This window comes from Lentimicrobiaceae bacterium (genome assembly GCA_023227965.1).
Taxonomy (GTDB): domain Bacteria; phylum Bacteroidota; class Bacteroidia; order Bacteroidales; family JALOCA01; genus JALOCA01.
The window spans coordinates 1-57,671 of sequence record JALOCA010000009.1 but is presented as its reverse complement, the minus strand read 5'-3'; the positions used below and the strand labels follow the sequence as shown (position 1 = coordinate 57,671).

Below are 57,671 nucleotides of genomic sequence, written 5' to 3'. Positions count from 1 at the left end.
TATTGCTAAAAATTTCCCTATGGAAAAGAAAAAAGTTATTAAAAGCATAGACAATTTACCACCCGAAGTGCTTAATGCCATAAACATCAAGTACCCTGATGGTTACATAAATCATGTGTTTAAAGTTTCCATGCCCAATAACTCCTTCTTTCATGCTATAACTATTGACTGGGGAGAAATAAGCTACCTTGTGAAGGTGCCCGTAAAAATTGATAAACCTCCTGCAAACGATTTTGAAATCCTTCCCTCAGAAAATGATGAACGCATGGTAAAAGAAGATGATGAAATTAAAGAAACAGAAGAAGAAATCGAATAAGCCTTAATGTTTTTTTTATTTTTGTTTCTGATTTTATTTTTATGGAAAAACATATATTAAACTATTGTTAATCAACAATATTGTATATTGTAGGAAGAAATCAGACTCCAGAAAGTAGTTATCAACCCCTCTAAGGTTTCCAATCAAGCCAGATCATGACCATAACCTAAATAAAGGAGTATTGAAGGCAAAAAAGTAATTTTACAGGATTCGTTGCGTTATTCTTGATGAGTTTATTAATTTTGACCGAAAATTTTTTCATGTACAACTTCCGGCTTCTACGGCTGTATTCAGCTACTTCATTATTTTTTTTACTATCGGTTTTCCTGTTTTCGTGTAATAAGAACGATATAATTGATGATAATCCCACGCACCAACCAGCTTTTTCTACCGATACCGTTATTTTCGATACTGTTTTTACCACACTTGGGTCTTCAACCCGCACCCTAATGGTGTATAATAATTATAAAAACTCGCTGAATATTAAATCTATCCATTTAATGCGGGGCGAAAGCTCCCCCTTCAGAATCAATATTGACGGTAACCCTGCCCTTAATGTAAGCGATATTGAAATAGCTGGAAAAGACAGTTTATATATTTTTGTAAAAGTTACCATCAATCCGAATAACACCGACAGCCCTCTTATACAGTCCGACTCCCTGCTTTTTGAGACCAATGGAAAAACACAGTACGTTAAACTTGTAGCATGGGGACAGGATGCTCACTTTTATAATAATGCTATTTTAGGGAGCGACTATACTTTCACTGCCGCCAAACCCCACGTCATTTATGGTTCTTTTACAGTTGACTCGTTATACACTTTGACTATTGAAGCCGGGGCAAAAGTTTACTTCCATAACGGAGCCTTTCTTTTAGTACGCCGAGATGGAACGCTGAAAGTGGACGGAACGAAGGAACAACCCATAATTTTCCGGGGAGACAGACTCGAAGATGAATATGCCAATATTCCCGCACAATGGGACAGAATCTGGCTGTCGCCAGGCAGTAAAAACAACAGGATTAACTATGCCGTCATTATAAATGGAACAACAGGCATACAAGCCGATACTACCGGAACTTCTACCGAACCTACACTGGTACTTGACAATACACTTATCTATAATATGGGGGAAGTAGCACTGCTTGCACAGGGAAGTTACGTAAGAGCCAGCAATAGCATTTTTGGTAATTGCGGAAAAGGTTCTGTTTTTTTGCGTTTTGGTGGAAATTACGATTTCAGGCACTGCACCATAGGAAATTACTGGAATTACACCGTAAGGCAAAATGAAGCTCTGGTTCTCAATAATTACTACTATGATACTCTGGGTAATGAACAACCACGCGACCTTGCAAACGCATATTTTGGCAATTGTATCATTTTCGGGAATCAGTACAATGAGGTTTTATTGGATAATGGCAAAAAAGCTGCTTTTATTTATCAGTTTGAAAATTGCCTCATGAAAACCAATATAAACATCAGCAATTCCTTATATTTCAATAATTGTATCAAAAATGAAGAACCCTGGTTTACCGATGTTGAAATAAATGATTTTGCTTTAGATACTATTGTTTCGGCTGCCGTAAATAAAGGTAACATTGCGGTAATCAATTCTGCATTCAGTGATATAAGACGGGATATCAATGGAGTATATCGCATAGCCGATGGTGCTCCCGATTTAGGGGCATATGAATTTGTCCCCGAAATAAAAAGCAAGGTAATAAAGCGAAAATCTATTTCTTTTTCAAAACATTGAGCATAGTAGCCCCGATTTCTGCGGGAGAATAAGCAACATGAATTCCGCATTCGATCATGATTTGCTGTTTTGCTTGCGCCGTTTCCCATTTTCCGGCAATGATAGCCCCTGCATGTCCCATCGTTCTGCCTTTGGGTGCCGTAGCTCCTGCAATGAAACCTACAACGGGTTTGGTTCCGTTTTCTTTCACCCAGAGCGCAACATCTGCCTCCATGTTCCCGCCAATTTCACCGATAATTACTATTCCTTCCGTTGCAGGGTCAGTCATAAACAGTTTTACGGCATCTTTCATAGTCGTTCCGATGATTGGGTCTCCCCCTATTCCTATTCCGGTTGACTGTCCGAGACCAGCTTTGGTAATCTGATCAACGGCTTCGTATGCAAGGGTTCCCGAGCGCGAAATGAGTCCGATGGTTCCCGGTTTATGAATAAAACCAGGCATAATGCCTACTTTGGCTTCGCCGGGAGTAATGACACCCGGACAGTTGGGTCCTATCAAACGGTTTTTTTTATTGCAAAGAAATTCTTTTACACTCTGCATGTCCTTCACCGGAATGCCCTCGGTAATACATACAATAACTTCTATTCCCGCGTCGGCAGCTTCCATAATGGCATCAGCACCGAAAGGTGGAGGAACAAAAATAATGGAAACATTGGCTCCTGTGGTTTTTACAGCATCTAACATCGTATTGAAAACGGGTAACCCTAAATGCTGGGTTCCTCCTTTTCCGGGAGTAACCCCCCCTACTATTTTTGTTCCATATTCAAGCATCTGGGTGGCATGAAAAGTGGCTTCATTGCCGGTAAAGCCCTGAACGATAACCCGCGAATTGTTATTTACTAAAATACTCATATCGGAAAAATTAAATAAAAGTGATTAAGTATAGTCAAATACTAACAAATTATTTCTATGAATGCTTTTTATTATAACTTTGTATTTGAATTAACAAAATTAACAAAAATATGTTTTCTCCGATGTATTCGTCCGGATTGCGCGATACAATCTGCGCTCTTTCCACAGCCCCCGGAATGGCTGCCATAGCTGTAATAAGAATTTCCGGTGAAAAGACTTTTGAGACGCTTACCCGTTGCTTCTCTCCCGGGAAAAAGGAGCTCGACCTAATCAATGCTCCCTCACATACCCTTCATTTAGGCTGGATTACCGGGGGAACTGAGGTGGTAGATGAAGTATTGCTGGGTATTTTCAGAGCTCCCCATTCTTACACTGGCGAAGATGTGGCAGAAATATCATGCCATGGCTCATTATACATTCAAAGGCGAATCATTGAAATTCTTATCGAACAGGGAATCCGTTTAGCCCAACCCGGCGAATTTACCCTCAGGGCTTTTTTAAACCACAAATACGACCTTTCACAAGCCGAAGCCATAGCCGACCTTATAGCTTCCCATTCGAAATCATCGCACGATCTGGCAATAAAACAAATGCGAGGCGGATTTTCACAAACTCTCAAATATATACGCGAGCAATTGGTCGGATTGGCATCATTGCTCGAACTGGAGCTAGATTTCAGCGAAGAAGACGTAGAATTTGCCAACCGAAATCAACTTATAGCGCTGGTTACAACCCTGCAAGAGCAAATTGAAACATTAATTTCGTCATTTACACTAGGAAATGTAATGAAAAATGGCATCCCCGTTGCCATTATCGGAGCTCCCAACGTGGGAAAATCCACACTACTGAATGCCCTGCTGAACGAAGAACGTGCCATTGTTTCAGAAATTCCGGGAACCACGCGCGACAGCATTGAAGATGTAATTACCCACAATGGTATTTCGTTCCGTTTTATTGATACAGCCGGGTTGCGTGAAGCTCAGGATACTATTGAAAGCATCGGCATAGAACGCACCTATGAAAAAATCAACTCTGCGGCAATCATACTGTACGTGTTCGATATTAATACTGCCACACTAATTGAAATACGGGAAGTAATCAACGACCTTTTAGAACACATAGAAGATAAAAACAAACGCATCATCCTCATAGGGAATAAAACCGACCTACTGGTGGAATCACCCCATAACTTCAGCGATCTGGTGGAAATGGAGACGATTTTTATCTCGGCAAAACGCAAGGAAAACATCAACCTTATCATCGAATCGCTGCTTAAACCTTTACAGGATGGGACTAATATATATGATGCCACTATAGTATCCAACCTGCGCCATTATGAAGCACTTAAACTGGCAAATTCCGCATTGGCGGAAGCCCGGGAAGCCTTGCAAATACCACTTTCTACAGATCTTATCGCCGAACACATCCGGATGGTACTCCATCACTTGGGTGAAATCACAGGTGAAATTACTACCGATGAGATATTGGGGAATATTTTTTCTAATTTTTGCATCGGAAAATAGGGATTAGGAATTAAGGAACTGCGCCTGATTAACTCTATTTCGCACTGTTAGTAAAGTTATGTTTAGTCTTTAGTTCCCATAAGCAAATTCTCAAAAAAAATAGCATTTGTTTTATTCCCACCGAATCGCTTTAACAGGCTGAATGCGTGAAACGATATGCGATGGAATGAGCATTATTAACATGCATATCAGCAAGGTAGCCACATTGATTCCCACTATGGGCAGCACTTCTAATTGTATGGGCACTACCGACATATAATACGACTCCTGGGGAAGCTTAATAAATCCAAAATGTAGCTGCAGCCAGCAGATACCGATGGCGGCAATATTTCCCCAAAACATTCCTTTCCCGATGATATAAAGTGCTTTGTATAAAAAAATTCTGTGGATAAGCCTGTTTTGGGCACCAAGTGCTTTAAGGATGCCTATCATATTGGTTTTCTCAAGAATAAGGATAAGCAAGGTGGAGACCATAGTTATCGCCGACACCAGTGCCATCAGTGTAAGGATAATTATTACATTGGTATCCTGTAAATCAAGCCAGTCGAAAATCTGGGGATAAAGGTTGCGCAACGTTACTGCCTCGGTCTGCACAGGAATGTTTTGGTTAGTTTGTTTGCCCAGTTTTGTAATGTCGGAGAAATTTTTTACATAAATTTCAAAACCACCTACCGAATCGGCACCCCAGTTGTTTAATTTCTGAATATGATAAATATCGCCGATAACATAAGTATTGTCAAATTCTTCGAGTCCGGTTTCGTAGATACCAGCTATGGTAAATTTCCTTCCGCGTGGCTGGTTGTTGATAACGAAAAACATACGTACATTATCACCGGCTTTTAGCCTAAGTTTCTGGGAAATAAGGTTTGAAATCAATACCTGGTCGCATCTTCCGCTGTCTGAAATCTGTAAAATTTTACCTGACTTGAGGTGGCTGTCGAAAAAACTCCAGTCGTAATCGCGTCCTATGCCTTTGAAAACCACGCCCTGAATATCTTTATCAGTTTTGATGATGCCAGCCTTGGTAGCAAAAACCTGAATATGGCTGATGCCCTTCTGTTTGCCAAGGGACGGATAAAAAGGTTGGTATTTAAACAATGGCGGAGATTCCAAGGATTTGTTGGTAGAATAAGGAATAATCTGGATATGCCCGCTGAACCCGCTTACTTTATCACGAATTTGCTGCCTGAAACCCGTGAGTATGGCTACCGATACTACCATTACCGACATACCCAGCGCAATAGCAGCTACAGCGAGGTTGACGATGGGTCGTGAAAAATTTTCCTTATTTTTGGAAAGAATTTTACGTGCAATAAACAGTCCCGGACGCACAGAGAATTATTTTTTAGCAAAAGTAAAAAAGAAAGCCATATGAAGATACTGATTCAGAAACCCGCGACAGGGAACCCATATATGCATTTGTTTATACAGTGTTTATATAAACATTTTTTGTTAATTTTCTTTTTATTACCCGTTGCCTGTGCCCATCCACAAAACCAATTACCTGCCAACGGCATTCATACAGGTGCAGAGTGCACAAGTCAATATTTTGAATTACTGAAGGGAAAAAATATCGCAGTGGTTGCCAATCAAACTTCACTCATAGGGAAAACACACTTGGTGGACAGTTTATTGCATGCAGGTTTTGCCGTTACAAAAGTCTTTGCCCCCGAACATGGCTTTCGCGGTAACGCACAGGCAGGCGAAAAGGTGAATAATTCCTTAGACGGGAAAACTGGCTTGCCTATTGTTTCCCTGTATGGCAAACACTTGAAACCCACGGCTGAAGACCTTAAAGATATCGATCTGGTTATATTTGATATTCAGGATGTGGGCGCACGTTTTTACACTTTTTCCTCAACACTCACTTACGTAATGGAAGCCTGTGCCGAAAATGATGTGGAACTTCTTGTCCTCGATCGACCTAATCCCAACGGTTTTTATGTAGATGGTCCTGTGCTGGATACAGCTTACCGCTCTTTTGTGGGACTGCATCCGGTTCCCATTGTGCACGGGCTTACGATAGCCGAATATGCTTTAATGATAAATGGAGAAGGATGGTTGCACGGTGGCAAAAAATGTCGGCTGAGGTATGTTGCCATTGAAAATTACACACATAGTATGCAATACGTGCTTCCTATTAACCCTTCCCCTAATTTATCTTGCCCGGAAGCGGTTCTGCTATATCCTTCTCTCTGCCTTTTCGAAGGAACGAATGTAAGTGTAGGCAGGGGCACTTCTGCTTCATTTACCATGATCGGTCATCCGGATTACCCCAAAAAAGATTTTTGCTTTACACCCAAAGGAGACCCCAAAACGACTTATGCCCCCCTGTACGATGGCGTTTCCTGTTTCGGACTTAACCTGAGAGATTCCGCAGAAAAGTTCAGGACGAGAACTGCCTGCTTGTACCTTGGCTGGCTGATAAATATGTATAAAATTTTACCCGACAACAAATTATTTTTTAACACCTTTTTCGATAAACTGGCGGGCTCGCCACGCTTGCGTGAACAGATAATTAAAGGATTAAGCGAAGAAGAGATTCGTAAAAGCTGGCAATCGGACTTGGAAAAATACAAAGCCAAGCGTAAAAAATATCTACTTTATAGCGAATAGAAACCCGCATTTTGCAGAAGGCACCTCCCCTTCCCTTCCCGCTGTTATTTTTTCATTTCAAGTATCTCAAGACTGTGAATGCGATTTCCGTCAATTGCAAAACGTACGGCTGTGCTTACGGTATGGAAACCGAATTTGCCAGCAGCACCAGGATTAATATGCAACAAATAATTTTGTGAATCATTAATTACTTTCAATATATGGGAATGTCCGCAGATAAAAAGCTGAGGTTGGTTACGTTCAATCAGACTTTGCGTTTCATAAGAATATTTCCCGGGGTAGCCTCCGGCATGTATCAATAATATTTTCACTTCTTCACAAAAAAACACATTGTGCCTTGGGAAAACTTTCCGGATATCGTACCCGTCAATATTGCCATACACTGCATTAACCGGTTTTTCCGCTTGCAGGGCATTCACCACTTCCATGCTGCCCCAGTCGCCGGCATGCCAAATCTGATCGCATTTTTCGAAAAAAGGAATCAGTTGGGGGTTCAGGTAAGCATGTGTATCAGAAAGCAATCCGATTAAGGGCATAACAAATTATAAATTACAAATTACGAATTACAAATTACGAATTACGAATTAGTGAATTGGTTTGGGCATATTTAAATGGTTTTCAGAAGCTCTTTTTGTATCCAACCCACATTTCCGTTGGCAATTTTTATTTCTACCCAACTGTCGAGCCGGTCGGTTATGACTACCTTAGTGCCTTCATGAATTACAAATACGTCGGTGCTGTTTGCATCGGGCGAACTTTTTACCGTAATCGTCGGCGAAAACACTATTCCTTCCTGCTGGTTACGAATGGAATTGTATCGTTGAAACGCAAGCGTAAACGATAATAATGTTACAAAAAGCAGCAGGATTGCGCTCCAAAATGCTGTTTTACGAAAAATAAGCTTTGCAGAAACCAGATAAATGCCTGCAAACAGGCAAAATAAAACGCTCGTAATAATGATACAAACCGCCCAACCGTTGAGCGTAAAGCGGTTTTGTGCCGATAACCACCATCGTTTGTAAAACAAGTGGGGAATCGGTTCAATTTTATCAATTATTTTACTGTTGGCAATTTTTAGGTTTGTTTCTATGTAATCATCGTTAGGTTTAAGCTTACAGGCTTTTTCATAAAAAAGTATGGCAGAAGGATAATCGTTTATTTTAAAATACGCATTCCCCAAATTGTAATACAGTTCAGCAGCGGTGTAGCCCTGGCTTATCACTTTCTCGTAACCTGAAATTGCTTTGTTATATTCACCGGCAGAATAATCTTTATTTGCCTGCTTTATGAGTTGCTGATAATCCCCTGAAAAACCATGTACTGCAAAAAGCATTAACACAGTTATAAATACATATTTTATTCTGATACAATTTATCATAACCAATTATGTTTTAAGTTCTTTTTCAATATTGATTATCACATTTTTTGCCTTTTGGTATACTGATTCCATATTTTCAAAAGGCTCTCCTGGTGCAAAACGGACAAATTCACAGTCATCCAGTGTATTCATAAACCCAGAAATAATCGGCTCGCTAATATTATGTTGCAAAAGCTTTATTTTTACATTATCAAGCGACAACTCTGCAAGGGAAATATTGAATTTATTTCCCAGGTAACCCCAGAGAGCCTTGGATATTTCTTCGTAAAAATCATCCGATTTGCGGGCTTCCAGAAATTGTTGCGCTGTTTTCAGACGTTGTACAGCAATTTTATTCGCAAGGTGGTGTTTCATTTTTACCAGGTCGCTGCGTTTTTTAATGCTGTTTCTTCTTACAAAAATAAATATTCCCAGCAATACAAAAGGAAGCAGCCAAAGTAGATAAAACAAACCCGAGCCAAAAAAGAAACTGTTGATGGGTTGCAATACAAAGTGCTGGCTTTTAATAAAACGGATGTCATTTGTCAAAACTTTTACCTCTTCCTGCGAGGAATATGTTACCGAAGCCTGCTTTCCATCGCCCTTAGCCACATCAATTACAAATTCCGGAGAAGTCAGTGTGATGTATTTCTGCTTATTAAGATCGAAATAGCTAAAAAACACAGGCTTAATAGTATATTTTCCGGCATTGCGCGGAACCATAAGGTACTCAAAAGTTCGTGTGCCTGAAATTCCAGATTCACTTGTGTTGATACGGTCAGTAATTTTCGGGTCGTAGGTTTCAAAATCAGGAGGAAGCTGTACATCAACTTTATCAATCAGTTTAAGATTGCCACTCCCCGAAATGCTTATTTTAAGAGTTACCGATTCGTTAGCCTTGAGCGAAGTACGGTCAATTTCCGATTTCATTACAAAATTGCCCACTGCTCCGGAAAACCCTGAAAGTTTGCCTTCGGAAGGCAAAGGTTTCACATCAATTGAAAGGCTATTTGACTTAAGCGTTTTCTTAACATTCTGCACTGTAGGACCAAAAAAGTCGCTGAAAAAATCATCAAAGAAAGGGTCATTGGAACGCCTGCGGTTTTTTGAAAGCATTTGGCATAATGTTTCCACTTCAAGTGGAGCAATGGTTAACTTGCCTGTTTTTTGAGGATATAATGCCACTTTTCGTATCTCGGCTACATTATATCTTTCGCCATCAACAATTTCAGTATAAAGCTTTGGTTTTGTGTTTTCTTTTGTGAGTTCCTGTGCCCAGAAACCTGAATATGTAGCTAATTTGTTTATTGCAAATTGAGATATCTGAACTCCTTTAAAATATATTTTGTAGGTTACCAAAACTTGTTCACCCTGCATAGGGTTAAATTTATTTACATTGGCTTTCAAAAAAACCGACTGTCCCTTAACTTCATCACTGAAATCATTCTGCTGTTGCCGATAATTCTGACGGTTTGGGGTACGGCTGTTAGCATTTGAACTTTCCTTACTTACCCGAATTGTAACTGTATTTGAAGAATATTTTTTCCCGTTTACAAACACACTTGCCGGGGGGATGGTAAAAGTTCCTTCGCTGTTAGCCATCAAATAGTAAGTGTAACGTAAACTAACCGTTTGTGTTACACTTCCATTGATAATCTGTATACTCGAACTTGATGACTGGTTTGGTCCCGCAAGAACGTCGAAGTTTTTGATAGAAGGACCCGTAAACCGATTGGCTTCGGCATTCACCGAATACACAAGCACAAATTGCTCGCCAACAGCCACATTACCGTTTGTTGTAGCTGTGAATTTTACATCCTCGGAAAAAACATTTCCGGCAAAAAAACAAAGTAAAAAAAACAAAAAAGCTACTTGCTTCATTTTGTGTATTTTTTAAATTACCAATCTTTTTCAACAGCCACCTTTACTTTTTTGGCATTTTGTTTTTTAAGTTTTTCCAGAGTATTCTTTTCATCATTTTTTAATGCTTGAAGCATACGTTCGGCATCTTCCTTCGAAATTTGTTTTTGTTGCTGTTGTTTTTGCTGTTGCGGCTGCGGCTGCTGTTTATCCTGCTTGGGATCGTTCTGTTTTTTATCTTGTTTATTATTATTTTTTTGCTTTTGTTGCTGTTGTTTTTGCAGCAGTTTTCGTTTGGCAAATTCGAGATTATATTTGGTATCGTTGTCTTTAGGATTAATTCTGAGTGCATTCTTATAGGATTTGATACTCTCTTCGTATTTTTTATCCTGCAGCAATGAATTCCCAAGATTGTGGTAGGCTTTTGCCAGATTTTTTTTATCGCTTTTACGGGTTAGTAATTCACGATATACTGAGGCGGCCTCGTTGTAATTATTTTGTTTGTACATGCTGTTTCCCAGGTTATAATTTGCCCGAAAAGGATTTTTACTTTTGCTGCCGGCTTTGCGGTAGTTTATTTCCGCATCTTTATATTTTTTTTGTTCATACAACTTATTGCCCTGCCGAAGCAAATGGGTTTCACTTTGTGCAGAAAGCAATAACGGAATGAAGAGTAATGGCAGGACTAAAAACCGGTATTTATTTTGCCTTTTCATCTTAATACCTGTAAATGATATATATAATTTTTCAAACATAAACTACACAAAGTTATTCTTTTTTGCCAAACAGATTTATTTTACCAGCCCATTTAGGTTTACGTTCGGCAAGGATAATTTCTATACAAATTAAAACAACAGCAATCAGCAGAAAATACTGAAAACGGTCTTCATAATCGGAAAACAAACGGCTTTGATATTCTTTTTTCTCAAGTCGTGTGAAACTTTCAAATATTTTATCCAAACCGGCTTCCATATTATTTGCCCTTACATATGCTCCTTTAGCCGTGTGGGCAACTTCGCGTAGCAAATCTTCATTCAGCCTGCTAATCACGGTACTGCCATCCATGTCTTTTTTATAATCCACCTGGAATCCGTTATCATCAAAAACGGGTATGGGTGCACCTTCGGGGAGCCCCATCCCGATGGTATAAACAAATATGCCTTGTTTCTCAGCTTCTTTGGCAGCAGCAATCGCATCATCTTCGTGATTTTCACCATCAGAAATTACAATGACTACGCGAGTAGCCTTAGAGTTATTAAAAGACTGCGATGCCATATTGATGGCTTCGCCTATAGCCGTTCCCTGCGTAGGAACCATTTCGGTACTGATATTCGACAGAAAAAGTTTTGCGGCTCCATAATCGTTTGTAATAGGTAACTGCACATAGGCTTTTCCGGCAAAAACAATAATCCCGATGCGGTCGCTTTCGAGGTTATCAATAAGTTTTGAAATGGATTGTTTTGCCTTGGCAAGACGATTAGGTTTGATATCTTCTGCTAACATGCTGTTCGACACATCAAGTGCAATGACAATGTCAATACCTTTGCGTTTTATCTTTTCAATTTTGGACCCGATTTGTGGATCGGCAAGCCCAATAATAATAAAAATGCAGGCAGAAATGAGAAGAATAAATTTGATAATGCTTCGCTGTCGCGAAACATAGGGCATAAGCTGATGAATTACAGTTGCATCTCCATATTTTGCAAGAGCATCTTTTTTTTGTTTCTGCATCCACACAAACGCCAGCACAAGTAATGGAACAAGTAAAAAACCGTAAAAAAATAATGGATGAGCAAATCGAAACATAATAAGGCTGGTATTTAATTAGGGTAAAACTCTGAAAACTGTATAACGCAATCCCATTTCAATGACAAGCAAAATCAATGCGATGAGGGCAAAAGGTAAAAATTCCTCCTTTTTTTTCCTGAATTCGGTAACATCAATTTTTGATTTTTCTAATTTATCAATTTTTTGATAAATTTTCACGAGTTTATGTTCATTTATCGCCCTGAAATAACCTCCGTTAGTCATTTGGGCTACCTGTTTCAGCAAGGGTTCATCAATCTGAACTTCCATTTCCTGATATTGAATTCCGAAAGGAGTTTGCACGGGATAAGGAGCTGTTCCATAGGTTCCCACGCCTATTGTATAAATACGGATTCCATACAATTTGGCAATCTCGGCAGCCGAAATAGGGTCGAGAGAACCCATATTGTTTACACCGTCGGTGAGCAAAATGATGACTTTGCTGATGGCTTTGCTGTTTCTGAGCCTGTCCACCGCCGTTGCCAACCCATCGCCAAGGGCAGTTCCATCGTCTATCATACCACTTTTGATATCCTTAAAAAGATTAATAAGTATAGAATGGTCAGTGGTTAGGGGGCATTGAGTAAAACTTTCGCCACTGAAAACAACCAAACCGATACGGTCGTTAGGTCGTCCCTTAATAAAATCAATTGCAACTTTCTGAGCTGCTTCCAACCGGTTAGGTTTGAAATCTTCGGCAAGCATGCTGCCCGAAATGTCGGTAGCCAGCATAATATCAATTCCTTCAACAGAAATATCCTGCCGCGAAAGACTTGACTGAGGCCGGGCTAAGGCTATCACAAGTAATACAAAAGCCAGCATCCGCAATATCCAAAAATATGAAAAAAAACGCTGCCGGTATCCCGATGTAATATTTGCAAACGGCTGTAACGTGGAAACCTGAATATGGGCATGTAAATTTGGTTTTTTTAGTTTATGCCATACTATCCATACGGGAACAGCCAGCAACAACAGCAAAAAATAAGGTTGTACAAAATACAAATGGCTGAACATAACTAAACAAGCTTAGGTGGTTGAGAAATAATTTCTAAAGATTTTTCTTTCGTTGTTTCCTGTGTTTCAGTTGCAGGGAGGGTGGCTCTCACAAAATCAAAAGCATAAGCCATACTTTGCTCATTATGTAGTGAAAGAGGCATTTCTTTGGCAAATTTTACGAGATCAGCTATCACAAGTATTTCTCTCAACTTATCTGCTATTTCCATCGGGAAGTTATTTCCTTTAACCGCCCACAATATTTCATCCGATGTCATTTCCACTGCATTAATAAAAAATCTTTCTTCAATGTATTGTCTGATAATATCTGTAACGGCAGTATGATAGTCTTTTACAAAACCAGTTTGCCAGAGTTTTTTGTTTTTTAACTCTTCCAGGGCAATAAGTGCTTTTTCGTGTGGAGGCAAAGGCGGTTTTACAGGAAAATTAAACAATGGCAATGCTTTTCTTCTCCTTTTAAAATAATAAACAATAAATGCGATGATGCCTGCCAGCGCCAATGCCCCACCCAGCCAGGGAAGTATTTCTCCAAAAGTAATGGGAACACCCATTAATGGTTTTATGTCCTTGATGGCTTTTGTAGTATCAACAGCTACAGTGGTAACATTTAGCAAAAGAGCTTCTGTTTCAGCAAACAACGTGGTGGTGTCCCCTGGTTTATGATAAGCGAAGCTAAAGGGAGGTATAGCATAATATCCCGAATCAAAAGCAGTTATTGTAAGGTGTTGGTTAAGTGTAATATTTTTACTATCAGCCGATACGATTGTGTCAATGGCTGATTTGCTCACTATTTCAATTTTGCCGGCAAGTGTATCAGGTAATGCAGTCCAACGAAACGGGTATGATTTGGGTAAACGCAAGGATAAATTAATTGTAACCTGATCGCCTATCACAATCTGGTTGGTATCGAGCTTTACTTCCGCTTTGATTTCCTGAGCAGAAAGTGAAAATGAAAATAATAAACAAGAAAATAAAAATATGTATTTAATATTTTTACTGAATTGTTTTACAGTATACATCTATTTGTTTCTTTTAATAGTTAAATGTAAAAAAACTAAATTCTTGCTTCTCTCTTCTTAAAAAGGTTGAGTAAGGGCTGGATAAAATCCTTTCCTGTTTCCAGTTTAACAGAGTCAACACCATTTTTTAAAAATATATTAGCTAAAAAACGTTCATTTTCATACCACCAGTTTACATATTTCATTAAAGTTGGCTTATAGGAAGTATCAACCCAAAGAGTTTTGCCGGTTTCTTTATCATACATTTGAACCAAGCCCATGTCGGGCAAAACGGTTTCGCGTTTATCGGTTATCCGCAGTGCTACCACATCGTGCTTACCGGAAGCTATTTTTAACCCCTCTTCAAAATTTTTGTCAATAAAATCGGAAATTATGAAAGCTGTACACCTTTTTTTAATGGCATTACTCAAAAAACGAAGCGCCTCGGAGATTTTTGTCTGCTGACTTTCGGGTTTAAAATCAACAAGTTCTCTGATAATTCGTAAAATATGACTTGAGCCTTTCTTAGGAGAGATAAACTTTTCAATATGATCGCTAAAAAAAATTACGCCTACTTTATCGTTGTTTTGAATTGCAGAGAAAGCCAAAACGGCAGCTACTTCTGTCATCAGTTCTTCTTTTAACTGTTTTTGCGTACCAAATTCGTTCGAGCCACTTACATCTATCAGCAACATTACGGTAAGCTCCCTTTCTTCTTCAAAAACTTTCACATAGGGATGGTTGAAACGTGCGGTAACGTTCCAGTCAATATTTCTGATGTCATCGCCATACTGATATTCGCGCACTTCGCTGAAAGCCATTCCTCTTCCCTTGAAAACACTATGGTATTGTCCCGAAAAAACCTGGTTCGACAAGCCTTTCGATTTAATTTCGATTTTCCGGACTTTTTTCAGTATTTCCGAAGTTTCCATACCTTATTTATTAACGAACAGAAAAAGAAAATTTAGTTTGCTTAGGGTACCTCTACCGAATTAAGGATTTCATTAATTATTTCTTCGGTAGTAACATTTTCAGCTTCTGCTTCATACGACAGCCCAATTCGATGACGCAACACGTCGTGGGCTATTGCACGGATGTCTTCAGGAATAACATACCCTCTTCTTTTAATAAATGCATAGGCTTTGGCGGCTAATGCCAGATTAATGCTGGCGCGTGGCGAAGCACCATAATTTATCATATTTTCAAATTTCTGCAACCGGTATTTTGTAGGGTAACGAGTAGCAAAGACAATGTCTGTGATATAGTTTTCAATTTTTTCGTCAAGATACACTTCTCTTACAATATTTCTTGCCCGTAAAATATCTTCCGGTTTTACTATTGTCCGGGTAACAGGTTGCTCGCTTGTGATATTTTGACGAAGAATCTGTTTTTCTTCTTCCTGTGAAGGATAACCTATCACCACTTTCAGCATGAAACGATCTACCTGGGCTTCGGGTAGCGGATATGTTCCTTCCTGTTCTATAGGATTTTGTGTGGCTAACACCAGAAAAGGCTCCTCCAGTTGATATGTTTGTGTTCCAATGGTAACCTGCCGTTCCTGCATGGCTTCGAGCAACGCACTTTGTACCTTGGCTGGTGAACGGTTTATTTCATCGGCAAGAATAAAATTTGCAAAAATTGGACCTTTTCGTACCATGAATTCTTCTTTTTTCTGACTGTATATCATTGTTCCCACCAGGTCTGCAGGTAAAAGGTCAGGTGTAAACTGTATCCTACTGAATTTTAATTCAATAGTACGTGCAAGGGACTTAATAGCTAAAGTTTTTGCCAATCCCGGCACCCCTTCGAGTAAAATATGTCCATTGGATAATAGCCCGATTAACAGACGTTCTATCATTTGTTTCTGACCAATAATTACCCTGTGCATTTCCAGCGTTATCAGGTCAACAAAAGCACTTTCTGTGCGGATGCGTTCGTTTAATTCTTTGATATTAATTTCATTCATACCCTTAATAATTTGCGTACAAAAATAACCATTGCAGCAAAGGCAGTCAACGTGATGCTTGTTAAAAATTGTTAAGTCATTCATTGTCTATGTAAAAAGATTGTAGAAAATTTTGAAGATTTAGTGTTTGTATATTTTCAAAAAGGTTGTAAATTGTGCCACTTTTTAATATCGGAAATATAATCTATAAATTAATCAAAATCATATGAAAAGTAAAAATCTACTGTTAAGCTTAGTAGCTGTTATGATGGGTGCGGCGGTATTTTCAACTACTCTTGCAGGTACCTTTTCCGTCAAGGATAATCCGTTGAAAACCGGAAAAACTGCACACAAATCGGGCAGCGGCTTAAACCTGAACTGGACCAATATGGGTCCCGATAATGTTGGAGGAAAAACAAAAGCCATTGTTGTTGATTCAAGAGATGCGCAAATGAAAACCATTTTTGCCGGTAGCATTGGCGACGGAATTTACAAATCAACTACCGGCGGATTAACCTGGCATAAGATAAGTTCCGACGATGTATCCATGAATGTAAATTGTATGGTACAAGCCCCCAACGGTGATATTTATGCAGGAACAGGCGAAATATTCCAGGAAACGGCATTTACTGATTTCGGAGGAATTATCGGTCATGGCATATTCAAAAGTACCGATGGCAACACGTTTACTCTACTCGAATCTACCCGTCCGGTATCCAATAATTCGAACACTGACTGGGCTTTTATTAATAAAATTGCCATTACCCCGGGGGGAGTAGTTTTTGCTGCCACAAATACAGGCTTAAAATTGTCGAAAGACGGAGGACTTACGTGGGAAACAGCTAATTATAATGATAACGGCAATCTGGTTCCTTTATCTGCCAACGCCTATGATGTAGATGTGGCAACCGACGGAACAGTCAGCGCTGTAGTCGGCAATCTTGTTTACTTTGCCAATGATGGTAACCAGAATGGGTTCACTTGCGTATCTAAAAAATATGTTGATGAAAATGATAGTATAATTAACCCTGATAAGCTTCCCCTTGAGGGAGTAGGAAGGGTTGAAATAGCCTTTGCACCTTCAGATCCCAATTACGTGTATGCAGTAGCAGCCGGAGATGGTTCTGGAGATATTAAATATGGCCAGCTCGAAAATGTGTATCTTTCCGTAGACAAAGGCAATACCTGGCGCATCATTGGACCAGGAGGTAGCAGTCATTTCGATATATTTGGTGCTGATAATGTAGGTTGTTATTCCGTTTCTATAGCCGTTTATCCTGATAATCCTGAAAAATTTCTTGTTGGCGGATATTTCGTTTGGGAAGGTTCAAAAATACTTCCTGATGGATATTATTCATGGGAATTAAAAGCCGCAAGCGCCTATCAGAACTTTGAGATATTCTTTGCTAATAATAATTCTTCCATAGTATATATGGGTACAGCATTTGGCATTCTCGTTACTTATGATGATTTTATGTCATTAAATGTATTGAATAAAACCTATACTACATCACAGTTTTATTCGGTAGCCTGCTCAGGTGAAGGTACTGTTGCCGGTGGTGTACAAGACTGGGGTACTTGGTATATCCCCGGAGATCTTAATACCCCCCAACAAGCTACCGTTGTTAGTGCAACAGTAAATTCGGGAGGTCCTTGTTTTCTTACCCAAACCAACCCTAAAGTTATCATCTGGTCGAATGATGGTAGCCTGTTTTTACGTTCTGATGACATGGGCGGAGCTACTTACGAATTTCTTCCCGATAGCATAACTTCTCCTACTAATTCTGACATGCTCTTTACCCCTGCTGCAATGTGGGAAAACTTTAATTATCCTGAAAGCACAGACACCGTGGATGTAGTTTTAACAAAAGCCATTAACCCCGGTGATACCTTATTGGTATATAGTAACAACCAAAAATTCCCGTTTTATTACTATTCAAATGTAAGTTTAAACGCTGAGGATACCTTAAGAATTAAGGACCTTGTAGCCAGTAAATTTGTAGTTGGCGTTATAAATGTTACTACCACGTCTACTAAGGGCGAAATATATTATACAACAGGAGCTTTGAATTTTAAAGAAACTCCTACATGGATTAAACTCATTAGTGATGTAAGTATAGTTCCTCAGCGCTTCGCTTTTTCGGCAGATGGTAAATATTTATATGCTGCTGTTACAAAAAGTGGTAACAATATTTTATATGTGTTCGATCTTACTGTTGTAAATGACGCCATTATTTATACTACTACTACCTTACCCTCCGGCAAAGGATATAATAACGTTACTTCCATTACCGCAGATCCTTCAAATGCCGACAATGTTATCCTTACTATCGGTGGATATGGAAAAACAGACTATGTTTTCCGCAGCACCAATGCTACAACTACCCAACCGGAATTTACTTCCGTGCAGGCAAATCTTCCTGCAATGCCTGTTTATACTTCCTTAACTGAATATACTAATGGTAACCGTGTTATCTTAGGTACAAACGAAGGTATCTGGTCGTGTTCTGATATAAATAATCCTGAATGGGTTCAGGATGGAAACGGAATGGGAAATATTGCTGTTACCATGTTACAACAACAAATTACATCACGTCCTTGGATGGAAGTTCCGTATATTGTTGGTGATGATACTGTAATGGTTACAAAACCAGGTACGCTTAATTTTGGCGCTATTTATGCAGCAACCTTCGGGAGCGGTTTATTTGAATGCCGTGAATTTGTCGACATCAATGATCCCCAACCCCAACCCGTTTCTGTTGATTATTTGAATGTATATCCCAACCCTGTAAAACAGGATTATACTACTTTAACCTACCAGTTCGATAAAATGTCGGATATTCAGATCAATGTTTTCGATATAAATGGAAAAATGATGCAAACAATGCAACTAAAAAATCAAAGTAAAGGTTTGCATAACTATATCATTAACTGCAACGGTCTTTCCAATGGTATTTACGTGATTAAGGTAAGTACAAATACAAAAGTTTCATCCTCAAAGTTTATTGTGGTTAAATAAAAAACCTGAACTTGCATAAAAAAGAGGCTCTCTTTATAAGAAAGCCTCTTTTTTTATTTCACCATATCAAAGTATACAGAACCATTTTGCTTGTTTCCACTTTTTTAGCAAGAATTTGTCCGGGCAAGTTTGATTATCCCTAATTTTGTAGCACAAAATTATACTTGTATTCACCCCGATACAATAATATGATAAAACTGTATATATTAGCGTTTCTGTTTTTCCTGCTCCCGGTTTCTGTTTTTTCGCAAAAGAATACACTGTTTGACGATACAAAAGTTTCATCCATAAACATCAACTTGCCTGCCGATTCCCTACAGGTGATTCTGACAGATGTTTTATCCAACCATTATTTTATGGCACAATTTGTTTTCAGTGACGGAATTTTACACGATACACTGCAAAATACAGGATTTCGCCTGAGGGGTAATACTTCCCGCTATTCGCAGAAAAAATCATTCAAGATAAGCTTCAATACTTATGCTCCCGGAAGAAAATACCAGGGCGTAAAAAAAATTAATCTCAACGGGCAACACAATGATCCTACCCTTATCCGCGAAAAATTATTCTATGATGTGTGGAAAAACGCCAGAATGCCTGAACGCAGAACCAGCTTTGTTAAGCTGTATATCAATGGAGAATATTTTGGTTTATACACCAACCTTGAAGAAATGGATAAAGAATGGCTGAGCCGTGTATTCGATGACAATGACGGTAATCTGTATAAATGCACTTATCCTGCAGACCTGGTATATTTAGGCGATGATCCGCAAACCTATAAAAATATCGGAAGCAGTTCTGCAACAGGCGGAAGAGCCTACGACTTACAAACTAATGAAACACTTGATGACTATACCGGTTTAGTCCATTTTATCCGGCTTCTTAGCATAAAAAATAACACGACGTTTCCCGATTCAATATCTAAACGACTGAATGTAAAAGCATATCTTAAAGCATACGCTATTGATATTGCTACTGGCAATTGGGATGATTACGCCTACAACAAAAATAATTATTACCTGTATGATAACCCTACCAGCGGAAAGTTTGATTTTATTTCCTATGACACCGATAACACGTTCGGGGTTGACTGGATGGGAAAAGACTGGGCAACACGAAACTGCCTTGACTGGGTGAACCATTCCGAAGCCCGTCCGATGGTAACACAACTTTTGAAAGTTCCGGTTTTTTTTACCCTTTACAAACAATACCTTGATACTATTATGCGCGAAATTATCCATCCAGATACTATTTTCCCGCGTATTGAATCACTCAAAAATCTTATTACCCAGGCTGCACTTGCCGATACCTACCGCACATTGGACTGGGGTTACGATGACCAGGATTTTTACAACGGGTTTGAACAAGCCATTGACGGGCACACACCTTATGGTATTAAACCCTTTATTCTTACACGGCGGCAAACGATTATTGAACAACTTAACGCCGCAAAAACACCCGAAGTTGTACCGGGCAGCTTGACTATCATTCCTAATCCTGCCGACAATTATATCTCCCTTATTTTGCCCGGAAACGTTGTAAACAATGTACATTGTATAATTTACAATATGCAGGGAGTTATCTGCGGCGAATGGAACAATCCGGATTTGAATAATACTTCCGTAATGTTTCCCATACACAAGCTACCGGCAGGAATGTATATCGTAAAAGTGCAAACCGGACAGGTAGTTTATACTTCTATGTTCGTTAAAAAATAATTTTCGGTGGACAATCTTTTCTTAAAAAATTAACATTCTACTAACATTCATCACCTACGGCAAAATGTAAAATATTTATTTAAAATAACTTGGTGTGTATTAGCACCTTAGATACTTAGTGGCAAAAATATTTCTTACCCTCGATTCGCATTAATAGTAAATACATATATTTGCCCCTAATAAAAATAGTATTAACCAAACACTGGAGGAATATCAATGAATACTGTATTAAGCGGTTTAAAACCTGCTTCCGTATGGAAAAATTTTGAAGCCCTGTGTGCATTTCCCCATCCATCGGGACATGAAGCAGCCATCAGGGAATATGTATTTAATTTTGCAAAACAATTAGGTTTAGAAACCATCGTGGACGAGGTAGGCAACCTAATCATCCGCAAACCCGCCACAAAAGGAATGGAAAACCGGAAAGGTGTTATCTTACAGGCACACCTCGACATGGTTCCACAAAAAAATAACGACACTGCACACAATTTTGAAACAGACCCTATTCGCCCGCAAATTGATGGCGAATGGGTAAAAGCACACGGAACAACTCTGGGTGCCGATAATGGAATCGGAGTTGCCGCCGCCATGTCAGTACTTGAATCAAAAGATATTAAACACGGACCCGTGGAAGTCCTTCTTACCATTGATGAAGAAACCGGTATGACAGGTGCTTTCGGACTAAAAGGCGGAATCCTTAAAGGAGATATCCTGCTCAATATGGATTCGGAAGACGAAGGCGAATTGTACGTTGGATGTGCCGGCGGAACCAATGCCGGAATCACCTTCACGTTTACCCCTGAAAATGTTCCCGCAGGATATTCTGCCTATACCTTATATATAAAGGGTCTCAAGGGTGGACATTCCGGAGTGGACATTAGCCTGGGCAGAGGAAACTCAAACAAAGTACTGTTTCGCTTCCTTAAACAGGCACAAAATGCATTCGGTATTCGCATAGCTACTATTGACGGCGGAAGCCTTCGTAATGCCATCCCCCGCGAATCATCAGCCGTAATCGTTCTTCCCAGTGCCCATGCAAAGGCATTCCTCCAGTTGCTTGCCACTTTCGAAAACATAATTAAAAACGAGCTCTCCTCTACCGAACCCGATTTAAAAGCAGAAGCCATTCCTGCCAACATGCCCGAAAAAGTGATGGACGTTGCCACACAACAAAAACTTATCCATGCCGTAAATGCATGCCCTAACGGCGTTGTCAGGATGAGTGCCGATATGCACGACCTTGTGGAAACCTCTAACAACCTTGCCATCATTAATCTTGAAGGCAACGAAGTTAAAATTTTATGCTTGCTCAGAAGCTCTGTTGATTCGGCAAAACTCGACCTGGAAAGCGTTACCGAAAGTGTGTTTACCCTGGCTGGCGCAGAAACAGTTTTCGACGGACAATACCCTGGCTGGAAACCCAACATGCAATCACCGGTTCTTAAAGCCATGAGCGATATCTACAAAAATAAATACGGAAAAATACCCGAAATAAGAGCCATTCATGCAGGATTAGAATGCGGGTTACTCGGAGGCGTTTATCCTAACTGGGATATGATTTCCTTTGGTCCCACCATCCGTTTTCCGCATTCTCCGGACGAAAAAGTTAATATCAAAACAGTGGAAATGTTTTGGGATTTTCTTGTAGAAACCCTGAAAAATATTCCTGTAAAATAATTTCAGAAGCTCAGAATTATTTAGAAATCCATCCGGCAAAAGGGTGGATTTCTTTTTTTATTTTTGCACAAACAATTTTCACCTATGCAAAACAATAAAACGTTAGCCGTTTCCAATGATGTTTACTGGGTAGGTATTTTAGACCCCGACCTCCGTACATTCGATATTGTGATGGAAACCCGGTATGGAACCACATACAACTCTTACTTCATCAATTCCGACAAAAAAGCTGTGGTAGAAACAGCCAAAATTAAGTTTTGGGACTCCTACCTTGCAAAACTAAGCACCCTGTGCAATCCATCCGAAATAGAATATATCATCGTCAACCATACCGAACCTGATCATTCAGGCAGCATAGCCAAACTCCTCGAAACAGCACCCGATGCTACCGTTGTCGGAAGTGGCAACGCCATTCGTTACCTAAACGACCTGCTGGGCTTCGAATTCAAAAACAAAGTGGTGAAAGATGGCGATATACTTTCATTGGGCAACAAAACTCTTCGGTTTATCGGGGCTCCCAACCTGCATTGGCCCGATACCCTGTACACTTACCTCGAAGAAGATAAAATTCTCTTTCCCTGCGACTCTTTTGGCGCCCATTATTGCCACGAAGCCATGTTCGACGACCTGGTGGAAAATTGGGATGATGCCTTTAAATATTATTTTGATGTGATTTTGAAACCTTACAGCAAATTCATGTTGAAAGCCATAGAAAAGATTCGCCCGTTGCAAATAAACGCAATTTGCCCCGGGCACGGTCCGGTTTTGCGCTCGCAATGGAAACGTTATGTGGATTTAAGCGAAAAATACGCACTTGCAGCCGAACAACTTCCCGTTAAAAACAGAATCTTTATCCCTTACGTCTCTGCATATGGCAATACTGCCAGGTTGGCTGAAAAAATTGCCGAAGGCATCCGTGCAGCCGGTAACTTTGAAACTGATGTTTGTGATATCGAAGCCATGCCCGCAGGAGAAATAGATCAAAAAATAGCCATGGCTAATGCCATTATCATTGGGTCGCCCACGATAAATCAAAACACCCTGCTGCAGATTTATACCCTATTCGCTCTCATAAACCCTATCAGAGACAAGGGAAAACTGGCTGCCGCCTTCGGGTCGTATGGATGGAGTGGTGAAGGACAGAAAATTATTGAATCGAATCTGGCAAACCTTAAACTTACCCTAATGGGCGAAAACGTGTTTATTAAATTTACCCCACACCACGAAGCGGAAATCCAATGCATAGAATTTGGCAAAAGATTTGCCGAAAAAATGCATTCATCAAAATGATTACTTTATCTTTAACAAACTTATCTCGAAAGACATTCCGGATGCCAATATCGCAAAAGCAAAATAAAGGAAAAAGGTTGATAATAGTTATATTATCTGCCCTCTTCTTATTTATTTCCTGTTCTGCTGAACGGAAATTAGCAAAAAAGTACATTACCAATGCGGGCGAAATTCCGATAATGCTACTTTCTCCCGACTATCTCTACAAAATAAACTTAAAAAGCTGGCAAGCAGAAAATACCAATACCACGAAAACAGATTCGATACTTTTTGCCAAAAGTACATACCTGAAACTCCTTTCCGATTCGTTATTCATTGCCAGGTACATGAATGCTTTTTCCGAAGAATTGGGTAAATTGCATTTCAAAGTGTACTCCCCTTTGGAAACCACGGATTTTCTCTCGCTCGATAACTCCGACATGTATATCATTAACATGGCACAGTTACAAATTGAAGAAGATATTATTCCCGTAACCAATGAAGCCTATTTTGCCGATACTATTCATTTATACAACGAGTTTGGAATCAATTCTGTAAATCTGTGTAGTTGGTTCGAAATTTCCGGGGTTAATAACCAGGACAGCGCCAGGAACAGCAGTAAAAAGTTGCTTTATTCCGAAGAAAGTGCAAAAGATTATTTCGACGGTGCGTTCAAGTTTAATGTTTTAAATCAGTCAGTGTATTTTGAATACACATATGATTCATTGCAAATTAACGACATATATGACCTTGCTGCTTATGCGGGTGCAAAATATGGCAGTTATTTTTTCGATTACCTCATGAACCAGTATATTTCTAACAATTTCTCTTCTGGCATTAAACCTGATAAGTACTTTCATTTCGATCTTGCAACACGCAAACTAAAGCAGGTAAGTAAATACCGTTTTATAGAAATGGAACAGAAATAATAGTTTTGTTTAGCGTTTAATAATATAGAAAAACAGGTTTTACTATTTATCCGTCAGTGTTTTAGCATCCATAGAAAGGACGTTTATTTTTTCAAAAACCCTTAAAAGTTTTTATCGCCCTGCGGCGCAATGTAACATGCCGAAATACTACAGAAATGGTTTGCAACCTTACGCCAACTTAGGTTACTAAGTAAACCACAAGAAACCGCTAAAAATCACAAATGGGAAAATCCTTAGTGTCTTCCTTGTGCCCTTAGTGGTTTATAAAAAAGGTTTTGGTAAGATTGCTATAAGGTACGGATTTTCATAATCCATCCCAATCCGTTACATTCGTATCATCCGTGTTTGATATGCGATATTTTATTTGTCCAATTACTTCATCACCTACGGCGAAATGTAAAATATTGAAATATATCATATAGATGGTTTTACAATCTTAACCCGAACCTAGGTATATAAATTCACCAGATAATAGTGAATGAATGTTCTAATTGTACTTTGCAATTCTCTTCTTTTTCCGTAGCCGAATTAAAAAGTTTACTTTTTCAAAAACCTGTTTTGTTATGAAGTGCTGTAATTTATTGTTGGTTTTCTAAATAATATTTTTTGATTGATAAAGTTACATTTATAGCATTAAATATTAATAATATAAGTAAGTGTATTTTTTACATTAAACTGGAAAAACACACTGCATGGAATCATTTTTTTGTTTGTTTATTTTAAATTCTTGCCTAAATTTGCTTTGATAACTTAAAATAAAATCATATGAAAAGACTTTTTGTGTTTATCCTTATTTTATTTTTTCCTGCGGTAGCGCTTGCCAGTGAAACCGACCTTAAAATTCCGCAATTAACCGAAAGCCAAAATAATTTATTGATTTTCGGTTTTTTTATCTGCGTTTTAGGGCTGGGTTTCGGGTTGTATCAATTTGTAAAAGTTAAACGATTGCGTTCCCATCCTTCTATGTTAGAAATTGCCAACGTAATCTTCGAAACCTGCAAAACATACCTTATTCAGCAGGGGAAATTTCTTCTAATTCTCGAATTGTTTATTGCTGCCTGTATAGCTTTTTATTTCGGATACCTGCAACAAACGCCTGTTGGAGGGGTTTTGCTGATTCTCGGCTGGTCAGTTGTGGGGATATTGGGTTCGTACGGGGTAGCATGGTTTGGAATCAGGATGAACACTCTTGCCAATAGCCGCATGGCATTTGCTTCTTTGGAACGCAAACCGCTGAAATTATTGAATATACCTTTGGATGCAGGGATGAGCATAGGCGTACTGCTGGTTTCGGTAGAACTGATTATGATGCTTATCATCCTTTTATTTATTCCCAGGCAATATGCAGGAGCCAGTTTTGTAGGTTTTGCCATTGGCGAATCGTTAGGGGCTTCTGCCCTGAGGATAGCTGGCGGAATTTTTACAAAAATTGCCGACATAGGCTCAGATTTGATGAAAATTGTCTTCAACATTAAAGAAGATGATCCCAGAAACCCTGGTGTAATAGCCGACTGTACAGGCGATAATGCCGGAGATAGTGTAGGTCCTACCGCTGACGGGTTCGAGACTTACGGAGTTACCGGGGTAGCACTCATTAGTTTTATAGTTCTTGCTGTTAGCGATATTACTTATCAAACCGAACTGCTTACTTGGATTTTTCTTATGCGTATTCTAATGATAGTAACCTCTATCATTGCCTTCTACATAAATAAATTACTCAGTAAAATACGTTACGAAAATAAAGAAAATCTCGACTTTGAAGTTCCCCTTACCGCACTGGTCTGGATAACGTCTCTGCTTTCTATCATTGTAACATTTCTTATCAGCTACTGGCAACTGGGAAGCCTTCCCAATAACCTGTGGTTTATTCTCTCAATCATCATAAGCTGCGGCACGTTAGGTGCAGCCTTAATACCCGAATTCACTAAAATTTTTACCAGTCCTAAATCGAAGCATGTTAATGAAATTGTTACTGCTTCACGTGAGGGAGGCGCTTCTCTTACTATTTTATCAGGATTAGTAGCAGGCAATTTTAGTGCATTCTGGAACGGAATGGTATTTTTTATGCTTATGGCAATAGCCTACTTTGCCAGTTTATACGGACTCAGCGATTACATGATCTATCCCTCTGTCTTTGCATTTGGGTTGGTTGCATTTGGATTTTTAGGCATGGGTCCCGTTACGATAGCCGTGGATTCATACGGACCAGTTACTGACAATGCACAAAGTATTTATGAATTATCATTGATAGAAGAAACCAAAGAAATAACAACAAAAATTGAAAAAGATTATGGCTTTACTCCCGACTTTGAAAAGGCAAAATACTACCTTGAAGCCAACGACGGTGCAGGAAACACCTTTAAAGCCACTGCAAAACCTGTGCTGATAGGAACTGCCGTAGTGGGTGCTACAACAATGATTTTTTCATTGATTCTGGTCATTAAAAATAAGTTAGGAATAGAGCCCGAATCTATATTGAATATACTAAACCCCTATACTATTTTGGGTTTTATTTGTGGTGGTGCTGTTATATATTGGTTTACAGGTGCTTCTATTCAGGCTGTTACTACCGGGGCTCACCGTGCCGTAGAATATATCAAACGTAATATCAATTTGGATGAAGGTGCCGAAAAAAAGGCATCCATCGAAAAGTCGAAAGAAGTGGTTAAAATTTGTACACAATACGCACAAAAAGGAATGTTTAACATTTTTATTGCCGTTTTCTCGTTTGCCCTTGCTTTTGCATTCTTTTCCGCACCAGTAAATGGTGCTAACCCTACTTCATTTTTTGTAAGTTACCTAATTTCTATTGCTGTATTTGGTCTGTTTCAGGCAATTTTTATGGCAAATGCAGGCGGAGCTTGGGATAATGCCAAAAAGGTTGTGGAAGTGGATTTAAAGGAAAAAGGAACTCTTTTGCATGAAGCCACCATTATTGGCGACACCGTGGGAGATCCCTTTAAAGACACGTCTTCGGTATCCTTAAACCCTATTATCAAGTTTACTACACTTTTTGGCTTGCTGGCAATGCAAATAGCCATTTCTGAAGGATTCAGAAGTATCGGACCTATTGTGGGTTCAGTTTTCCTAATAATTGCCCTGTATTTTGTGTACAGGTCATTTTACCAAATGCGTATTAAAAAATAAAGAATAATAATCTATTGGTAACTCCCGACAACCCCACTGCCGGGAGTTTTTTATAAAAAGAAAATAGCAACTCCGATTACTGCAATCACGGCACCAGCAATTTCAATTTTTTTAATTTTTTCTTTTTTAAACCATATAGATGGAGGAATAATAAGAACCGGAACTATCGCCATAATTGTAGAGGCAATACCGGTAGTAGTATACTGTATAGATATCAGAGAAAATGATACACCTAAAAAAGGCCCGAAAAAGGAACCAATAAGAAGACTTTTCATTGTTTTCCTGCTTTTTAATGCTGTCCCCACCTTTTTCCACGAACGAAAAATAAAAAATAAAACCCCGAAACCTAAAGCTCCGGTAAACACCCGGATTTGAGAAGCCGCAAAAGCATTGTAGTCCTGCATTCCATATTTGCTGAAAACCAAACCTATCCCCTGCCCTGCCGCTCCGCCTAAGGCAATTAACAATCCTTTTACGGGGTAGGAAAACCGTATTCTTTCAGTTTTTTGCTCATTCTTTTTTAATATTACAAGGGCAATACCGCTCAACGTTAACAGCATCCCAAATAAATGCTGCAACGAAAAAGCCTCACCTAACATTACCCACCCTGTTATTGCTGCTATGGGGGGAGCTAAAGCCATTATTAACATCGAAATTCTGGCTCCAATTAATACATAAGCCCTAAAAAGCATGTAATCACCAAAAACAAATCCAACAAGCCCCGACAACGCTAACCAGCACCAATTATGCAGACTGGCATCATAAGGAAAGAAAATTCCCCTAGAAAAGAAACCAAAAACAGAGAAAATAACAAAAGCAATGCTCAGGCGCAAAATATTTACCGTTAACGAGCCCACTCTTTTACTTGCAGCTTCAAATGCAAGCGCAGTAATAGTCCAAAAAAATGCCGTTAACAGCGCTGCCGATTCGCCAATGTGAGATTGTATCAAGTTAATTATTTATTCGTAAAAAGTGGAAACAAAGGTATTATTTTATCGTATTTTTAAAACTGAAAATATCCATCCAGATGCTGTTCGAAGACACATTTCAAACCATTAAATACCAAAGCGAAGGCTTATTCAAAGACAAAGGAAGTCGTTTTATTGCACATGCGTTTCCTGTACAAACAGAAGAGGAAATTAAAAACACACTCGAAGAAATCAGAAAAAAATACCACGATGCCCGGCACCATTGCTTTGCTTACGTTTTAGGTTCCGACAAATCTGCGCAAAGAAGCTACGATGATGGGGAACCAACAGGGACTGCCGGGAAACCCATTCTTAACCAATTGATTTCAAAGGGACTTACTAATACACTTGTGGTGGTTGTTCGCTATTTTGGAGGCATCAAACTGGGTGTAAGCGGATTAATCAATGCCTACAAATCAGCAACATTAGATGCACTAAACCAAACCGAAGCCATAACAAAAATAGTTATGGAAACCTATGTAATAGAGTTTGACTACCTCCAAATGAACGATATGATGAAAATACTAAAAGAAGATGATATAAAAATTGAGTCTCAAGATTTTGAAAACAGGTGTAAAATCCAATTTTCAGTACGCAAGAATAAGGCAGAGTCAACCATTGAACGATTTAAAAAACTAAAAAGTATTTCATTACAATTTATCCATTTTTGTTCAATGTAACACCTTAACCTGTTTTTCAAAAAAAAGTGCCTTTTTCGTGATTTCTTTTGCTAAATATTTTTTTTTACAAAAATTTAATTAAATTTGGGAAGTACTCAAAAATACATTTTTTAAAAATTAATTTTTCTATTTTATTGTATTTCTGAAACATACAATATTTGATTTTTTACTTCCCCGATTTAAATTTTAAAAAAGTTATTTTGCCATATATGAATAAAATTTTTAAAAAACAATACCAAAAAAAATTTTTTATACACTTTTTCAATGCCACTTTTGTTTAAAAGTTTTTCAAAAACATGACTAAAATCCTTAGTAATATCAGGCATTGATAATGAGTATAAAAAGGAAAAAAATTAATGTTTACAAAAATCCACAAAACTGATAACCAAATAAAAAAAAATTTTATTAATGAAGCATGACTTTAATGAAGTTTGGGGTAATTGTCTGAAAATAATTAAGGACAACATTAGTTATCAAAGTTTTAAAACATGGTTCGAACCCATAAAGCCTATCCGGCTCGAAGAGCAGGTTCTCACAATTTTAGTACCCAGTCAGTTTTTTTACGAATGGCTCGAGGAGCATTACATTACATTGCTTAAAAAAACCATTAAAAGCGAATTGGGTTCTGCCGGACGACTGGAATACAGTATAATTATGGATAGTTCATTTTCATCATCTAATCAAAATGAAGCACCTTTTACTATACAGGTACCTACCAGTAACAAGAAGAGTATCTATAACCCATCTGTAGCCATGCCCATTGATATTAACAAAGGCTCCTCCAAAGAAATACCAAACCCTTTTATAATACCTGGTTTAAAGAAAATTAAAGTTAATTCCCAGCTCAACGAATCTTACTCTTTTGACAATTTTATTGAAGGAGATTGTAACCGCTTAGCCCGCTCTGCCGGCTTTGCCGTTGCTAATAATCCGGGAAAAACGGCATTTAACCCTATGTTTATTTACAGCAATGTCGGTTTAGGAAAAACCCATCTTGCTCATGCCGTGGGAATACAGGTAAAACAGCAATTTCCCGAAAAAACGGTACTGTATGTCTCTGCCGAGCAAATGATTCAGCAGTTTATTGATGCCGTGAGAAATAACAATCAGAATGATTTTATTCATTTTTATCAGATAATGGATGTACTTATCGTTGACGACATTCAATTTATTGCAGGAAAAGAAAAAACACAAGATGTTTTCTTTCACATTTTTAATCACCTTCACCAAAAAAGCAAGCAAATCGTTATCACCTCCGACAAGGCTCCGGTAGAAATGAAAGGGATCGAGCCCCGGTTATTATCCCGTTTTAAATGGGGTCTTGCTGCCGACCTCCAGATACCCGACCTCGAAACACGAATTGCAATACTGCACAAACGGCTGTATAATGATGGAATTACCATGCCAGAAGATGTAATTGAATACCTGGCATACAGCATAACAACCAACATCAGGGAACTGGAAGGCGCGCTGATTTCCATTCTTGCACAATCGTCACTTAACAAAAAAGCCATTACCATTGAACTTGCCAAGCAAATGATTGACAAGTTTGTAAAAAATACAACTAAAGAGATTTCGATAGATTATATTCAAAAAATCGTATGCGACTACTTCAACTTGCAGGTAGATACCTTGAATTCCAAAACAAGAAAACGGGAAGTAGTGCAGGCACGACAGCTATCCATGTTTTTTGCAAAAAAACATACCAAAGCATCGCTCACAACTATTGGCCTGCATTGTGGCAATAAAGACCATGCTACCGTGTTACATGCCTGCAGAACCGTTAACAACTTGGTTGAAACCGACAAGCAGTTCCGGAATTATGTAGAAGATCTTGAAAAGAAAATCAAAATCTAAACAGCCGTTTTATATTTTTTCAAACTGCATAAATGAAAATATTAATGGTTTGCATGGGCAATATCTGTCGCAGCCCGTTAGCAGAAGGTATTTTACGACATAAAATCAACAAAAAAGGCATTATGGGTGTTGAAGTGGATTCTGCAGGAATGGAATATTTTCATGTTGGCGATTCCCCCGATAGCAGAGCCATAGCTATGGCTAAAAAACATAGAATTGATATCTCGGCACACAGAGCACGTCTATTTCAAAAGTCTGATTTTGAGATGTATGACAAAATATATGTCATGGATGCAATGAATTACAGAGATGTTATGTATTATGCACATAATGATTCCGACCGGCAAAAAGTAGATTACCTGATGAATGCTGACAAGCCTGGTGAAAACCTGAATGTTCCCGACCCATGGTATGGAGGAATGATTGATTTTGAACGAGCCTTTCAACTGATTGATATTGCTTGTGAAAAAATTGTTGAAAAAATTAATGCCTGAAAGTATGAATTCAGTTCCCTCTGCTTCTGATATTCATGCCGCCCACAATCGGATTAAGGCATTTATTCACCTTACTCCTGTACTTACCTCCCAAACTTTAGATGCATTAACAGATTGTGAAGTCGTTTTAAAATGCGAAAATTTTCAAAAAACGGGAGCTTTCAAATTCCGGGGAGCTTCAAATGCTGTTCTATCACTCTCCGATGATGAAATAATAAAAGGCGTAGCAACCCATTCTTCTGGTAATCACGCCGCAGCACTTTCGCTGGCTGCTTCTCTCCGAAAATGTGACGCAAACATTGTGATGCCCGAAAATTCTTCCCGGGTGAAAGTGGAAGCCGTTAAAAACTATGGCGGGAAAATAACTTTTTGCAAGCCCAATCTACAATCGAGGGAGGAAACCCTTTGCAAAGTGATTGCGGAAACAGGAGCTGTTGAAATACATCCTTACAATAATTACAGGATAATAGCCGGGCAGGCAACCGTGGCAAAAGAGCTTATTGAACAAGTTGATGATCACTTAGATTATATTATTGCTCCCGTTGGAGGCGGTGGTTTGCTAAGCGGTACATCCCTTTCGGTGAGATATTTTTCGCCCGGCACACTGGTTATAGCTGCAGAACCCGAAATGGCAAATGATGCCTGGCAATCGTTCATGCAAAAACGTTTAATCCCTGTTAACAACCCCCAAACAATGGCAGACGGATTACGCACTTCGCTGGGAAGTCTCACCTTTCCAATTATTTGCGAAAATGTACATTCCATCTTTACAGTTTCTGAAGAATCCATTAAAAAAGCTATGTTATTTGTCTGGGAATATATGAAAATCATCATTGAACCCTCATCAGCCGTAGCTGTTGCCGCCCTTTTCGAGAATAAAAATTTTTTCTCCGGGAAAAAAGTAGGTATTATAATTTCCGGAGGTAATGTTGATTTGAGAAATATTAGTTTTTAAAATTCAGAAAAAATAGACTTGTACGTTCTTCCTGTTTTCGTCATTAAGACACCCAAAAAAGTCAGGTACTTAATTTTGTACTTTGAGATGATGTTATTTAGTCGCACCTTAAAAGTGGTGTAAAAAAATGCTTGTTTATGAATAAAGGTATCTGCATTTCGCCGACTGAGTCGGATCATCAGGAACTTTATATTTCGACTGGTACTTCGACAAGACAGGCTATCGCAATAATTCATCCAATAGCCATTAGCTAAAAACACTTGTATTTTATAATTCGAATCGCCAGTTAAACAGGGTTCCGGTTTCTCCTGTTTTTATAAAATTATTTTTCTCAAGAATTAAAGAAGATGCAATATTATCCTTTTCTGTAGAAGCTATAATCGCTTTAACATTGGGCTGTTTCCCTGCCCAACGGATCATCCCTTCCACAGCTTCCGTCATGATACCTCTTTTTCTGAACGCTTCATATGTTCCGTAACCGATTTCAACTTCACCCTCAGCATTTGGCTCTCCTTTAAAGCACAAATCGCCAGCCATCTTATTTTCTAATTTCAGAATAATAATCCAAAGGGTAGAATACAAATAATTCTTGTTTTTATCTGCCACATCAGGCAAAATGGTTTGTTCAAGCGCTTCCTTCAGCTCCGGCGGAATAATCCGGAATGTTTCATTCAAATGCATTTCTTTTTCTAAGGAGTTGTCTGCTTTACAATATTTAATAAGTTGTTCGTAAGTTAATGGCACTAAAATAAGCCGTTCGGTTTCTATCATGCTTTTTTGAGTGAAGGGAATAAATAGCAATAATTGAGTTAAAACAAAGCTCTGTTCCTGTAAATTAGGTTATTCCATATTTTGCACAAAAATATTGATTTTAATGTATGCTTTTCTCCCTTTTTATAAAAATTGTAATCGTTCATTCTTGCAATACATATTTCAACGAAACATTAAAAACAAAATTTACCATAAACTATCTTTAAAAAAATTTTTATTCCATTGGCTATTCAGCATTGTATGTTGTTACATTTATGAATCAAGAGCTAAATCCTCGGCTGAGCGGAGTTGCAAACTAAGAAAAATGAAAGCAAAAAACTACAAATTTTCTAAAGTACCGAACGGAATTATAAATTCTGTTTAACCGGATACTGCGTACCAAATAGCCTGTGCTCCGATTTTATCAAAAAAGTCCTATTTATTAGCGGCTGGCATTATTATTTTTTTGATACATAAAATGTCACATTTCCTCCATTCCAACAATCATCACTATCCGGTAATATATTTTCATAGTTTTCTATATCTGTAAAACCTTTTGATTTTAAGATAGGAACCAAATTATCTTTTTCGTAATAATGGCTCCAAAAAATGTATGTATCAATTGCATCATTCTTTCCAATTACTATGTGATGATTCGCAAGCACTTTTGCTTCCGGATAATGATAACCATTTGTTAAAGTAATATAAGGTGTATTCTTCCAAAATCCACTATCTTGTACTTCCCATGACTGTGAGATTGTTTTCTTGTCAATGTTTCTTTCGTTTACAACATCACAAATAAACAAGCCATCTTTCTTCAACGCTCTATAAATATTTTCCAATACTTTATCTCTCTCCTTTGGTAATAAGGCACAAAAATCGAGATAAATCATTATTATTAAATCAAATTGGTTATTAAAGTCTAAATCCAGGTAGTTTTTGTTTAAGTATTCAATATCTAAATGTTTTTCTTTTGCTTGTTTGATTGCATATTGAATTGAATTTTCAGAAAAATCAACTCCTGTTACTGAATGTCCTTTTTTTGCGAGTAATTCTGCATAAAGTCCCGGTCCACAACCTAAATCAAGAATTTTCATATTCGGCTTATTTGACCTTTCTGAAATCCAATTTGAAATATTTTTAATCTTAACTTTACTTCTGCTTGCTACATCATGAACTGGGTTTATATGCAATTCCAATAATTGTTTCGATATGTATGGGTCTGTCCACATTGCAGATGTGCCTTTCTCATACAATTGGGGTCTGTTTGAAAGTTTTTTAATCAGCTCTATATTCATCACAGTGTTGTATTTGATTTTATATCTTGTATTTTAATTTGAAGCCATTTTATAGCACTTATTTTATCATAAAACCAGTGTTCATTTTCAAAAGCCAAATGCTCATAGCGATTATTCACGATGGCTGTGTAAATGGTAAAACCGAAATTGGAAGCATTAAATTTTTTACGTGAGACCGCTGATAATGTATTGTGAGTTTCCTGATTTTCCCAAATGGTATTTCTTATATCAAAGACTAATGCGACTGTCTTTTTACTTAATGCAAGTTCTCTTATACTTTTCTCGATTATTTCCATATTCAGAATACCTTGTTTATGGGTGATTACTCCTGAATAGTCAATAAAGAGAATATTATTGTTGAGAGTTGTGATTTTCATAACTTTTACAAATAGTCCTGCCTTACCGGTGTAAATACATCAATAATTTCACCTGGTTCGATTATTTCCATAGAATGTTCCATATCAGCAGGTATAGAATACGAATCTCCGCCAGTAATTATATATTCTTTATTGTCAAAGATTAATTTATATTGACCTGAAATTACATATCCATTTTGTTCGTTTGGGTGTTTATGAAATGGTGCAAAATCGGATTCTTTAAATAACATCTTTGTTACCATAGATTTTTTGCCAATGGCTAAAATTTCAAAATCTACTCCCAGAAATTGCTTTTTAACAGCATTTTCCTTTTTTACAATGGTTTTAATTATATGGGACATAAACTATAAATTAAAGATTGTTTCTATGTTTTTTACACTTGTACACAACGTAATAGCGTTTTATTTAGTTTTTATGCACAAATATAAATAGAAAGAGAGAATAGCCAATAAATTATATCCGGATTATCCTGTGTTTTCTTTGCGGAATTACAAATCCAATCATATTGGGGCTAAATACCGATATTTTGTTGTAAAAGCTTAGTTTGTAGTATTTATTATTTCTTTTCTTTCTTTGGAATGAAATAAATAAACCAGATAAAGAATAAAAACCATAATGCTTCCTTCCAGTCGCCTTTTGTAATTGCAGGCGTACCGAGAAAGCCGAGAAATCCAAAAAATCCCTGTGTCCATTTAATGTCTTTCATGTGTTATGATTTTTTTAAGTGATAGTAAAAAGATATTGATTTAAGTAAAAAAACATTTTCCGCTCAGTCGGGCGACATGATTTTTATAGTGTTATCGAAATTGCTGTCATCCCGTATGCTTTCAATAAAACCAAAAACCAAAAAATCGCAAAAACTGAATAAACAAAAATCGCAAAATGTGCACTTCTAATTTTTATTTTTTTACTTGTATTTTGAAAAACTTTATAAAGCTCTCCAGAGAATGTAGTTTCAAGTGAAGCCCCCCTATCTAATAAGGATCTCCAATAATTGAATGTCCTAATTTGAACTATAAGTGTTCCTAAAGAACCTAAAAAGCCTAATAAAACTATTAATAACAACGTAAAAGAAGGCTTAAAGCCGTCTTTTGTAATAAATGTTAAGCCTATAAAAAATAATCCATTACCAGCAATAAAATGCTGCATAATGCTAATCAAGAAAGTAGTATATTGTCTAAATAATTGACCTAATTCTTGATATTCGATTTTTACTTTTTCATCCATGGTTGTTCAGTCTAATTATTTCATTTTGTACATGTTTATATGATAAATTGTCTTTGGAATTAATTTGATAAAATTTAATACCTAAATCATTGGCGAGTTTACCATCTGTCTCATGTTTATCCCCAATCAGATATGTTGTGCCAAGATTAAGATTACAAGTTTCAAGCAAATATTTTTTAGTAATTATATATGGTTTCCCAATAATTACAGGTTCAATATCTGTTGATTTTTTAAAAATCTCAATTATTGAACCACAATCAACATAAGAAAAATTATCACATGGACATACTTTATCATCATGAGTTGCATAAAATGGTAATCCCTTACAAATTAATTCATGTCCCTTTTGAATTTTATCATAAGTTAATGTTTTATCAAATCCTATTAGCACAAGTTTAGCAGAATCGAGTGAACTTACTACACCAAAACTTTTTAGTTCTTTAATTAAAGAATCAGTTCCTATTATAAATATTTCATTTATTTTTAAAACTTGACTTATGTACCAAGCAGCAACTTTTCCAGAGGTAACTATTTGGCAATTATTATTCCATAAATTATGTTTTTTTAAAATAACCTTATATTCTTTAGAATTTTTAGAACTATTATTGGTCAAATAAATTATCCTTGCATTAAGTGCTTTCATAAAAGAATATAAATCAAAAGCGCCCAATACAGGCCTTTCTCCGATAAAGATTGTTCCATCCCAATCAATTAAAAATGTATATTGATTATTTTTATTCATTAATAGCGAATATGTTTTTTATCATGTCGCCCAACGGTCACTTGTATGTGGTCGGGCGGGATTTCGAAAAGAAATTCTGTCAGACCCGCAGGAGAGTGAGCAAAAGGTCTGACTTGTCAGACCGCTAAAACCCCCGCCTGCCATATACAATTTGTTAGCTGCTGGCATTTTAGTAATTATTTGTTGTCTGGAATACATTAAACGAATCTATTAAATTGTCATAATGAAGAACTTGAATATTTTCATTTCTTAATAGTTTTCTTTTTTCATCGTAAGTTTCTTCATTGAAATCAGCTCGTCTTCCTGCGATAACTACATAACTAATTCTTGTTTTATTTAATATTCTAAACTCCTTTGGCAACTCAATTCTTGCACTTTTAAATTTGTCAAACATCAAATTTAGACTGTGAAAATTTCCTTCAATCCATTTATCCCAATCTTTGACTTGTCTAATTCCTTTTCTAATTGTCTGTCCGAAAGCACCGTCTTTTGTGGTTATTGTACCAGTCGGATTTTCTAATTCAACAAATATGAAATGATATCCATGTGAATTTTTTCCAATCAATAAATAGTCCGCTTTGTACGTTACTGGAAATTCAAATTCTTTAAAAAGATAAGCATCGTGATGTCCAAATGTATATCCTGCATGAAAAAGTGATGCAATTAAATTATAATACTTGTTGTCATTAATGAAGTTGAGTATGTTTCGTTCTGAAATACCTGATTCTAAAAAATTTATAAATTCTTTTTCAATTTTTTTTAACCCTGTTTTGTCTTTTAAACTGTCAATTGATAAATGGTTGTTTGGAAATAATGATTCATAGTGATAAGCAGCAGGTGGTTTTAACTCATGATATTTATTCATTACCTCTGGACTAATTTCTCCGAGCTTACCCAAATTATTTCTTTTATAATCTTCAGCTTCTTTCAACTTGATTATTTCATCTTCGGTCAAAATATTATAGTCTCTATCAAATAACATAAAAATCTTTTTTGTCTTTGTTTATGCTTGCAGCCAACAATTATATAACCCCCATATGGCAGTTATTTTGTATATAGTTATTTATTTGTTTAAGGATTTTAAATATCCAAATTATCCAAGAACTTTTTTATCAATGATTAGTAAATTTAAAAAATAAACCCCGTCAGGGTTTAAAAACCCTGACGGGGTTTATTACCCATTTCACTTTTTTATTTTATAAGCTTACATTTTGTCTGTTATCGGCTTAAATAATTAATAACCGGCAATTATTTCAGGGAGTTACCGTAGGATTGGTTTCGGTAGTATTATCTCCATTATCTCCATACCTGTTTTTATAGATTACTCCCCATTGGCTGCATTGTACACGGCGTGCTGCGGGTTCACTCTTGCGGAAATAAAATTCCACTTCATCCCATAAATCTTTAATCAGGTCATCGGCTTCGTCGCGGAGTTTCTGTATTTCTTCCTGCTCCTTAGTCAAACCGATTTGTTTTTCCGATTTTTGTTTCTGGGCAACTTTATAATTTTCCAATGCAATTCTTACTTCTTCAGCCGAAGGCATAGCCATCGGTTTGCCTCCCTGTGCTATACGGGTAGCTTCTCCGCCAACAATTTTATCTCCCCATTCCAGGATATCGCTTTCTGTGATCAGTGACGGAATATCCATACTTTCGATATCCAATCCATACAATCTCCTTTCCGAAATATTAAAAGTGCCTCGCTCAATTCCATAATTAAATGTATGGAAAAAATGTAAAATAATCTTTTTTGCTAAATCTTTGGGTACATTTTTTTGCTTGGTGGCACTGCTTCGGTCCGAAAAAGCAAGATTCCGGTTTTTATATGCCGTTGAATATACCGGCATAAAATTTTTTAAATGTTCAATAGTGTCATTTAAGAAGATTTTTGTAGCATCTTCTCTTATTTCTCCCTGGGAAGTGAAGATTAATTCAAACATACGATTAATCACACTGTTGCGATCGGTATCATTGTTTGGTCTGAGAATGTAAGGCATAATTACCTCCTTTTTTATGGGTTTAACATTGTAATTTTTTAAAAAATAATTTAATATTGTAAAGATAATTATTTTTATTTTTAGCTTTAATAAAAAATACAAAGATAAAATGTTAAAAATTGTTAAAATTTATGCTGTGTTCAACCACTAAAAATAAATCAGAATCACATTTTGGAATTTGATTTTTGTCAAAAAGTGTAGTAATGATTTTTAGTATGATAAGTAGATTGTACAAATAAAATGTCGCATATCAAAAAAAGAATAGGATACTGATTTCACGGGAAAAAACAGGTAAGTGCTGATGAGAATATAGACACATCAAAATTCGTATTCTATTCTTGAATCGTTCAAATCCGATTATACAATAGTATTTGGTTTCTATTCTGTAATCATGCAAATCAAGGGTTGAAAATTTCTTTGTGCCACTCTGTGCTCCCTCTGTGTAGCTCAGTGTTATAATATGTTTAATTACACAGAGAACCATGGAGAATTCACAGAGAACCACAGAGTTTTTTTATTTAAGTAATAAGACAAATAGCATATTCTATTCTTGAATCGTTCAAATCCGATTATACAATAATATTTGACTTCTATTACTTAAGTATTTTTCAAAAAATAGGGCATTATTTATATCTGAAAAATAATACATCATTAATAACTTATCATTATTTGGGGGGAATAATGGCAAGTGGGAAATAATTTATCATTATTTGAGGGAAATAATGGTAAGTTGAAAATAATTCATCATTATTTGGGAGAAATAATGGCGAATTAAAAAAAATTCGTCGTTATTTGAGAAAAATAATGGCAACTTAAAAAAAATTCATCACTATTTGGGAGAAATAATGGCGAATTGAAAATAATTCGTCGTTATTTGAGAGAAATAATGACAACTTAAAACCGATAAAGCATATTTTATAAGTAAAAAATTTGATATTATTCTAATATTAAGTGATTTATAATTTTATATTGATAGAATATATTTTGATGATTCATTCTCCTGAATAATCTTTATAAAATTTTCCGGTTATTAATATTAACAGAATTTAATAACCTTTATATCAAGATAAAAAAATCCCATCGCCGAAGAATAAGATTTTTCCTAATCAATAAATTTAATCCTGACAGATACTATGTCGCAAAATCCAGATTATTTTACAATTTACTTTATGTTTATTTAATCAAACAGAGGATTTTATTTGATCCATTGGACAGAATCCCTCTATCGGGAGACCCTTGTGTCCCATTTACTTTTGCATTGTTGTAATAAAGAAATTTTGCAACCGATTAAATGGTTTAAAGTCAAAAAGAAAACAACTTTTAGTTCACTTTTATTATTTTATAAGGATGTTTTTTACCTTCAGAAATAATAGTTAATACGTATATACCACTTTTTAATGATTGTATTTTGATTGGTGTTTCTAAGACATCTTTATATTCTTTCTGAAAAACTAATTTGCCATATATATTTGATATTTCAACAGATATAGTTTTAACAAATGATAGGTTACCACTTCTTATAGTAAAACTATCTTCAAATGGGTTAGGAAAAACAATAAAATTGTCATCGGCAATATTCTGGTATTCATTAATGCCAATTATCCGATTTGCAGTATCAAAATTTGGAATCCCATATCCTATATTATAATCAAAATTGTTGACTTGAGATGCACTTTGAATAATAGCTTTAATAATTTGCATATTTGAATAATTTTTATGAGCCTGCCACAAACAAGCAGATAAACCTGCAATTATCGGACTGGAAAATGAGGTACCTGAGCTAAAACTTATTCCACCATATAGATTTGCTACGGCGGCATTTCCTCCCATTGCAACAACCTCTGGTTTCACTCTTCCATCAGAAGTGGGACCTTTTGAACTAAAACTGGCATAACTACTATCGGAATAGACGGCGCCAATGGTAAGAACACTATCTCCGTCAGCCGGAGCACCAATGTAATACCATGCATTATCACCAGAATTTCCGGCACTATTAACAACAAGTATCCCCTTGGATGCAGCAATATCAGCTCCTCTTGTAATTAATGTTGTATTACCATCCATATCAGAATAGGAATGGTTTTCATAAATACTATCAAAAGTAGTATATCCCAATGAAGAATTAATTACGTCAGTTCCAATACTATCAGCAAGTTCGGCACCACATATCCAATATAGTTCTTCTGCTAAACATTCACGGGTAGGATCTTCTGTCCGGATAAGATAATAATCTGCTTCCGGAGCTGTACCTATAATTTTTCCCGGTAAATAGCCACCCATGGTAGATAATACCGCCATTCCATGCATACTATATGCTGTAGAAGCAAAAACATTTCCACCGTTAGTAACAAAATCCCGGCTGCCAAGTATGCGACCATTATCCCATAAGTTTTTAAAAACTTGCATGGTATCAACTCCGATAAAACCCGCATCAAGTACGGTAATTACCATATCTTCTCCCCTATACCCCTGGTTATGTATTTTTTCGCCCGACAACATTTGTATTTGATTGTATGCAAAGCCATAATCATAAAAATCATTTGTTGATTTCAATTGCATAATATCAGAGGGAGTCTGTAATAAAATCTCTTCTTTTTTGCTGATGTTCCGCAAATTAGTATTTTTTTTAAGCAAGCTAACCCGACTAACACAAGATAATGCAGTTAAAGCGTCCAATTGCTGGTTACTTACATTGTAAATTATTGCTGCATTCACCCATTTGCTACAATATTTCAATGATACTCCGGTATTAAGAACAGCCTCAATGTATGCCGTACTAACAGGTAAATCCAATAAATTATATTGAATGTTAAACCTTGCTCTTCTTTCTATAGCTCTCGCTGACAAATATTTTTCGGGGTGCTGTAATGAATAAGTATTTTGATCTTTATTTTTAAAATAAACTATATACTCATCAGTAGACTGTGTATATGAGCAATATGACAAAATGGAAAAACCTAATAAGAGTAAAAATCTGGTATACATAAAATATTTATTTTGCTACGAAATTAATAAAAAACATCTTTGGAGATACTGGCTTTTACCTACTTTTGTAAAAAAATTCCGATGCGTTTAGATATTTTAACCTTATTTCCGGAAATGTTTATAGGTCCGTTTGATCATTCCATTATTAAAAGGGCTCAAGAGAAAAACAAGGCAGAAATATTTATTCATCAAATCAGAGACTATAGTAAAAATAAACACAAGACCGTTGATGACTATCCATACGGAGGTGGTGCTGGGATGGTTATGCAAATTGAGCCTATATATAATTGTATTTCAGCATTAACAAAAGAAAGAAATTATGATGATATAATATTTCTTACTCCTGATGGAGATATATTAACCCAAGCGGTTTGCAATGAAATTTCATTAAAAGAAAATATTATTATCCTCTGTGGACATTACAAAGGCATTGACGAACGGATAAGAAACAGTATCATAACCCGCGAAATTTCTATTGGGGATTATGTGTTGTCAGGCGGTGAACTTGCAGCTTGTGTACTGGTTGATTCTATTTTACGAATTTTACCCGGAGTGTTGAACGATGAAACTTCTGCACTCTCTGATTCTTTTCAAAATAATTTATTATCACCCCCCGTATATACGCGTCCTGCTGAATTCAAAGGACTTAAAGTTCCTGAAATATTACTTTCAGGCGATGATAAAAAAATTTACGCATGGAAAATGGAACAGGCAATTGCACGTACCCAAAAAAGAAGACCTGAATTATTGATTAATAATGAATCAGACTAATTTTAATGCATTTTCCAGATCATTTATTAATACATCCGTTTCTTCCAATCCAATGGAAAAACGAATAAGATTTTGAGGTAAATGTGGTTTTTTACTCCTCTCTGTAGAAACTAAAGCTGGAAAAACCAAAGATTCAAAGCCGCCCCATGATACTGCTAAATTAAAATATTTCAAATTATTACAAAATTTTTCCAAGGACTTAATATTTTTGTCTTTAATCAAAACAGAAATCAAACCACTCCCTTTTTTCATTTGTTTTTTAGCTATATCATACTGTGGATTAGACTTTAAAAACGGATAATACACTTTTTCAATTTTAGGATGTTGTTCTAAATATTCTGCAATTTTGAGGGCAGAATCGGCTATTTTTTCCATTCTGAGCGACAACGTTCTTAATCCTCTTAACATCAACCATGCATTAAATGGAGATGCTATTCCTCCCAACATAAGGTATTCATTATTAAATATTTTTTCAATCATAGGTCTTGAGCTACAAATTAACCCGCCAATTGTATCACTATGACCGCCTATGTATTTCGTTGCAGAATGAACCACAATATCAATACCCATGAGTAAGGGTTGCTGGTTTACAGGCGAAGCATAGCTGTTATCAATAATCGTAATTATCCCTTTTTGTTTAGCTATTTTCGTAATAAACGCAATATCTTGTAATTCATATGTCCATGAATTCGGGCTTTCCAAATATATTAACCTTGTATTATGCCGTATTGCATCTATAATACAATTGTTTTGGGTACCATCAACCATGGAAACTTCAACATTAAACCGTTCTAAAAATCCGCCTAACATCATTTTCTCAGCCCAAGAATAAGGATGTTGCTGACACACAACATGGTCACCCGACTTAACATTGCTAAAAATAGCTGTAGTTATTGCCGACATTCCACTTGCTGTAACAAGACAATCTTCTGCGTGTTCTAATGCTGCAATTTTTTTTGAAAGAAGAGTTAGGTTGGGGTTGTTACCTCTTGAATATATAAGTGCTTCTTTTTCATTTTCGAGAGCTTTCCTGAACGCAGCAACTGAAGAGAAACGGAAATTACTAGTTTGAAATATAGGAGGTGTAATCGGCTCTGTGTCTATAACATTTTCTTCACCCAATTGATTGATAATAAATGAATAATCCATGATTATAAATATAGAATATCTGATGGTAAAAATAAAAAATAAATGAGTTTCCTTATTTTTTCGATAATTAAATTAAAAATCAATGCAAGCGGTTTTGTTTGTTAAATATTTTTGTATATTTGCACCCGTTTTTCGAGGTAAAAACCTAAATAGCTGATAAAATGAAAAGTATAGAAATGATAAAAATGGTGGAAGACCATTTTGTAGAAAAAAAACAATTTTCGGTCTTTAAAGCGGGTGATACAGTAACGGTTCATTATAAAATTAAAGAAGGAAACAAAGAACGTATCCAATTGTTCCAAGGAGTTGTTTTACAACGTTCAGGTACAGGTATTACCGAAACTTTTACCGTTCGTAAAATTTCTGGTAACATTGGTGTTGAAAGAATCTTCCCTGTTTATTCTCCTTTTATCGAACATATTGATATAAATAAAAGAGGCGTAGTGCGCCGTGCGCGTATTTTTTATTTGCGAGACCTTAGGGGTAAAAAAGCGAGAATCAAAGAAAAAAAATATTAGTAATTTTCTCATAAATAAAAAATCCCGGCTTTATGCCGGGATTTTTTATTTATAAATATTTGGTATTTTTACAGTACTTTTTTATGAAAAAACTTATACATACTGTAAGGATTATTTTTACCCTATTGATTACTTTTTTTTGTGGAAATACTCTATTTTCCCAACAGGTAAAAGAAAACAATTTCAATACGAATAAAATAAATTTTTATTCAATTATCCAAGAAAAAGCCTATCAATCAAAAATCACTAAAGAAATATATCACTTATTGTTTATTTCACCCACCTCTATATTGCCTTCTGATTCATTACAAGCATATCAGAGTGATTTGCCATTTCTTTTATATTCTGGGAAAAAAATACGAAAGATACATTTACAAAAGTTAGATATTTTTGGACCAGTTATTGCTGATACAGTGCAGTTTTTCAAAAGTGGAATTACAAAATTTGCTAACAGATTATCCATAAAAACAAGAGATTACGTAATCAAACAAAATCTGCTATTTTCGCCAAACGATACGATTAACCCGTTACAAATAGCAGATAATGAACGCATATTACGTTCGCTTCCATTTATTGAAGATGCAAAAATATATTTACAACCATCATTAGCTGATTCAAATTTTGTGGATGTACTAATTGTAACCAAAGATGTATGGTCGTGGGCTTTTGATGCAAAATTTTTTGGGCTTAATAAAAATAAATTTAATGTTTACGATGTAAATCTTTTAGGATATGGACATTATATTAAGCATAATTTCCTTTATGATAGTAAAAAAAATCAACCATTAATTTATGAAGAAGGACTTTATAAAGTAGAAAATATAGCTGGAAGTTTTTTTTCCTCATATTTAAAATACAGTAAAAATAGCACCAAAAAAAGTTATGAAATAAATATATTAAAAGAGCTAAAGACTGCTGCAACCTTGTACGGAGGAAACATCAACCTGTCGCATAATATAGATTCGGTTTGGCATATTAAAACTACTCCCAACGGGTTCATTAGAAGTTTACAACCTATTATTTATGATTCATTGGATATTTGGGCAGGGCGATCTTTAAAAATACATTCCACTGTAATTTTCAAAAATCGTCCGCACATAGTCATTTCAGGAAGATATATTTTAAAATCATTTATTAGCAAGCCTGAAAATCCTGTATTAAATCAATTAAAAAATGAAACATATTTATTGGGCGGTATTGCATTTATTAATCAAAGTTATGTTACATCCAACCTGATTTATAATTATGGAAGGACTGAAGATATTCCATATGGTAGTCTATTCGCACTGACTGTTGGGAAAAATCTTACACCTAAATATAATCGCTATTATGGAGCAATAAAAATAGCATATGCATCCTTTCACGATATAGAAGGATATTATTATTTCGACGTTTCAACAGGTGGAGAACTAAAAAATGAAAAATACACTAATGCTATCGTGAAAGCAAATTATAAGTATTTCACACATTTACTTATTATTAACGATTCAAAATATAAAATCCGTAATTTTTTGACATGTAATTATACTACTGCTTTATCTGACATTGATTACCAGGAAATGCGGTTTTCAGATGTATCAGGAATCAGAGGGATGAAAAATCAGGGTATTGAAGGAACTCAACGATTTACACTTAGCCTGGAAAGTGTCTTATTTACTCCTATTGAAATTCTGGATTTTCGTTTTGCTTTTTTTGGTTTTACCGATATGGGATGGATCGGATCAAAAGACAAATTAATTTTTACACAGGATTTCTTTTCTGGAATAGGACTGGGTGCAAAAATCAGAAATGAAAACCTTGTTTTTAAAACCCTTCAACTGCGATTGTGTTTTTATCCTGATAATCCGGCACATAACAATACGACAGTATTTTCATTATCAAGTGGGGAAGTGTTTAATATTATGGGATTTAATTATAATGGGCCTGAATTAGTTCGTTTTGAATAATCTACTTTATTATAAATTCATTAAATAAAATATATCAAAATATAAACCACTATTAGAAATTTATGGAGTATATTATTTTGAAAAAGGATGAAGTAGTGTTGATATTATTTTCATGAAAGAATACAATATTTTACTGATTGCATTGAAAACCAATTATCAACAATATTTTGATTTCCACCATGCCGGGAATGATGCTCTTGATAAAATCAATCCCAGAGAACAGGAATTAGGAGGAGTAGCAATGGCAGCCATGGCTTACGTCGTTAATAAGTTATTCAATTAACCACGGTATTTATCGTATTTCTACCGATTTTATCGCTCCGGTTTCGGGAAATAATTCAATCGACTTTAAACCAGTTGATGGTAATTGCATGACAACTCCAAATTGTGCCATTAAAAAATCTGCTTCAAGTAACGTTTTGTCTGATTTGATAATTTTACATGTAACTTTATCAGGTATTTGGTAATAAAAACCTTGCGAATTTTTATCATGGTTTTTATCGGTATTATCTGCAATTATTTTCCCGGAAGGCAGAATACTTAAAACTACTGCTTCTCCAATTTTATCTGAAATATTCATTACTCCCTCATCGTTTGAAAAACGGAATAACGGATACAATGCATTAGAACTTTCCGGAACAATATAATACATAAACGTAAAAGTCTCATACTGAATATCACCAATAAACAAATTAAGGTATTCACGCAATAAAATTTGCATCTGACAATCCATGTATTCAATACTTGCCTTTTCGTAATTCACTTCATTATACCCAGTAATCAGGTTATTACGATTCTCTTCCAGTTTTAAAAATCCATCCGCTGCTTCTTTGGCTTTTTGTTCAATATTTTTATCAAAGAATGTTTTTTTGTATAATTTTTTTTCAATCACTGTAGTATCCAAAGTAATTTTTCGGATAATTGTATCTATTTTTTCTATAAGGCTAGGGCTATAAAAACTACGATATGTTTGATTATCTGCCTGATTTTTAACTTTCAAAGTCTTCTCGATCTCTTTCTTTTCCCAATTTACAGCCTGCAAACATCCATTTTCTCCAATTGTTAAAAGCAGAGATTTATCTTTATTTTTCTTTTTTTCAAAATTAACAATCTGATATAGTTTATTCGGATCAGGTTGAGATAAATTCGACATTCTAACAGACGCAATTTCATATTCAACGGAATTACTTCTTATCACATCCCCTATTCCAAGATACTTTTCCGAATATTGGGCAAACGGACCTTCTGTTTTGGTGGTTTTAATAACGCTCACCTCTATTTTTATCTGATTCTGAGGAAGGAAGTAGCAAATGCCATTAGGAGCAATCTTTTTATCAACAGGATACACTTCAATTTGCGAATAGGCTATCTGAGTAATAATTAATAAGGAATAAATAAGAATCGAATATATAAACAATATTTTCATAGTCTTTCTTTTAAACAAACAAATACAAAAGTACTAAAATCATTTTAATTATTAATAAAATCACCTTGCTACATCAATATTAACGCATTCAAGCATTTAATTATTACTGATATTTTTTTATGTATTAAAAAAAATCCTACTTTTGCACCGTAAAACGTTTTTAGTATTAAAGTCAAAAAAAGATGACCAAAGAAGAACAAGTTAAATCGGAAGCCATACAAGCAGCAAAGACTCTCTTTCAGTACTATGGACTCAATAAAACCACGATGGAAGACATTGCCAAAGCAATGGGACGTGGCAAAAGCACCTTATATTATTACTATAAAAGTAAAGATGAGATATTTGAAGCCGTTGTCTTAAACGAAACTGATGAAATATTTTCTAAGGTTAAAAATGCCATTGATAATGTTTCTTCTGCCCGGGAAAAATTGCTTACTTATTGCCTGACTACCTTTAAATCAATAAATACAGTATCTGTAATTTATAAAATTATAGTTGGTGAAATGAACGAAAACATAAACATAGTGATTGATTTGCGCCGAAAATTTGAAAAGAAGCAAAATGAATTGTTATCAATTATCTTTCATCAGGGCATTGTAAATGGCGAATTTACTTCTGAAATAGAAAATGATATTGACTTGCTGACTTTTTCGATGAATAGTGCCTTATCTGGATTAGTAATTGATTTTGTTATACGTAAAAATTTTCCTGGATGGGAAGACAGAATAGAATTATTAACCAATATCTTTCTTAAAGGACTTTTAGTTTAATTTTTTTATAAAAATTTAGACTCTAATACGATTATCGTTTTATAAACTCATTATAAGAATTTCAAACAGCGCACCAAGATATTAGAAAATTGTTTATAAATTAATGATTTATGGGAAAAATAAGTATTATCATTTGCTCTTACAATGAAGAAAAAACAATTTGCGAGGTTGTTAAAGCATGTTGTTTGAATAATGCCGAAAGTGAAATCATTGTTGTGGATGACGGTTCAACAGACAACTCAGAAGGATTACTAAAGCAACTCCCTGAAAAGTATAATTTTAGCTACATCCGGCTTCCCGAAAATAAAGGGAAAAGCTATGCAATGGTAGTTGGAGTAGAAAATGCTCATAACGAAATTATCCTTTTTATTGATGCGGATATTTCAAACTTAAAACAAGATCATTTTCAAAAAATATTGAAACCAATAATTGAAAATGAAGCAGATATGGTACTTGGCCAACCAGGCGAAACCTTAATTAATTATCATATTAACCCCTTTAAGCCTTTAACAGGGCAACGAGCTTTACTAAAAAAAGATATTTTGCCAATTTTAAATGAGATTAGAGTAACCAGATTTGGCGTTGAAACATATATTAATCTTTATTATCAGGCACATGGTAAAAGAGTTGAATATGTTATGCTTGACGGATTAAGCCATCCCACAAAATTTGAGAAAACAACTCCGATGAAAGCAACAAAAGAATTTATACTCGAAGGAAACGAGATTGCCCTTACCCTTCTTAAAAATCATGATTTAATAACCAGAAGAATAGAATGTTCATTCAACAAAACCAATAGTTCAGCAAAGACAAGATTGCAAAAAATTCAAAATGATATTAATAAAAAACTTCAATATTTGCTTGACAAATTTAATATGTAATCAAATATTGAATTAATTTTTTTTGATAAAAACCAACTAAAAAACGAAATGAGTACAAATGAATAATAATTTAAAAATGAAAAGAAAAGAAATTCCAACCCTTGTAGCATACTTTATGATCATAGTATGTATGGTAAGTTGTAACAACCATGGTAATAAACCTGATAAAGATCTTACCCAGCCAGTTAAGGTAAAAGTACAGCAAATAGCCACGTCTTCCGGAAGTGCGGAACAACCGTATATAGGCATGGTGGAAGAATCATTATCCGTACCATTAAGTTTTTTAATCGCCGGAAATGTGGATCGAGTACTGGTTTCGGAAGGACAGAATATTAAAAAAGGACAACTTTTGGCTGTTATAAATAGCGAGAATTATCAAAATGCTTACCAAATAGCCGCTTCCAAGGAAAAGCAGGCAGCAGACGCCTTTAACCGCTTGGAATCCATGTATAAAAATGGAAGTTTACCGGAAGTAAAATTTATAGAAATTCAAACAGGGCTTGAACAGGCGCGTTCGTTAGTGGCAATGTCTAAAAAAAATCTGAGTGATTGTAAGTTATATTCCCCAATGGATGGCACCATTGGTAAACGCATAATTGAACCTGGAATGAGTGTAATCCCCGGTAATCCCGTTTTTCAGTTGGTAAAAATTGAAAAAGTATATGCTACCGTTCCTATTCCGGAAAATGAAATCGCTTCCATCAAAAAGGGGCAAAAAGCCTACATTCAGGTTGCTGCACTGGGAAACAAAAGTTTTGAGGGGATAATAGAAGAAAAAGGTGTAATGTCGAACCCGCTTTCTCATACTTATAATGTTAAAATCATTTTGAACAATCCGCAAAAGCTGCTTCAGCCGGGAATGGTTTGTAATGTAATTATTCATAGCAACAACTCGACTGGACTGGTGGTTGTGCCTTCCAATGTCATTCAAATAGATAAAAATGGTCAAAAATACGTGTTCATTGCCGATGCCAACACCAGCAAGGTGATGAAAAAGTATGTGGAAGTGGGTTCGCCATACCAAAACGGAATAATCATAACTTCAGGATTGCAAGCAGGAGATCAATTGATTATTGAAGGCTATCAAAAAGTAAATGAAAATACCACCATCCAAATCGTAAAGTAAAATGAGAAAAAGATCAGGAATTGTAGAATCTGCCATGAAATATTGGCAGATAGTATTTTTAATCGCTTCTTTGTTGGTATTGTTTGGCGGTTATGCTTTGTTTACTATGCCCAAACAGGAATTTCCAAAATTTACAATTCGCCAGGGATTGGTTATTGGAGTTTATCCCGGAGCTACTTCGGCAGAAGTGGAGGAACAACTTACCACTGCCGTTGAAAGGTATCTATTTAGTTTCAAAGAGATAAAGAAAGAAAAAACATACTCCCACTCTAAAGACGGGATGATGATCATTTACGTAGAGCTGAATGATAATATAAATAACGCAGATGAATTTTGGTCGAAACTTAAGCATGGATTGAGTAATTTCAAAGCTCAATTGCCTTCCGGTGTATTAGCTCTTATTGCTGACAATGATTTTGGGGATACTTCGGCATTACTGATCACACTGGAATCAGATAACAAAAGTTACCGTGAACTAGAAACTTATTTGAATAAATTGGAGGACAGATTACGAAGAATACAGTCGGTATCTAATCTTCGGCATTATGGATTGCAAAAAGAGCAAATCAGCATTTACCTGGAAAAAGAAAAACTGACAAACTATGGGATCAGCTCTTCTACCCTGTTGGCTAATTTGTTTACTCAGGGTTTTACTACCACCAGTGGGTCCATTGATAACAGTCAGCTTATTGCACCGATTCATGTTTCCAAATCATATTCCAATGAAAAAGACATTGCCGAACAAATCATTTATTCCGATCCCACCGGAAACATAATCCGGCTGAAAGATGTAGCACGCGTGGTAAGGGAATATCCCAAGTCGGATAGTTATATCAATAATAATGGCAAAAAGTGCCTGCTGATTTCGATGGAAATGCAACAGGGTAACAACATTGTAAAATATGGCAAAGATGTGGATAAAGTACTAAAAGAGTTTCAGAAAGAACTTCCGCAAGGTGTCAGCATCGAACGAATTGCCGATCAGCCAAAAGTGGTGAGCGATTCTATAACTACCTTTCTCAGGGAACTTCTTTATGCAATAATTGCAGTAATATTGGTAACTATGGCTTTGTTGCCTTTCAGGGTTGCTTCTGTGGCAGCCTCTACCATCCCTATAACTATTTTTATCTCTTTAGGAATAATGTATCTGACGGGTATAGAACTTAATACCGTTACACTGGCGGCTCTTATCGTAGTACTCGGAATGATAGTGGACAATTCCATTGTAATAGTGGATAGTTACATGGAAAAACTCGACCATGGAATATCGCGATGGAATGCAGCCATTAGCAGCGCCAAAGGATTTTTTAAAGCGATATTTTCGGCAACACTTGCCATCAGTATCACTTTTTTCCCCTTTTTAGCAACTCTTAAAGGACTATTTAATGATTTTGTGCAATTATTTCCGTGGACTGTTACCATTACCTTAGGCATTTCCCTTTTGGTTGCTATGTTTCTAATACCCTTTATACAATACGTCTTTATTAAAAAAGGATTTAAACAATCAAAACGTTTAAGAAAAAATAACAGGCGAAGCTTTTTGGATATCGTTCAGACAACCTATGAAAAATGGCTGGAAAAGGCTTTCAGGCATCCCCGCATTACAATAATTGCTGGAGCTTTGTCTGTAATTATGGGTGTTGTCCTGTTTCTGTTGATCCCCCAACGGTTGATGCCTATTGCGGAGCGGAACCAGTTTGCCGTAGAGATTTATTTACCACAGGGTAATTCGTTAAATCAAACGGCAATGGTTGCCGACAGTCTGGAAAAAATTCTAAGAAAAGACGACCGGGTAAAATCCATAACTTCTTTTATAGGAACCAGTTCGCCACGTTTCCACACTGCTTATGCTCCGAATATGCCGGCAAAAAATTATGCCCAGTTTATTGTGAATACCATTTCCAATAATGCCACAGTAGAATTGCTGGATGAATATTCGGAAAAATATGCCGAACTTTTTCCCAATGCACATATCCGGTTTAAACAATTGGACTATCAACCGGTAACGGCTCCCATTGAAGTAAGAGTGTCTGGCGATAGTATAGCTGATTTAAAAGTAGCTGCCGATTCGTTGACGAAAAGAATGCGAAAAGTAAATGGTCTGGTATGGGTTAGAACCAATTTTGAAGAGATGCTTCCCGGAATGCGGGTGGATATTGACCCCGTGGAAGCCAATCGTCTGGGTATTAACAAAACAACGGTTGCTACCAACCTGGCTATGCGTTTTGATGGTTTGCCGATGACTACTTTATGGGAAAATGATTATCCCCTAACGGTGAAACTGAAAGCGGAACGGGAAGAAGATGTAAATTATAACGAAATTGAGAATGAATATATTCATTCCTTTATTCCCGGTGTATCGGTACCATTACGCCAAATAGCAAAAGTAAATCCTGACTGGACCCAGGGACAGATCGTTCGCCGGAATGGTGTACCGACTATCAGTGTATATGCAGATGTAGAACGCGGGATAAATACAAACACTGCATTTTCAAAAGTTAAAAAAATAACAGAAAAATGTCCATTACCTAAGGGTACAAGCATGAGTTACGGAGGAGCTTATGAAGCGGATGCCGAAAACTTACCCCAAATTTTAGGCGGACTGATGATGAGTATATTTATTATCTTTTTAATCCTTCTTTTCCATTTTAAACGATTAAACCTGGCGTTGTTGGTTATGACGTCGGCAAGTTTGAGTATACTGGGGGCAGTAGTAGGCGTTTTAGTCTTAAGACTTGAATTTGGAGTTACGGCCATTTTAGGAATTGTCAGTCTGATAGGTATTCTGGTACGTAACGGTATAATAATGATTGATTATGCCGAAGAATTACGGTTTAAGTATAAAAAAACGATACTGGAAGCAGCCATGGAAGCCGGGAAACGAAGAATGCGTCCCATATTCCTGACATCTGCTGCAGCATCTATGGGCGTAATTCCCATGATCATAAGCAAAAGCGCGCTTTGGGAACCCATGGGAACCGTTATTTGTTTTGGAACCTTAACTTCTATGGTTCTAATTGTATTTATTTTACCGGTAGCCTACTGGCTTATATTCAGAAGAGTAGATAAAAGAAAAGAAAGAAAGAGATTAAAAGCCTCATCAAAAAAAATAACAACAATTTCCGTTTTGACTACCATTGTGTTGCTTTTGGGATTTAATAGTTACGTTTCTGCTCAAAACAAGTACTCGTTGGAACAATGTAAAACACTTGCTTTGCAGAATAATGCGCTGATCAGAAACAGTAACCTGGAAATTGAAGCTTCGAAACAGGTTAAAGATGCGGCTTTTACCAAATATTTTCCAAGTCTGAATGCACAGGCAATGTCGTTTCGGTTTACCGATCCTTTGGTTAAGATGAGTGTTCCGGGCGGGAATCTACCTGTTTACGATGGCAACCCGGCCAATCTAGCAACGGCCACCCAGTTTGCCTATTTCCCCGGGATGTCTATTTCTGCTATGGATAAGATAAATGCAGGAATAGTTTCTGCCGTGCAGCCTTTGTATGCCGGAGGTCGCATAAGCAACGGTAACAAACTTGCCAGCCTTGGTATAGAAGTAAGCAACGAAAAATCAGTGATGAACAAAAACGAGGTTTTGCTTAAAACCGAGGAACAATACTGGCTGATTGTTTCGCTGAACGAAAAAATGAATACCATAAACAGTTATGAAAAACTGCTCGACACGCTTTACAAAGAAGTGAATAACGCCTTTCAAAACGGACTAATTACGCATAACGATTTGCTGAAGGTTAAGCTGAAACAGAGTGAAGTGAAAATGAACAAGTTGAAACTTGATAACGGCCGGCATCTTGCTTTGATGGCATTTTGCCAGTACATTGGTATAAAGTATGATTCATTATTATTGCTTACTGATTCTGCCGTAAATACTTCAAAGCCAATGGATGTATTTGTTGATCATCATCAAGCCCTTACAAACAGGGTTGAGTACCAGCTTTTGCAAAAAAGCATGGAGGCAGAAACTTTTCAAACCAAGCTGAAAAGAGGCGAATATTTGCCCGAATTAGCCGTAGGAGCCGGTGCTATGTATTTGGGAATGGATGAAAAAGATAATAATAATGCCTTTGTTATGGCCTCTCTCAAAATTCCCGTTTCCGACTGGTGGGAAGCTTCCCATTCGTTGAAAGAACGCAAGATAAAAGAAAAAATAGCCAAAAACAATGCAGACAATACATCCGAATTGCTTATTGTACAAATGCAAAAAGCATGGAACGATTTGCAGGAAGCCGACAAAGAAATTGCTGTGGCCGAAGAAACTGTTGCTCAAGCTGAAGAAAATCTAAAGCTGAATAACGATTCATATAAATCGGGGATGGTGAATGTTTCCGACCTGCTGGAAGCCCAGGCTTTGCTGCAAAAAGTAAAAGATCAGCTTACCGATGTTAGAACCAATTATCAGAACAAATTAGTTGCCTATATGCAGGTTACGGGGAGGTATTGAAGTATTCGGGAAAAATATTCTAATGGTAACCAAAAAAAGTTTTAACATTTTGAATTATGAATACCTATGAAATCGGAAGGAAAGCCGGACATATCTGTGAATATTTGTATACAAATGGAGAATGTTCCATCGCCGAGCTTAAAAAGAAACTTAAAATTAATACTAAGGAACTTTACTTAGCTTTAGGCTGGATTTCACGTAATGATAAAATTGCATTTTATGAAAAAGATGGAGAGTCATTTGTTTTTCTGCTCTACATGTAGATATTTTAATTAATAAAAGCTTAAATCAATTTTTATGAAACGTATAGGATACATATTTTTCAGAGGATTTACCTTATTCATTTCCATCATTCCATTTCGAATACTTTATCGGTCATCCGATTTTTATTCGATAGTTATGCAATATGTAGTACGCTACCGGCTAAAAACGATTACAGATAATTTAAAAAACTCGTTTCCTGAGAAAGATGATCTGGAAATAAAACGGATTGTTCACCGGTATTACAGAAATCTTTGTGATATTTCATTCGAAACAATCAAAGGCTATTCATTCAACACAAAAAAAATACTTTTCCGTTATCAATGTTTAAATCCTGAAATTACCCATAGATATTACAGGAAAAATAAGGATATAATTATTGCCATGAGCCATTATGCCAATTGGGAATGGGGAACCCAGGTGGCAAGTAAATTTTTCCTGCATCGTCCCGTTACTTTCTACAAACCTCTTTCCAACGAATATTTTGATAATTATCTCCGTCAACACAGGATGAAACAGAACATGGAATTATTCTCTGTTTATAAACCAAAACTCCTGCAACGCTTAGATGAGGAACCTCCCAAAGCTTATTTTTTGGTAAGCGATCAAAGTCCAAGCCCGGGTAAAGAGAAAAAGGCATATTGGGTAAAATTTCTGAATCAGGATACGGCATGCCTCCATGGTATCGAAAGTTATGCGAAACTTTTCGATCTGCCTGTATTTTATGCCGATGTGCAAAGGATAAAACGTGGCTATTATACCATAAAACTGGAAGAAATTTGCATGTATCCCGAAAATACCTGTCGCGGTGAGATAACAGCTAAATACATGAAAAAGCTTGAAGATATTATCCTGAAAAAGCCGGATGACTTGGCTATGGTCGCACAAACGATGGAAATTAAAGAAGCCAGATAAAATGCTAACTGATACTTTTCCCCAGAAATTGGATTAAATCTATCATAAAACGAGCCATGAAACTTTCTTTGATTTAGATACAAATGTTAAACTCCGTGGTTCTCCGTGATCCCGATAGTTATCGGGACAGTGGTTCTCTGTGTAATTTAACATTTTATTTCACAGAGCTGCACAGAGGAAGCACAGAGTTGCACAGAGAAGGCTTCAACCCATGATTTGTATAAATTATAAAATTAAATTGAATAGTTCCCCCGAGAAATCGGGATAAATTATCTGACAAATAAAAAACAAATTATAAACAGATGAAAAAACTGAATACATTAAACTTCCTGTTAACATTTTTTCTTCTTTTCAACCTTACCGCTTGCGAAGACGCTTTCCAATACAGCCCTTATTCATCAAAAGCAGAAGATAAAAATTCGAATGAGGAAAACTCAACTAAACTTATGCAAAATACCATAAATACGGATACCTTTTCATTTTCAGTGATTGCTGATAGTCATTATTATTACGACAATTTAAGTGAAGTGGTTGATTACATTAACAGGGATACCGGAAGTATGTTTACCGTTCATGCCGGCGATCTTACCGAGAGCGGTTTATTATGGGAATATCGTAATACCTACAAAATAATTAATAAACTTCACAAACCTTTTTTTGTATGTATAGGCAATCATGATTATTTATCCAATGGTTCAGATATTTTTCGTCATTATTTTGGAGATAAAAACTTTACAATGAATATCGGGAAAAATAAATTCATTTTTTTTGATGATGTGGTCTGGGAAAGCATCAATCATCAACCCGATTTTGACTGGTTGAAAAGCGTTGTTTCTACAGCCGGAACCGATACCAGTGTCTTTGTTTTCACCCATATCCCGCCATGGACGGATCAGTTAGCCGGTGAAAAAGAAGAAATATTCAGAAAAATGATGACTGACAATAAGGTAAAAGCGGTTTTTTGCGGACATGAACATAATTTTGAGATGGAGGATTATTATCATGACGGAGTAATTTATGTTGCTACCGGAAGTGTATACAAGGAACATTATATTGTTGTTAAAATAGAAGGTGAAAAATTTTCAATAAATCCAATTGGTTTTTGATGGAATACTTATGAATAGAATTATATGGATATTGTTTGTTGTTTTTTTAATATCGTATTGTTTTGATGGTTATTCGGGCAACGACGGAAGCAAAGAAAAGACTTCTATGAAAAAGTCTGTTTCATTGAAGCCCGATTACTTTAAACTGCAATATGCCGGAAACATCGGATTAGGTTCTGCAGGAATAGGCTATTTCTGGTGGAAGGATAAAA

Annotated in this window: 50 protein-coding genes and 1 pseudogene; 27 read left to right on the top strand and 24 right to left on the bottom strand. The window is 36.3% G+C overall.

What is annotated here, in order from left to right:
• Window positions 1–19: 19 nt before the first annotated feature.
• Entirely contained in the window at window positions 20–316 is a 297-nt protein-coding gene (locus M0R21_04800; GenBank protein ID MCK9617134.1) for a hypothetical protein, read from the top strand.
• Between the two features lie 260 nt (window positions 317–576).
• Window positions 577–2,070: a hypothetical protein gene (locus M0R21_04795; GenBank protein MCK9617133.1), complete on the top strand. Its 1,494-nt coding sequence runs from the start codon at window positions 577–579 to the stop codon at window positions 2,068–2,070.
• On the opposite strand, the gene sucD is transcribed toward M0R21_04795, so the two are convergent.
• Window positions 2,048–2,923 (bottom strand): succinate--CoA ligase subunit alpha, encoded by an 876-nt coding sequence (sucD, locus tag M0R21_04790; protein MCK9617132.1) that lies wholly within the window; start codon window positions 2,921–2,923, stop codon window positions 2,048–2,050. The two genes, M0R21_04795 and sucD, sit on opposite strands and share 23 nt — an antisense overlap.
• A gap of 110 nt (window positions 2,924–3,033) precedes the next feature.
• Between sucD and mnmE the strand changes: the two genes are divergently transcribed.
• Window positions 3,034–4,446, top strand: a complete 1,413-nt coding sequence (mnmE, locus tag M0R21_04785) for a tRNA uridine-5-carboxymethylaminomethyl(34) synthesis GTPase MnmE (GenBank protein ID MCK9617131.1) — start codon at window positions 3,034–3,036, stop codon at window positions 4,444–4,446.
• Window positions 4,447–4,557: 111 nt separating this feature from the next.
• On the opposite strand, the gene M0R21_04780 is transcribed toward mnmE, so the two are convergent.
• On the bottom strand, window positions 4,558–5,778 hold the full coding sequence (locus tag M0R21_04780; GenBank protein MCK9617130.1) for an ABC transporter permease: 1,221 nt from the start codon (window positions 5,776–5,778) through the stop codon (window positions 4,558–4,560).
• Between the two features lie 117 nt (window positions 5,779–5,895).
• On the opposite strand from M0R21_04780, the gene M0R21_04775 reads away from it, so the two are divergent.
• On the top strand, window positions 5,896–7,062 hold the full coding sequence (locus tag M0R21_04775) for a DUF1343 domain-containing protein (protein ID MCK9617129.1): 1,167 nt from the start codon (window positions 5,896–5,898) through the stop codon (window positions 7,060–7,062).
• Window positions 7,063–7,106: 44 nt separating this feature from the next.
• Here M0R21_04775 and M0R21_04770 read toward each other — a convergent pair whose 3' ends face one another.
• From M0R21_04770 to M0R21_04730, 9 genes are all read right to left on the bottom strand, one after another.
• Window positions 7,107–7,598 (bottom strand): metallophosphatase family protein, encoded by a 492-nt coding sequence (locus M0R21_04770; protein ID MCK9617128.1) that lies wholly within the window; start codon window positions 7,596–7,598, stop codon window positions 7,107–7,109.
• Window positions 7,599–7,669: 71 nt separating this feature from the next.
• Window positions 7,670–8,440, bottom strand: a complete 771-nt coding sequence (locus tag M0R21_04765; GenBank protein ID MCK9617127.1) for a tetratricopeptide repeat protein — start codon at window positions 8,438–8,440, stop codon at window positions 7,670–7,672.
• A 6-nt stretch (window positions 8,441–8,446) separates the two neighbouring features.
• Entirely contained in the window at window positions 8,447–10,300 is a 1,854-nt protein-coding gene (locus tag M0R21_04760) for a BatD family protein (GenBank protein MCK9617126.1), read from the bottom strand.
• 17 nt (window positions 10,301–10,317) lie between these two features.
• On the bottom strand, window positions 10,318–11,034 hold the full coding sequence (locus M0R21_04755; protein ID MCK9617125.1) for a tetratricopeptide repeat protein: 717 nt from the start codon (window positions 11,032–11,034) through the stop codon (window positions 10,318–10,320).
• A 13-nt stretch (window positions 11,035–11,047) separates the two neighbouring features.
• Window positions 11,048–12,085, bottom strand: a complete 1,038-nt coding sequence (locus M0R21_04750; GenBank protein MCK9617124.1) for a VWA domain-containing protein — start codon at window positions 12,083–12,085, stop codon at window positions 11,048–11,050.
• An 18-nt stretch (window positions 12,086–12,103) separates the two neighbouring features.
• On the bottom strand, window positions 12,104–13,099 hold the full coding sequence (locus tag M0R21_04745) for a VWA domain-containing protein (GenBank protein ID MCK9617123.1): 996 nt from the start codon (window positions 13,097–13,099) through the stop codon (window positions 12,104–12,106).
• Window positions 13,100–13,101: 2 nt separating this feature from the next.
• Window positions 13,102–14,118, bottom strand: coding sequence for a hypothetical protein (locus tag M0R21_04740; GenBank protein ID MCK9617122.1), 1,017 nt, complete (start codon window positions 14,116–14,118; stop codon window positions 13,102–13,104).
• A gap of 35 nt (window positions 14,119–14,153) precedes the next feature.
• The gene (locus M0R21_04735) at window positions 14,154–15,029 is read right to left on the bottom strand and encodes a DUF58 domain-containing protein (GenBank protein ID MCK9617121.1); all 876 of its coding nucleotides are present in this window, start codon (window positions 15,027–15,029) and stop codon (window positions 14,154–14,156) included.
• Window positions 15,030–15,070: 41 nt separating this feature from the next.
• A complete protein-coding gene (locus tag M0R21_04730; protein MCK9617120.1) occupies window positions 15,071–16,063 on the bottom strand; it encodes an AAA family ATPase in 993 nt (330 codons plus the stop codon).
• Window positions 16,064–16,268: 205 nt separating this feature from the next.
• Between M0R21_04730 and M0R21_04725 the strand changes: the two genes are divergently transcribed.
• From M0R21_04725 to M0R21_04700, 6 genes are all read left to right on the top strand, one after another.
• A complete protein-coding gene (locus M0R21_04725; GenBank protein MCK9617119.1) occupies window positions 16,269–19,061 on the top strand; it encodes a T9SS type A sorting domain-containing protein in 2,793 nt (930 codons plus the stop codon).
• A gap of 188 nt (window positions 19,062–19,249) precedes the next feature.
• Window positions 19,250–20,779 carry a CotH kinase family protein gene (locus M0R21_04720; GenBank protein MCK9617118.1) on the top strand — a complete coding sequence of 510 codons (1,530 nt, stop codon included), beginning with the start codon at window positions 19,250–19,252 and terminating at the stop codon, window positions 20,777–20,779.
• A 216-nt stretch (window positions 20,780–20,995) separates the two neighbouring features.
• Window positions 20,996–22,456 (top strand): aminoacyl-histidine dipeptidase, encoded by a 1,461-nt coding sequence (locus M0R21_04715; GenBank protein ID MCK9617117.1) that lies wholly within the window; start codon window positions 20,996–20,998, stop codon window positions 22,454–22,456.
• 84 nt (window positions 22,457–22,540) lie between these two features.
• Window positions 22,541–23,746: an FprA family A-type flavoprotein gene (locus tag M0R21_04710; protein MCK9617116.1), complete on the top strand. Its 1,206-nt coding sequence runs from the start codon at window positions 22,541–22,543 to the stop codon at window positions 23,744–23,746.
• A 41-nt stretch (window positions 23,747–23,787) separates the two neighbouring features.
• Entirely contained in the window at window positions 23,788–24,654 is an 867-nt protein-coding gene (locus tag M0R21_04705; protein MCK9617115.1) for a hypothetical protein, read from the top strand.
• A 765-nt stretch (window positions 24,655–25,419) separates the two neighbouring features.
• Window positions 25,420–27,801 carry a sodium-translocating pyrophosphatase gene (locus tag M0R21_04700; GenBank protein MCK9617114.1) on the top strand — a complete coding sequence of 794 codons (2,382 nt, stop codon included), beginning with the start codon at window positions 25,420–25,422 and terminating at the stop codon, window positions 27,799–27,801.
• Between the two features lie 50 nt (window positions 27,802–27,851).
• On the opposite strand, the gene M0R21_04695 is transcribed toward M0R21_04700, so the two are convergent.
• Window positions 27,852–28,751: a DMT family transporter gene (locus M0R21_04695; GenBank protein ID MCK9617113.1), complete on the bottom strand. Its 900-nt coding sequence runs from the start codon at window positions 28,749–28,751 to the stop codon at window positions 27,852–27,854.
• A gap of 77 nt (window positions 28,752–28,828) precedes the next feature.
• Between M0R21_04695 and M0R21_04690 the strand changes: the two genes are divergently transcribed.
• The 4 genes from M0R21_04690 (at window position 28,829) to M0R21_04675 (ending at window position 32,755) form a co-directional block, all read left to right on the top strand.
• A complete protein-coding gene (locus tag M0R21_04690) occupies window positions 28,829–29,449 on the top strand; it encodes a YigZ family protein (GenBank protein MCK9617112.1) in 621 nt (206 codons plus the stop codon).
• A gap of 408 nt (window positions 29,450–29,857) precedes the next feature.
• The gene (gene dnaA, locus M0R21_04685; protein MCK9617111.1) at window positions 29,858–31,306 is read left to right on the top strand and encodes a chromosomal replication initiator protein DnaA; all 1,449 of its coding nucleotides are present in this window, start codon (window positions 29,858–29,860) and stop codon (window positions 31,304–31,306) included.
• A gap of 32 nt (window positions 31,307–31,338) precedes the next feature.
• The gene (locus M0R21_04680; protein MCK9617110.1) at window positions 31,339–31,800 is read left to right on the top strand and encodes a low molecular weight phosphotyrosine protein phosphatase; all 462 of its coding nucleotides are present in this window, start codon (window positions 31,339–31,341) and stop codon (window positions 31,798–31,800) included.
• 4 nt (window positions 31,801–31,804) lie between these two features.
• Entirely contained in the window at window positions 31,805–32,755 is a 951-nt protein-coding gene (locus tag M0R21_04675) for a pyridoxal-phosphate dependent enzyme (GenBank protein MCK9617109.1), read from the top strand.
• Window positions 32,756–33,022: 267 nt separating this feature from the next.
• On the opposite strand, the gene M0R21_04670 is transcribed toward M0R21_04675, so the two are convergent.
• From M0R21_04670 to M0R21_04625, 10 genes are all read right to left on the bottom strand, one after another.
• Complete coding sequence (locus tag M0R21_04670; protein MCK9617108.1) at window positions 33,023–33,526, bottom strand: GNAT family N-acetyltransferase; 504 nt, start codon at window positions 33,524–33,526, stop codon at window positions 33,023–33,025.
• A 437-nt stretch (window positions 33,527–33,963) separates the two neighbouring features.
• Entirely contained in the window at window positions 33,964–34,803 is an 840-nt protein-coding gene (locus tag M0R21_04665; protein ID MCK9617107.1) for a class I SAM-dependent methyltransferase, read from the bottom strand.
• On the bottom strand, window positions 34,803–35,180 hold the full coding sequence (locus M0R21_04660) for a hypothetical protein (protein ID MCK9617106.1): 378 nt from the start codon (window positions 35,178–35,180) through the stop codon (window positions 34,803–34,805). The genes M0R21_04665 and M0R21_04660 overlap by 1 nt, the downstream gene beginning before the upstream one ends.
• Before the next feature lie 5 nt (window positions 35,181–35,185).
• On the bottom strand, window positions 35,186–35,521 hold the full coding sequence (locus tag M0R21_04655; protein MCK9617105.1) for a cupin domain-containing protein: 336 nt from the start codon (window positions 35,519–35,521) through the stop codon (window positions 35,186–35,188).
• A gap of 215 nt (window positions 35,522–35,736) precedes the next feature.
• Window positions 35,737–35,886 (bottom strand): DUF3796 domain-containing protein, encoded by a 150-nt coding sequence (locus M0R21_04650; protein ID MCK9617104.1) that lies wholly within the window; start codon window positions 35,884–35,886, stop codon window positions 35,737–35,739.
• 83 nt (window positions 35,887–35,969) lie between these two features.
• Complete coding sequence (locus M0R21_04645; GenBank protein MCK9617103.1) at window positions 35,970–36,407, bottom strand: hypothetical protein; 438 nt, start codon at window positions 36,405–36,407, stop codon at window positions 35,970–35,972.
• The gene (locus M0R21_04640; GenBank protein ID MCK9617102.1) at window positions 36,400–37,149 is read right to left on the bottom strand and encodes an HAD hydrolase-like protein; all 750 of its coding nucleotides are present in this window, start codon (window positions 37,147–37,149) and stop codon (window positions 36,400–36,402) included. Before M0R21_04640 ends, M0R21_04645 begins: the two co-directional genes overlap by 8 nt.
• A 169-nt stretch (window positions 37,150–37,318) precedes the next feature.
• Window positions 37,319–38,131: a DUF4263 domain-containing protein gene (locus M0R21_04635; protein ID MCK9617101.1), complete on the bottom strand. Its 813-nt coding sequence runs from the start codon at window positions 38,129–38,131 to the stop codon at window positions 37,319–37,321.
• A 271-nt stretch (window positions 38,132–38,402) separates the two neighbouring features.
• Window positions 38,403–39,146 carry a hypothetical protein gene (locus M0R21_04630; GenBank protein ID MCK9617100.1) on the bottom strand — a complete coding sequence of 248 codons (744 nt, stop codon included), beginning with the start codon at window positions 39,144–39,146 and terminating at the stop codon, window positions 38,403–38,405.
• Window positions 39,147–40,466: 1,320 nt separating this feature from the next.
• Entirely contained in the window at window positions 40,467–42,131 is a 1,665-nt protein-coding gene (locus M0R21_04625) for a S8 family peptidase (GenBank protein MCK9617099.1), read from the bottom strand.
• 81 nt (window positions 42,132–42,212) lie between these two features.
• Between M0R21_04625 and trmD the strand changes: the two genes are divergently transcribed.
• The gene (gene trmD / locus M0R21_04620) at window positions 42,213–42,902 is read left to right on the top strand and encodes a tRNA (guanosine(37)-N1)-methyltransferase TrmD (GenBank protein ID MCK9617098.1); all 690 of its coding nucleotides are present in this window, start codon (window positions 42,213–42,215) and stop codon (window positions 42,900–42,902) included.
• On the opposite strand, the gene M0R21_04615 is transcribed toward trmD, so the two are convergent.
• The gene (locus tag M0R21_04615) at window positions 42,894–44,051 is read right to left on the bottom strand and encodes a PLP-dependent aspartate aminotransferase family protein (protein MCK9617097.1); all 1,158 of its coding nucleotides are present in this window, start codon (window positions 44,049–44,051) and stop codon (window positions 42,894–42,896) included. The genes trmD and M0R21_04615 overlap by 9 nt on opposite strands.
• A 176-nt stretch (window positions 44,052–44,227) precedes the next feature.
• On the opposite strand from M0R21_04615, the gene rplS reads away from it, so the two are divergent.
• The 3 genes from rplS to M0R21_04600 all read left to right on the top strand — a co-directional run bounded on the left by rplS (window position 44,228) and on the right by M0R21_04600 (window position 46,798).
• Window positions 44,228–44,569 carry a 50S ribosomal protein L19 gene (gene rplS, locus M0R21_04610; protein MCK9617096.1) on the top strand — a complete coding sequence of 114 codons (342 nt, stop codon included), beginning with the start codon at window positions 44,228–44,230 and terminating at the stop codon, window positions 44,567–44,569.
• Between the two features lie 83 nt (window positions 44,570–44,652).
• Window positions 44,653–46,515: a hypothetical protein gene (locus tag M0R21_04605; GenBank protein MCK9617095.1), complete on the top strand. Its 1,863-nt coding sequence runs from the start codon at window positions 44,653–44,655 to the stop codon at window positions 46,513–46,515.
• 112 nt (window positions 46,516–46,627) lie between these two features.
• On the top strand, window positions 46,628–46,798 hold the full coding sequence (locus tag M0R21_04600) for a hypothetical protein (protein ID MCK9617094.1): 171 nt from the start codon (window positions 46,628–46,630) through the stop codon (window positions 46,796–46,798).
• 9 nt (window positions 46,799–46,807) lie between these two features.
• On the opposite strand, the gene M0R21_04595 is transcribed toward M0R21_04600, so the two are convergent.
• Window positions 46,808–47,863, bottom strand: a complete 1,056-nt coding sequence (locus M0R21_04595) for a DUF4831 family protein (protein MCK9617093.1) — start codon at window positions 47,861–47,863, stop codon at window positions 46,808–46,810.
• Between the two features lie 260 nt (window positions 47,864–48,123).
• Here M0R21_04595 and M0R21_04590 point away from each other — a divergent pair, with 260 nt between their 5' ends.
• The 9 genes and pseudogenes from M0R21_04590 to M0R21_04550 all read left to right on the top strand — a co-directional run.
• A complete protein-coding gene (locus tag M0R21_04590; GenBank protein ID MCK9617092.1) occupies window positions 48,124–48,711 on the top strand; it encodes a TetR/AcrR family transcriptional regulator in 588 nt (195 codons plus the stop codon).
• 110 nt (window positions 48,712–48,821) lie between these two features.
• Complete coding sequence (locus M0R21_04585) at window positions 48,822–49,592, top strand: glycosyltransferase (protein ID MCK9617091.1); 771 nt, start codon at window positions 48,822–48,824, stop codon at window positions 49,590–49,592.
• A 76-nt stretch (window positions 49,593–49,668) separates the two neighbouring features.
• Window positions 49,669–50,718, top strand: coding sequence for an efflux RND transporter periplasmic adaptor subunit (locus M0R21_04580; protein MCK9617090.1), 1,050 nt, complete (start codon window positions 49,669–49,671; stop codon window positions 50,716–50,718).
• A 1-nt stretch (window position 50,719) separates the two neighbouring features.
• A pseudogene (locus M0R21_04575) lies at window positions 50,720–53,773 on the top strand (efflux RND transporter permease subunit).
• 84 nt (window positions 53,774–53,857) lie between these two features.
• On the top strand, window positions 53,858–55,177 hold the full coding sequence (locus tag M0R21_04570; protein MCK9617089.1) for a TolC family protein: 1,320 nt from the start codon (window positions 53,858–53,860) through the stop codon (window positions 55,175–55,177).
• Window positions 55,178–55,233: 56 nt separating this feature from the next.
• Window positions 55,234–55,440: a winged helix-turn-helix domain-containing protein gene (locus M0R21_04565; protein ID MCK9617088.1), complete on the top strand. Its 207-nt coding sequence runs from the start codon at window positions 55,234–55,236 to the stop codon at window positions 55,438–55,440.
• A gap of 34 nt (window positions 55,441–55,474) precedes the next feature.
• Complete coding sequence (locus M0R21_04560) at window positions 55,475–56,353, top strand: lysophospholipid acyltransferase family protein (GenBank protein MCK9617087.1); 879 nt, start codon at window positions 55,475–55,477, stop codon at window positions 56,351–56,353.
• A 302-nt stretch (window positions 56,354–56,655) separates the two neighbouring features.
• Entirely contained in the window at window positions 56,656–57,459 is an 804-nt protein-coding gene (locus M0R21_04555) for a metallophosphoesterase (protein ID MCK9617086.1), read from the top strand.
• Window positions 57,460–57,469: 10 nt separating this feature from the next.
• A partial coding sequence (locus tag M0R21_04550; GenBank protein MCK9617085.1) for a hypothetical protein occupies window positions 57,470–57,671 on the top strand: 202 nt, incomplete at its 3' end.

Excerpts from the sequence above, each read along its gene's own strand:
- M0R21_04800 (MCK9617134.1), top strand. The coding sequence starts at position 20 with ATGGAAAAGAAAAAAGTTATTAAAAGCATAGACAATTTACCACCCGAA.
- M0R21_04795 (MCK9617133.1), top strand. The coding sequence starts at position 577 with ATGTACAACTTCCGGCTTCTACGGCTGTATTCAGCTACTTCATTATTT.
- sucD (MCK9617132.1), bottom strand. The coding sequence starts at position 2,923 with ATGAGTATTTTAGTAAATAACAATTCGCGGGTTATCGTTCAGGGCTTT.
- mnmE (MCK9617131.1), top strand. The coding sequence starts at position 3,034 with ATGTTTTCTCCGATGTATTCGTCCGGATTGCGCGATACAATCTGCGCT.
- M0R21_04770 (MCK9617128.1), bottom strand. The coding sequence starts at position 7,598 with ATGCCCTTAATCGGATTGCTTTCTGATACACATGCTTACCTGAACCCC.
- M0R21_04765 (MCK9617127.1), bottom strand. The coding sequence starts at position 8,440 with ATGATAAATTGTATCAGAATAAAATATGTATTTATAACTGTGTTAATG.
- M0R21_04760 (MCK9617126.1), bottom strand. The coding sequence starts at position 10,300 with ATGAAGCAAGTAGCTTTTTTGTTTTTTTTACTTTGTTTTTTTGCCGGA.
- M0R21_04755 (MCK9617125.1), bottom strand. The coding sequence starts at position 11,034 with ATGTTTGAAAAATTATATATATCATTTACAGGTATTAAGATGAAAAGG.
- M0R21_04750 (MCK9617124.1), bottom strand. The coding sequence starts at position 12,085 with ATGTTTCGATTTGCTCATCCATTATTTTTTTACGGTTTTTTACTTGTT.
- M0R21_04745 (MCK9617123.1), bottom strand. The coding sequence starts at position 13,099 with ATGTTCAGCCATTTGTATTTTGTACAACCTTATTTTTTGCTGTTGTTG.
- M0R21_04740 (MCK9617122.1), bottom strand. The coding sequence starts at position 14,118 with ATGTATACTGTAAAACAATTCAGTAAAAATATTAAATACATATTTTTA.
- M0R21_04735 (MCK9617121.1), bottom strand. The coding sequence starts at position 15,029 with ATGGAAACTTCGGAAATACTGAAAAAAGTCCGGAAAATCGAAATTAAA.
- M0R21_04730 (MCK9617120.1), bottom strand. The coding sequence starts at position 16,063 with ATGAATGAAATTAATATCAAAGAATTAAACGAACGCATCCGCACAGAA.
- M0R21_04725 (MCK9617119.1), top strand. The coding sequence starts at position 16,269 with ATGAAAAGTAAAAATCTACTGTTAAGCTTAGTAGCTGTTATGATGGGT.
- M0R21_04720 (MCK9617118.1), top strand. The coding sequence starts at position 19,250 with ATGATAAAACTGTATATATTAGCGTTTCTGTTTTTCCTGCTCCCGGTT.
- M0R21_04715 (MCK9617117.1), top strand. The coding sequence starts at position 20,996 with ATGAATACTGTATTAAGCGGTTTAAAACCTGCTTCCGTATGGAAAAAT.
- M0R21_04710 (MCK9617116.1), top strand. The coding sequence starts at position 22,541 with ATGCAAAACAATAAAACGTTAGCCGTTTCCAATGATGTTTACTGGGTA.
- M0R21_04705 (MCK9617115.1), top strand. The coding sequence starts at position 23,788 with ATGCCAATATCGCAAAAGCAAAATAAAGGAAAAAGGTTGATAATAGTT.
- M0R21_04700 (MCK9617114.1), top strand. The coding sequence starts at position 25,420 with ATGAAAAGACTTTTTGTGTTTATCCTTATTTTATTTTTTCCTGCGGTA.
- M0R21_04690 (MCK9617112.1), top strand. The coding sequence starts at position 28,829 with ATGCTGTTCGAAGACACATTTCAAACCATTAAATACCAAAGCGAAGGC.
- dnaA (MCK9617111.1), top strand. The coding sequence starts at position 29,858 with ATGAAGCATGACTTTAATGAAGTTTGGGGTAATTGTCTGAAAATAATT.
- M0R21_04680 (MCK9617110.1), top strand. The coding sequence starts at position 31,339 with ATGAAAATATTAATGGTTTGCATGGGCAATATCTGTCGCAGCCCGTTA.
- M0R21_04675 (MCK9617109.1), top strand. The coding sequence starts at position 31,805 with ATGAATTCAGTTCCCTCTGCTTCTGATATTCATGCCGCCCACAATCGG.
- M0R21_04670 (MCK9617108.1), bottom strand. The coding sequence starts at position 33,526 with ATGATAGAAACCGAACGGCTTATTTTAGTGCCATTAACTTACGAACAA.
- M0R21_04665 (MCK9617107.1), bottom strand. The coding sequence starts at position 34,803 with ATGAATATAGAGCTGATTAAAAAACTTTCAAACAGACCCCAATTGTAT.
- M0R21_04660 (MCK9617106.1), bottom strand. The coding sequence starts at position 35,180 with ATGAAAATCACAACTCTCAACAATAATATTCTCTTTATTGACTATTCA.
- M0R21_04655 (MCK9617105.1), bottom strand. The coding sequence starts at position 35,521 with ATGTCCCATATAATTAAAACCATTGTAAAAAAGGAAAATGCTGTTAAA.
- M0R21_04650 (MCK9617104.1), bottom strand. The coding sequence starts at position 35,886 with ATGAAAGACATTAAATGGACACAGGGATTTTTTGGATTTCTCGGCTTT.
- M0R21_04645 (MCK9617103.1), bottom strand. The coding sequence starts at position 36,407 with ATGGATGAAAAAGTAAAAATCGAATATCAAGAATTAGGTCAATTATTT.
- M0R21_04640 (MCK9617102.1), bottom strand. The coding sequence starts at position 37,149 with ATGAATAAAAATAATCAATATACATTTTTAATTGATTGGGATGGAACA.
- M0R21_04635 (MCK9617101.1), bottom strand. The coding sequence starts at position 38,131 with ATGTTATTTGATAGAGACTATAATATTTTGACCGAAGATGAAATAATC.
- M0R21_04630 (MCK9617100.1), bottom strand. The coding sequence starts at position 39,146 with ATGCCTTACATTCTCAGACCAAACAATGATACCGATCGCAACAGTGTG.
- M0R21_04625 (MCK9617099.1), bottom strand. The coding sequence starts at position 42,131 with ATGTATACCAGATTTTTACTCTTATTAGGTTTTTCCATTTTGTCATAT.
- trmD (MCK9617098.1), top strand. The coding sequence starts at position 42,213 with ATGCGTTTAGATATTTTAACCTTATTTCCGGAAATGTTTATAGGTCCG.
- M0R21_04615 (MCK9617097.1), bottom strand. The coding sequence starts at position 44,051 with ATGGATTATTCATTTATTATCAATCAATTGGGTGAAGAAAATGTTATA.
- rplS (MCK9617096.1), top strand. The coding sequence starts at position 44,228 with ATGATAAAAATGGTGGAAGACCATTTTGTAGAAAAAAAACAATTTTCG.
- M0R21_04605 (MCK9617095.1), top strand. The coding sequence starts at position 44,653 with ATGAAAAAACTTATACATACTGTAAGGATTATTTTTACCCTATTGATT.
- M0R21_04600 (MCK9617094.1), top strand. The coding sequence starts at position 46,628 with ATGAAAGAATACAATATTTTACTGATTGCATTGAAAACCAATTATCAA.
- M0R21_04590 (MCK9617092.1), top strand. The coding sequence starts at position 48,124 with ATGACCAAAGAAGAACAAGTTAAATCGGAAGCCATACAAGCAGCAAAG.
- M0R21_04585 (MCK9617091.1), top strand. The coding sequence starts at position 48,822 with ATGGGAAAAATAAGTATTATCATTTGCTCTTACAATGAAGAAAAAACA.
- M0R21_04580 (MCK9617090.1), top strand. The coding sequence starts at position 49,669 with ATGAAAAGAAAAGAAATTCCAACCCTTGTAGCATACTTTATGATCATA.
- M0R21_04565 (MCK9617088.1), top strand. The coding sequence starts at position 55,234 with ATGAATACCTATGAAATCGGAAGGAAAGCCGGACATATCTGTGAATAT.
- M0R21_04560 (MCK9617087.1), top strand. The coding sequence starts at position 55,475 with ATGAAACGTATAGGATACATATTTTTCAGAGGATTTACCTTATTCATT.
- M0R21_04555 (MCK9617086.1), top strand. The coding sequence starts at position 56,656 with ATGAAAAAACTGAATACATTAAACTTCCTGTTAACATTTTTTCTTCTT.